Source organism: Geodermatophilus tzadiensis, from assembly GCF_003002915.1.
GTDB classification, from domain to species: Bacteria; Actinomycetota; Actinomycetes; order Mycobacteriales; family Geodermatophilaceae; genus Geodermatophilus; species Geodermatophilus tzadiensis.
In genome coordinates, this window is sequence record NZ_PVTG01000001.1 from 1 (window position 1) to 57,671 (window position 57,671).

46 protein-coding genes (1 of these 46 running past the window's edge) are annotated in these 57,671 nt (G+C 75.0%); 20 read left to right on the forward strand and 26 right to left on the reverse strand.

The window, feature by feature from the left end:
- Window positions 1-1,005 (forward strand): HNH endonuclease signature motif containing protein (locus LY71_RS23260; RefSeq protein ID WP_170121166.1); only part of this gene is annotated, 1,005 nt, incomplete at its 5' end.
- Between the two features lie 106 nt (window positions 1,006-1,111).
- A complete protein-coding gene (locus LY71_RS00010) occupies window positions 1,112-1,447 on the forward strand; it encodes a nuclear transport factor 2 family protein (RefSeq protein ID WP_106274958.1) in 336 nt (111 codons plus the stop codon).
- A gap of 43 nt (window positions 1,448-1,490) precedes the next feature.
- On the opposite strand, the gene ligA is transcribed toward LY71_RS00010, so the two are convergent.
- The 5 genes from ligA to LY71_RS00035 all read right to left on the reverse strand — a co-directional run bounded on the left by ligA (window position 1,491) and on the right by LY71_RS00035 (window position 9,124).
- Window positions 1,491-3,680, reverse strand: a complete 2,190-nt coding sequence (gene ligA, locus LY71_RS00015; RefSeq protein ID WP_106274959.1) for an NAD-dependent DNA ligase LigA — start codon at window positions 3,678-3,680, stop codon at window positions 1,491-1,493.
- A gap of 57 nt (window positions 3,681-3,737) precedes the next feature.
- Window positions 3,738-4,778: a methionine synthase gene (locus LY71_RS00020; RefSeq protein WP_106274960.1), complete on the reverse strand. Its 1,041-nt coding sequence runs from the start codon at window positions 4,776-4,778 to the stop codon at window positions 3,738-3,740.
- A gap of 42 nt (window positions 4,779-4,820) precedes the next feature.
- On the reverse strand, window positions 4,821-6,710 hold the full coding sequence (locus LY71_RS00025; protein WP_106274961.1) for a bifunctional metallophosphatase/5'-nucleotidase: 1,890 nt from the start codon (window positions 6,708-6,710) through the stop codon (window positions 4,821-4,823).
- Window positions 6,711-6,866: 156 nt separating this feature from the next.
- Entirely contained in the window at window positions 6,867-7,934 is a 1,068-nt protein-coding gene (gene mnmA / locus LY71_RS00030) for a tRNA 2-thiouridine(34) synthase MnmA (protein ID WP_106274962.1), read from the reverse strand.
- A complete protein-coding gene (locus LY71_RS00035) occupies window positions 7,934-9,124 on the reverse strand; it encodes a cysteine desulfurase family protein (RefSeq protein ID WP_106274963.1) in 1,191 nt (396 codons plus the stop codon). Before LY71_RS00035 ends, mnmA begins: the two co-directional genes overlap by 1 nt.
- Window positions 9,125-9,287: 163 nt before the next feature.
- Between LY71_RS00035 and LY71_RS00040 the strand changes: the two genes are divergently transcribed.
- On the forward strand, window positions 9,288-11,261 hold the full coding sequence (locus LY71_RS00040; RefSeq protein ID WP_106274964.1) for an FHA domain-containing protein: 1,974 nt from the start codon (window positions 9,288-9,290) through the stop codon (window positions 11,259-11,261).
- A 76-nt stretch (window positions 11,262-11,337) separates the two neighbouring features.
- Here LY71_RS00040 and LY71_RS00045 read toward each other — a convergent pair whose 3' ends face one another.
- From LY71_RS00045 to cds1, 3 genes are all read right to left on the reverse strand, one after another.
- Entirely contained in the window at window positions 11,338-12,303 is a 966-nt protein-coding gene (locus LY71_RS00045; protein ID WP_106274965.1) for an electron transfer flavoprotein subunit alpha/FixB family protein, read from the reverse strand.
- Between the two features lie 38 nt (window positions 12,304-12,341).
- Window positions 12,342-13,121 carry an electron transfer flavoprotein subunit beta/FixA family protein gene (locus LY71_RS00050; RefSeq protein ID WP_106274966.1) on the reverse strand — a complete coding sequence of 260 codons (780 nt, stop codon included), beginning with the start codon at window positions 13,119-13,121 and terminating at the stop codon, window positions 12,342-12,344.
- 117 nt (window positions 13,122-13,238) lie between these two features.
- On the reverse strand, window positions 13,239-14,354 hold the full coding sequence (gene cds1 / locus LY71_RS00055) for an L-cysteine desulfhydrase Cds1 (protein ID WP_106274967.1): 1,116 nt from the start codon (window positions 14,352-14,354) through the stop codon (window positions 13,239-13,241).
- 211 nt (window positions 14,355-14,565) lie between these two features.
- Here cds1 and LY71_RS00060 point away from each other — a divergent pair, with 211 nt between their 5' ends.
- On the forward strand, window positions 14,566-16,710 hold the full coding sequence (locus tag LY71_RS00060) for a serine/threonine-protein kinase (RefSeq protein WP_106274968.1): 2,145 nt from the start codon (window positions 14,566-14,568) through the stop codon (window positions 16,708-16,710).
- A gap of 3 nt (window positions 16,711-16,713) precedes the next feature.
- Here LY71_RS00060 and LY71_RS00065 read toward each other — a convergent pair whose 3' ends face one another.
- The 6 genes from LY71_RS00065 to LY71_RS00090 form a co-directional block, all read right to left on the reverse strand.
- Window positions 16,714-17,802: an ABC transporter ATP-binding protein gene (locus LY71_RS00065; RefSeq protein WP_106274969.1), complete on the reverse strand. Its 1,089-nt coding sequence runs from the start codon at window positions 17,800-17,802 to the stop codon at window positions 16,714-16,716.
- Window positions 17,799-18,713, reverse strand: a complete 915-nt coding sequence (locus tag LY71_RS00070) for an ABC transporter permease subunit (RefSeq protein ID WP_245887554.1) — start codon at window positions 18,711-18,713, stop codon at window positions 17,799-17,801. The genes LY71_RS00065 and LY71_RS00070 overlap by 4 nt, the downstream gene beginning before the upstream one ends.
- Window positions 18,710-19,483, reverse strand: coding sequence for an ABC transporter permease (locus LY71_RS00075; RefSeq protein WP_245887555.1), 774 nt, complete (start codon window positions 19,481-19,483; stop codon window positions 18,710-18,712). Before LY71_RS00075 ends, LY71_RS00070 begins: the two co-directional genes overlap by 4 nt.
- 137 nt (window positions 19,484-19,620) lie before the next feature.
- A complete protein-coding gene (locus LY71_RS00080; protein ID WP_106274970.1) occupies window positions 19,621-20,787 on the reverse strand; it encodes an ABC transporter substrate-binding protein in 1,167 nt (388 codons plus the stop codon).
- A 139-nt stretch (window positions 20,788-20,926) separates the two neighbouring features.
- On the reverse strand, window positions 20,927-21,712 hold the full coding sequence (locus LY71_RS00085; RefSeq protein ID WP_106274971.1) for an enoyl-CoA hydratase/isomerase family protein: 786 nt from the start codon (window positions 21,710-21,712) through the stop codon (window positions 20,927-20,929).
- Window positions 21,713-21,748: 36 nt separating this feature from the next.
- Window positions 21,749-22,588, reverse strand: a complete 840-nt coding sequence (locus LY71_RS00090; RefSeq protein ID WP_245887556.1) for an ABC transporter ATP-binding protein — start codon at window positions 22,586-22,588, stop codon at window positions 21,749-21,751.
- Between the two features lie 63 nt (window positions 22,589-22,651).
- On the opposite strand from LY71_RS00090, the gene glgX reads away from it, so the two are divergent.
- Window positions 22,652-24,799, forward strand: coding sequence for a glycogen debranching protein GlgX (gene glgX / locus LY71_RS00095; protein ID WP_211297072.1), 2,148 nt, complete (start codon window positions 22,652-22,654; stop codon window positions 24,797-24,799).
- Window positions 24,800-24,932: 133 nt separating this feature from the next.
- On the opposite strand, the gene LY71_RS00100 is transcribed toward glgX, so the two are convergent.
- Both LY71_RS00100 and glgP read right to left on the reverse strand, forming a co-directional pair.
- Window positions 24,933-25,940, reverse strand: coding sequence for an FHA domain-containing protein (locus LY71_RS00100; RefSeq protein WP_106274973.1), 1,008 nt, complete (start codon window positions 25,938-25,940; stop codon window positions 24,933-24,935).
- A 127-nt stretch (window positions 25,941-26,067) separates the two neighbouring features.
- A complete protein-coding gene (gene glgP, locus LY71_RS00105) occupies window positions 26,068-28,617 on the reverse strand; it encodes an alpha-glucan family phosphorylase (RefSeq protein ID WP_106274974.1) in 2,550 nt (849 codons plus the stop codon).
- 130 nt (window positions 28,618-28,747) lie between these two features.
- Here glgP and LY71_RS00110 point away from each other — a divergent pair, with 130 nt between their 5' ends.
- The 5 genes from LY71_RS00110 (at window position 28,748) to LY71_RS00130 (ending at window position 38,358) form a co-directional block, all read left to right on the forward strand.
- On the forward strand, window positions 28,748-30,775 hold the full coding sequence (locus tag LY71_RS00110; RefSeq protein WP_106275434.1) for an alpha-1,4-glucan--maltose-1-phosphate maltosyltransferase: 2,028 nt from the start codon (window positions 28,748-28,750) through the stop codon (window positions 30,773-30,775).
- Between the two features lie 55 nt (window positions 30,776-30,830).
- Window positions 30,831-32,669 carry a maltose alpha-D-glucosyltransferase gene (treS, locus tag LY71_RS00115; RefSeq protein ID WP_245887557.1) on the forward strand — a complete coding sequence of 613 codons (1,839 nt, stop codon included), beginning with the start codon at window positions 30,831-30,833 and terminating at the stop codon, window positions 32,667-32,669.
- Window positions 32,666-34,033 carry a maltokinase N-terminal cap-like domain-containing protein gene (locus LY71_RS00120; protein ID WP_106274976.1) on the forward strand — a complete coding sequence of 456 codons (1,368 nt, stop codon included), beginning with the start codon at window positions 32,666-32,668 and terminating at the stop codon, window positions 34,031-34,033. Before treS ends, LY71_RS00120 begins: the two co-directional genes overlap by 4 nt.
- Window positions 34,034-34,086: 53 nt before the next feature.
- Window positions 34,087-36,855: a 1,4-alpha-glucan branching protein GlgB gene (gene glgB, locus LY71_RS00125; RefSeq protein ID WP_106274977.1), complete on the forward strand. Its 2,769-nt coding sequence runs from the start codon at window positions 34,087-34,089 to the stop codon at window positions 36,853-36,855.
- Window positions 36,856-36,957: 102 nt separating this feature from the next.
- Window positions 36,958-38,358, forward strand: coding sequence for a neutral zinc metallopeptidase (locus LY71_RS00130; protein ID WP_106274978.1), 1,401 nt, complete (start codon window positions 36,958-36,960; stop codon window positions 38,356-38,358).
- Window positions 38,359-38,420: 62 nt separating this feature from the next.
- On the opposite strand, the gene LY71_RS00135 is transcribed toward LY71_RS00130, so the two are convergent.
- On the reverse strand, window positions 38,421-39,389 hold the full coding sequence (locus LY71_RS00135) for a tetratricopeptide repeat protein (RefSeq protein ID WP_106274979.1): 969 nt from the start codon (window positions 39,387-39,389) through the stop codon (window positions 38,421-38,423).
- A gap of 35 nt (window positions 39,390-39,424) precedes the next feature.
- Window positions 39,425-39,958, reverse strand: a complete 534-nt coding sequence (locus LY71_RS00140) for a MarR family winged helix-turn-helix transcriptional regulator (RefSeq protein WP_106274980.1) — start codon at window positions 39,956-39,958, stop codon at window positions 39,425-39,427.
- Window positions 39,959-40,132: 174 nt separating this feature from the next.
- On the opposite strand from LY71_RS00140, the gene LY71_RS00145 reads away from it, so the two are divergent.
- A complete protein-coding gene (locus tag LY71_RS00145) occupies window positions 40,133-41,053 on the forward strand; it encodes a DUF559 domain-containing protein (protein ID WP_106274981.1) in 921 nt (306 codons plus the stop codon).
- Window positions 41,054-41,096: 43 nt separating this feature from the next.
- On the opposite strand, the gene LY71_RS00150 is transcribed toward LY71_RS00145, so the two are convergent.
- The 3 genes from LY71_RS00150 to LY71_RS00160 are packed head-to-tail and all read right to left on the reverse strand — an operon-like array spanning window position 41,097 to window position 44,793.
- The gene (locus LY71_RS00150) at window positions 41,097-42,563 is read right to left on the reverse strand and encodes a phytoene desaturase family protein (protein WP_106274982.1); all 1,467 of its coding nucleotides are present in this window, start codon (window positions 42,561-42,563) and stop codon (window positions 41,097-41,099) included.
- A 23-nt stretch (window positions 42,564-42,586) separates the two neighbouring features.
- Window positions 42,587-43,606 carry a methylmalonyl Co-A mutase-associated GTPase MeaB gene (gene meaB, locus LY71_RS00155; RefSeq protein ID WP_106274983.1) on the reverse strand — a complete coding sequence of 340 codons (1,020 nt, stop codon included), beginning with the start codon at window positions 43,604-43,606 and terminating at the stop codon, window positions 42,587-42,589.
- Window positions 43,603-44,793: an acetyl-CoA C-acetyltransferase gene (locus LY71_RS00160; protein WP_106274984.1), complete on the reverse strand. Its 1,191-nt coding sequence runs from the start codon at window positions 44,791-44,793 to the stop codon at window positions 43,603-43,605. The genes meaB and LY71_RS00160 overlap by 4 nt, the downstream gene beginning before the upstream one ends.
- A 193-nt stretch (window positions 44,794-44,986) precedes the next feature.
- Between LY71_RS00160 and LY71_RS00165 the strand changes: the two genes are divergently transcribed.
- From LY71_RS00165 to LY71_RS00190, 6 genes are all read left to right on the forward strand, one after another.
- Window positions 44,987-45,835, forward strand: coding sequence for an alpha/beta fold hydrolase (locus LY71_RS00165; RefSeq protein WP_106274985.1), 849 nt, complete (start codon window positions 44,987-44,989; stop codon window positions 45,833-45,835).
- Window positions 45,836-45,946: 111 nt separating this feature from the next.
- The gene (gene mce / locus LY71_RS00170; RefSeq protein WP_106274986.1) at window positions 45,947-46,408 is read left to right on the forward strand and encodes a methylmalonyl-CoA epimerase; all 462 of its coding nucleotides are present in this window, start codon (window positions 45,947-45,949) and stop codon (window positions 46,406-46,408) included.
- A gap of 112 nt (window positions 46,409-46,520) precedes the next feature.
- A complete protein-coding gene (gene ccrA / locus LY71_RS00175) occupies window positions 46,521-47,852 on the forward strand; it encodes a crotonyl-CoA carboxylase/reductase (RefSeq protein ID WP_106274987.1) in 1,332 nt (443 codons plus the stop codon).
- A 145-nt stretch (window positions 47,853-47,997) separates the two neighbouring features.
- The gene (locus LY71_RS00180) at window positions 47,998-49,371 is read left to right on the forward strand and encodes a hypothetical protein (RefSeq protein WP_106274988.1); all 1,374 of its coding nucleotides are present in this window, start codon (window positions 47,998-48,000) and stop codon (window positions 49,369-49,371) included.
- A 100-nt stretch (window positions 49,372-49,471) separates the two neighbouring features.
- The gene (locus LY71_RS00185) at window positions 49,472-50,308 is read left to right on the forward strand and encodes a DUF4397 domain-containing protein (protein WP_106274989.1); all 837 of its coding nucleotides are present in this window, start codon (window positions 49,472-49,474) and stop codon (window positions 50,306-50,308) included.
- Window positions 50,305-50,922, forward strand: coding sequence for a class F sortase (locus LY71_RS00190; protein ID WP_245887558.1), 618 nt, complete (start codon window positions 50,305-50,307; stop codon window positions 50,920-50,922). Before LY71_RS00185 ends, LY71_RS00190 begins: the two co-directional genes overlap by 4 nt.
- On the opposite strand, the gene LY71_RS00195 is transcribed toward LY71_RS00190, so the two are convergent.
- The 3 genes from LY71_RS00195 to nucS form a co-directional block, all read right to left on the reverse strand.
- Complete coding sequence (locus tag LY71_RS00195) at window positions 50,919-51,155, reverse strand: hypothetical protein (RefSeq protein WP_245887559.1); 237 nt, start codon at window positions 51,153-51,155, stop codon at window positions 50,919-50,921. The genes LY71_RS00190 and LY71_RS00195 overlap by 4 nt on opposite strands.
- 76 nt (window positions 51,156-51,231) lie before the next feature.
- Complete coding sequence (locus LY71_RS00200) at window positions 51,232-53,013, reverse strand: 3-hydroxyacyl-CoA dehydrogenase family protein (RefSeq protein WP_106274991.1); 1,782 nt, start codon at window positions 53,011-53,013, stop codon at window positions 51,232-51,234.
- Between the two features lie 108 nt (window positions 53,014-53,121).
- Complete coding sequence (gene nucS, locus LY71_RS00205) at window positions 53,122-53,805, reverse strand: endonuclease NucS (RefSeq protein ID WP_106274992.1); 684 nt, start codon at window positions 53,803-53,805, stop codon at window positions 53,122-53,124.
- Window positions 53,806-53,870: 65 nt separating this feature from the next.
- On the opposite strand from nucS, the gene LY71_RS00210 reads away from it, so the two are divergent.
- Window positions 53,871-54,707 carry a hypothetical protein gene (locus LY71_RS00210; RefSeq protein WP_106274993.1) on the forward strand — a complete coding sequence of 279 codons (837 nt, stop codon included), beginning with the start codon at window positions 53,871-53,873 and terminating at the stop codon, window positions 54,705-54,707.
- Here LY71_RS00210 and LY71_RS00215 read toward each other — a convergent pair.
- Complete coding sequence (locus LY71_RS00215) at window positions 54,704-55,477, reverse strand: enoyl-CoA hydratase-related protein (protein WP_106274994.1); 774 nt, start codon at window positions 55,475-55,477, stop codon at window positions 54,704-54,706. The two genes, LY71_RS00210 and LY71_RS00215, sit on opposite strands and share 4 nt — an antisense overlap.
- A gap of 51 nt (window positions 55,478-55,528) precedes the next feature.
- Between LY71_RS00215 and LY71_RS00220 the strand changes: the two genes are divergently transcribed.
- Together LY71_RS00220 and LY71_RS00225 are read left to right on the forward strand one after the other, a co-directional pair.
- On the forward strand, window positions 55,529-56,251 hold the full coding sequence (locus tag LY71_RS00220) for a YqjF family protein (RefSeq protein ID WP_106274995.1): 723 nt from the start codon (window positions 55,529-55,531) through the stop codon (window positions 56,249-56,251).
- Window positions 56,252-56,310: 59 nt separating this feature from the next.
- Window positions 56,311-57,498, forward strand: a complete 1,188-nt coding sequence (locus LY71_RS00225; RefSeq protein WP_106274996.1) for a sensor domain-containing phosphodiesterase — start codon at window positions 56,311-56,313, stop codon at window positions 57,496-57,498.
- Between the two features lie 4 nt (window positions 57,499-57,502).
- Here LY71_RS00225 and LY71_RS00230 read toward each other — a convergent pair whose 3' ends face one another.
- Window positions 57,503-57,671 carry the end of a protein meaA gene (locus LY71_RS00230; RefSeq protein ID WP_106274997.1) on the reverse strand. Its footprint extends 1,850 nt past the window's final position, so 169 of the gene's 2,019 nt are visible here — the last part of the coding sequence; the start codon falls outside the window, past its right edge; the stop codon is at window positions 57,503-57,505.

Sequence of the window (57,671 nt, forward strand, 5' to 3'; positions counted from 1 at the left end):
CGCGCGCTGCTCGCTGCCCTCACCGGTGCCGCCGTTCCCGATCCGGAGCCGGGTGCTGCCGTCGACCCGGGCGCACCCGATCTCGGCTGGGAGGCTCGGGAGCAGCAGGAACTGGAGCGCTGGTGGACCGAGTGCGAACGCCGCCTGCTGGCCGGGGAGCACGAGCCCGATCCCGATCCGGTCCCCGACCTGGTGACCGACGAGGAACTCCTGCGGTGGTTCACCGTGGACGGTCCCCCGCCCGACGAGGGGTTTGACGACCCGCCGCCAATCCGCACCCCGGGCGTCGATGACAGCCCGCCGCCACGCGTCAACGGATCGGCTGGTGCCGACGAAGGCTGGTGGACGCGGGCCGATCGCGCCGTCGCCGACGCCGGGACCGCGCTGCTGGCCGCCCAGCAGGCGATCGGACACGCCGGCCGGCTGGTCGCCACCGCCGAGCGCGCCGACACCGCCGACGAGACCACCTGGCAGCACACCCCGGCCGGGCGGGCCACCGCCGCCGCCGACGCGCTCGGCGCACTGTCCGCCACCACCGGCGAGCACCGCGCGGCACTGGCCGCCCTGCTGGACCGCACCGGCGGCGGCGGACTGGCCGACCGGCCGCGCCTCGCCGTCACCGACGCGCTCACCGGCGCCCTGCTCGCCCTCACCGACCTGCCCGCGCTGCGCCGCACCGCCCGCACCGGCACCGGCCTGCAGACACCACCGACGACCGACGGCTACCGCCCGGCCGCCGCCCTCGATCGGCACGTGCGCGCCCGCGACCGCCGCTGCCGCTTCCCCGGCTGCCGCCGCCACGTCCCACACGGCGGCGAACTCGACCACGCCGTCCCCTGGCCCGATGGGCAGACGTCGGCCGCCAACCTCGCCGGCTTCTGCACCCGCCACCACCGCGGCAAACACCAGGCACCCGGCTGGACCCACCGGCTCAGCCCCGACGGCACCCTGACCGTCACCACCCCCACCGGCCTCACCGCCACGACCACCCCACCGCCCTACTGACCGAGGGCGGCCGGACGGAGGACGGTGCACGACGGCCTGGTCGGGCATCCCGCTGGGGCAGCGCCGGTCCTCCCGAAGGCGCGGGGAGCGGGCCAGCATCTCCGGGATGAGCAGGTTCGCGTCGATGGTGGATGCCTTCAACGACGGGCGGGTCGACGAGCTGGTGGCCGACACGACCGCCGACTACCGCTACTCGGACCCCTTCCTCGGTGCCGTCGACGGCGCGGCAGCTCACGAGGCGCTCATGCGGCAGGTGCTCGAGCGCTTCCCGGACCGGCGGATGGAGCTGCTCGAGTGCTGGGTCGCGGAGGGCGTCGAGGTCGCGCGCTACCGCTGGACGGGGACGCCGGCCGATGGCGGCGCTCCCGTGGAGGTCCTGTTCGTCGCCGTCCTCGAGTTCGAGGACGGCCACCTCCGGCGTTGGGCCAACCACCGGTCCTGACGGGCTCCCGCACGCGCACCGCACGCGATCAGGGCTCCGCGCGTCACTCGCCCGCCGGCTCCTGCGCGGCCGGCGCCGGCTCGCTGCCGTCGCCGATCGTCGCCACCGCGCGGGCCGCGTCGGGGCCCTCCTCGAGCAGCACGCGGAAGCCGTCGTCGTCGAGGATCGGCACCTTGGCCTGCACGGCCTTGTCGTACTTGCTGCCCGGGTCGGCACCGACAACCACGAAGCCGGTCTTCTTCGACACCGAGCCGGTGACCTTGCCGCCGCGCTCCTGGATCGCCGCGATGGCCTGGTCGCGGCTGAAGTCGCGCAGCGACCCGGTGACGACGACGGTGACCCCGGTCAGCGGCCCCGGCCCGGCGTCCTCGCCCTCGTCGGCCATCCGCACCCCGGCGGCCCGCCACTTCTCCACCACCCCGCGGTGCCAGTCGACGTCGAACCAGTCGAGCACCGACCGCGCGATCGTCGGACCGACCCCGTCGGCCGCGGCCAGCTCCTCCTCACCGGCACCGGCGATCCGGTCGAGCGAGCGGAAGTCGCGGGCCAGCGCCTGGGCCGCCGTCGGGCCGACGTGCCGGATGGAGAGGGCGACCAGCACCCGCCACAGCGGGACGTCCTTGCGGCGCTGCAGGTTGGCCAGCAGCTTGAGCGCGTTGGCGGTCAGCCCGGCGTCCTTCTTGCGCGTGAAGAACGGCGACCGCGCCAGCTTCTCCTCGTCCAGGGTGAACAGGTCGCCCTCGTCCTCGATGAGCTGCGCCTGCAGCAGCGCGATCGCCGTCTCGTAGCCGAGCGCCTCGACGTCGAAGGCACCGCGGCCGGCGACGTGGAACACCCGCTCCCGCAACTGGGCCGGGCAGGACCGGGCGTTGGGGCACCGGATGTCGGCGTCGCCCTCCTTCTCGTGCCGCAGCTCCGTGCCGCACTCCGGGCAGTGCGTGGGCATCTCGAACGGCCGCTCGTCGCCGGTGCGGGCGGCGACCACCGGGCCGAGCACCTCGGGGATCACGTCGCCGGCCTTGCGGATGACGACCGTGTCGCCGATGAGCACGCCCTTGCGCTGGACCTCGCTGGCGTTGTGCAGCGTGGCCAGCTGCACCGTCGAGCCGGCCACCTTGACCGGCTCCATGTAGGCGAACGGGGTCACCCGCCCGGTGCGCCCGACGTTGACCCGGATGTCGAGCAGCTTGGTGGTGGCCTCCTCCGGCGGGTACTTGAACGCGATCGCCCACCGCGGTGCGCGCGAGGTGGACCCGAGCCGGCGCTGCAGCGCCACCTGGTCGACCTTGACCACCACGCCGTCGATCTCGTGCTCCACCGAGTGCCGCTGCTCGCGGTAGCGCTCGATGTAGGCCCGCACGCCCTCGAGGTCCTCGACGACCTCGAAGCGGTCGCTGACCGGCAGGCCCAGCGCCCGCAGCCCGGCGTAGGCCGCCGACTGCCGCTCCGGCGTGAAGCCCTCCCGGGCGCCGAGGCCGTGCACGACCAACCGCAGCGGCCGCGAGGCGGTGACCCGCGGGTCCTTCTGCCGCAGCGAGCCCGCGGCGGCGTTGCGCGGGTTGGCGAACGGCGCCTTGCCCTGCTCGACCAGACCGGCGTTCACGTCGGCGAAGCCGGCGACCGGGAAGTAGATCTCGCCGCGCACCTCCAGCAGCGGCGGGACGGTGCCGTCGCCGGGTTCGCCGCTGAGCTGCTGCGGGACGTCGTCCATCGTGCGCACGTTGGCCGTGACGTCCTCCCCCGTGACGCCGTCCCCGCGGGTGGCGGCGCGGACCAGCCGGCCCTGCTCGTAGACCAGGTCGACGGCGACGCCGTCCACCTTCAGCTCGCACAGGTACACCGCCGCGGCACCGACCTCGCGCTCCACCCGGCCGGCCCAGGCGGACAGCTCGTCGCTGGTGAACGCGTTGTCCAGGCTCTGCATCCGCTCCAGGTGCCGCACCGGGGCGAAGGTGGCGGTGAACCCGCCGTTGACCTTCTGGCTCGGCGAGTCGGGCGTGACCAGCGCCGGGTGGGCGGCCTCGATCGCCTTGAGCTCGCCCATGAGCTCGTCGTACTGGCCGTCGCTGACCAGCGGCGCGTCCTGCACGTAGTAGGCGAACGCGTAGCGGTCGAGCTCCTCGGAGAGGTCGCGGTGCCGGGTCCGCGCGTCGTCGGGGACCTCGGTGACGTCGGCCCGGTCGACCACGGCGTCGACCTGCGGGACGTCGACCTCGGCTGCGTCGGTGCTCACGGCCCGACGGTATCCGGCGGGTCCGACGCGACACCCGGCGTGCTCACCCGATCGGGATCACTCCGGGACCAGGTACCTCGCGGCCTCGCGCACGTGGGTCATCGCCGCCCGGGCGTACGCGGGGCTCGCCCCGGCCAGCCCGCACGCGGGCGTCAGCGTGACCGCCTCGTGCAGCGCGTCGGCGGCGAACCCGAGCTCGCGCCACCAGCCCTGCAGCCGCGAGGCGGTCGCCTTCGGCGCCGGCAGCGGCGCATCGGTACCGGGGACGACGCCGGGCAGCAGGTGCGTGCCGGCCTCGACGGCGGCCCCGAGCGCGTCGAGGTCCTGCACCAGGCCCAGGTCGAACGACAGCGCGCCGGCACCGGCGGCCCGCAGCAGGTCCAGCGGCGCGCGGGAGGCGCAGCAGTGGACGACGACCGGCCCGGGCAGCGCCTCGACGACCGCGGCGAGCTCGGCCTGCACGACGGCCGCCTCGACGGCGGCCAGCCGGCCGAAGCCGCTCGCCGTCGGCAGCGACCCCTGCAGCACGGCGGGCAGCGACGGCTCGTCGAGCTGCACGACCACCCGTGCGCCGGGCACGCGGGCCGCGACGTCGGCGACGTGGGCGGCGATCCCCTCGGCCAGCGACTGCCCCAGGTCGCGGCGCGCGCCGGGGTCGACGACCGCCCGCTCGCCGCGCTCGCGCTCCAGCGCGGCGGCGAGCGTCCACGGCCCCGCGGCCTGCACCTTGAACGGGCCGTCGTGGGTGCCCGCGACCTCGTGCACGGCGTCGAGGTCGCGCAGCAGGAACTCCTGGGCCCGGCGCAGGTCGATCCCGCCGCGCGGCACCAGCCGCCAGCCGGCCGGCGTCAGGTCGACGGCGAGGTCGACCAGCAGCGCCGCGCTGCGGCCGACCAGGTCGGCGCCGGCGCCCCGCGCGGGCAGCTCGGGCAGGTGCGGCAGGCCGGGCAGCTCACCGAGGACGACGCGCAGGGCCTCGGCCGGGTCGGTGCCGGGCAGGGACCCGACGCCCGAGGCCGGCCCCCACGGTGCGGGAGCCGGCCTCGGGTCGGAGTTCTCGGTGCCGGGCTGGGTGCCGGGCTCGGTCGGGGAGGCCACGGCGGCGACGGTAGTCCGGCGCCGCCGTGGCACCTCCGGGGGTCAGACGGTGCAGGGCCCCCGACCGGACAGGTCGTCGTCGAACGGCTGTGCCGGGTCGAGCGACACGGCGCGGTCGAGCGCCGGCGGGAAGACCGCACCGGGCTGGGCGTCGAGGTGGGCGTTGAAGGCGTCGACGTCGTTGGGCCCGGGAACCGCGGTCGCGTTCGGCACCCGGCCGGTGCGGAAGGCGCCGAAGCTGTCCCCGCCCTCGATGAGGAAGGAGTTCGCCACCACCGTGTAGGAGGCGCCGAGGTCAAGCGGCTGACCACCGACGCGGATCGTGGCCGGGTCGATCCGGTCGCCCTCCGGCAGGCGGGGGTCGAAGGAGTAGGTCAGACCCGACACCGACAGCTGCAGGAAGCTCGGCGAGCCGCTCCGGGTGGCCCACTGCTGCTCGAGCACCTGCTCGATGCCCGCCCCGGTCAGCTGCACGCTGTTCACCGTGTTGCTGAACGGCTGGACGGCGAAGGTCTCGGCGTAGGTGATGGTCCCGGCCGGCGTGCCCGACGCACAGTCGATGTCGGCGCGCAGTCCACCGGGGTTCATGAACGCCACCTGGGCGCCGGGGACGGCGGCGAGCTGGGCGTCGGCGACCAGGTTGCCCAGCGACGACTCCGAGTCGCGGACCGGGGCGCCCGAGCGGTGGGCCCGGTCCAGGTCGGCGGTCTGCGTCCCGACCGGCACGTCGCCCGCCTCGGCGGCGCGGGCCTCCCAGTAGCCGACGATCGCCTGGACCGCCGGGTCGGCAGCGGTCCGGCGGACGGGCACGTTGGTGGCGGTGGCGGTCTCGCGGACGACGTCGCCGTCACTGCCGAGCCGGAAGCGGATGTCGGTGAGCGCCTTGCCGTAGAAGCCGGCCTGGGTGACCAGCCGCGGCTCGCCGGCCGGGTCGGGCAGCACGCAGTCGTAGGGCACGTGGGTGTGCGCGCTGACGATGACGTCGACCGACGCGTCGACGGCGGCGTTGATGTCCCCGATCGGCGTGCCCGCCATGTCGCCGACGCAGCGGTCGTAGCCGCCGCCGGCACCCTGGGTGCCCCCCTCGTGGACCACGACGACGATCGCCTCGACGCCCTCGCCCTGCAGCTCGGCGGCGTAGTGGTTGACCGCCTCGGCCTCGTCGCCGAACGCCAGGCCGGCGATGCCCGCGGCCGCGACGATGTTCTCGGTGTCCTCGGTGACCACGCCGATCAGCCCGAGCTCGCGGTTGCCGGTGGTCCGGACGATCTCGTACGGCGGGAGGACCGGCTCGCCGGTGGCCGTGTCGGTCACGTTGGCCGCCAGGTAGGGGAACTGCGCGCCCTCGAAGGCGTGCTCGCCCTCGCCGAAGCAGCCGTCGACGCCGGGGGTGATGCCCTCGCACGCCTCGACGTCGTCGGAGAACTGCCCGTCCGTGGCGCCGGAGATGCGGTACAGCTCGTCCTGGCCGCGGTCGAACTCGTGGTTGCCGACCGCGGAGAGGTCCAGGCCGAGGGCGTTGAGCACCTCGATGGTCGGCTCGTCCTCGAAGACGCTGGAGGTGAACGGCGAGGCGCTGACCAGGTCACCGGCGCCGACGAAGAGACTGTTCTCGGCCGGGCCACCCCAGTCCTCGCGGAGATCGGCGAGGGTGGTGGCCACGTTCGCCGCGCCACCGACCTCCTCCACGACGTTGTCGCCGGCGGTGGCGTAGTCGCCGTCGGGTCCGGGCGAGGTCACCAGTTCGCCGTCGCCGCCGGTCTGCGTGCTGATCCGGCCGTGGAAGTCGTTCATGGCGACGAGCTGGACCGGCAGGCCGCCGCTGCCGTCCCCCGGTGCGGCCTGGGCGGCCGGGGCGGCCGGGGCGGCCAGGATGCCGGCGGTGGTGGCCAGCGCAGCGGCGGTGGCCAGCGTGGAGCGCGTTCTGCGCACGGAGTCCTCCGAGGACGTGCGGACCCGACCACCGGGACCGGCGGTCGCGAGCCGAGCGACACAGCAAGTGCTCAGACAGTGGCTCGCCGCACACGCTAGGGAACGGACCCGTCCGGCACCAGGTCCGCCGGACGACGTCCCGGTGACCTCCGGGGGTCAGCGCGCGACCGGCGCCTGACCGAGCACCAGGTCGCCGTGCACCGGGTCCGGCGCGTAGAGCACGGCCGACTGCCCCGGGGCCACGCCGCGCTCCGTCCGCGCCAGCGTGAGCACCAGCCCGCCGTCGGGCGCGGCCTCCACCGTGCAGCCCACCGGGGTGCCGTGGGCGCGCAGCTGCACCTCCGCGCGCAGCGGCAGCGCCGGCGCGGGCCCGGTCCAGGTCGGCGGCCCGGTGCGGACGACGTCGACGCCGGTCAGCTCCGCCGTCCCGACGGTGACCGTGCGGGTGACCGGCTCGATGGACAGCACGTAGCGCGGCCGCTGGTCGCCCACCGCCAGGCCCAGCCCGCGCCGCTGGCCGACGGTGAACCCGTGGGTGCCCTCGTGGCTGCCCACGGTGGTGCCGGTGGCGGCGTCGACCACCGGCCCCGGCGCGGTGCCCAGCCGGCGGGTGAGGAAGCCGCGGGTGTCGCCGTCGGGGATGAAGCAGACGTCGTGCGAGTCGGGCTTGGTCGCCACGGCGAAGCCGCGCTCGGCGGCGATCGCGCGCACCCGCTCCTTGGTCATCGACCCCAGCGGGAACCGCGCCCCCGCCAGTTGCTCGGCGGTGAGCACGCCGAGCACGTAGGACTGGTCCTTGGCCGCGTCGACCGACCGGCGCAGCCGCCCGTCGGCCAGCCGGGCGTGGTGGCCGGTGACGACGGCGTCGAAGCCCAGTGCGCGGGCGCGGTCGAGCACCGCGGTGAACTTGATCCGCTCGTTGCAGCGCAGGCACGGGTTGGGGGTGCGCCCGGCCGCGTACTCGGCGACGAAGTCCTCGACGACGTCCTCGCGGAACCGGTCGGCGAGGTCCCAGACGTAGAACGGGATCCCCAGCTCGTCGGCCACCCGGCGGGCGTCGTGCGCGTCCTCCACGCTGCAGCAGCCGCGGGCGCCGCTGCGCAGGGTCTGCCGGTCCGGGGAGAGCGCCAGGTGCACGCCGGTGACGTCGTGCCCGGCGTCGACGGCCAGCGCGGCGGCCACCGCGGAGTCCACGCCCCCGCTCATCGCGGCGAGCACCCGCATCAGCGGCGCCCCATCCCGGCGGACCGGGCGCGCTCGACCACCGGCCCGATCACGGCCAGCAGGGCGTCGACGTCCGCGTCGGTGGAGGTGTGCCCCAGGCTGAAGCGCAGGGAGCTGCGGGCGCGGGCGGCGTCGGCGCCGACGGCGGTGAGCACGTGGCTGGGCCGCGCCACGCCGGCGCTGCAGGCCGAGCCGGTGGAGCACTCGATGCCGCGGGCGTCGAGCAGCATGAGCAGCGCGTCGCCCTCGGCGCCGGGGAAGGACAGGTGCGCGTTGCCGGGCAGCCGGCCCGGCCCGCCGGCTACGACGTCGTCCAGGGGCGCGCCGTTGAGCTGCGCGTCGGGCACCTGCTCGAGCACGCCGGCCACCAGCCGGTCGCGCAGCGCGGCCAGCCGGCCGGCCCGCTCCTCCCGGCCGGTGACGGCGGCGGTGGCGGCCACGGCCAGCCCGACGATGACGGGCACGTCGAGGGTGCCCGACCGGACGTCCCGCTCCTGGCCGCCGCCGTGCAGCAGCGGCGTGCACTCCGCGTCGCGCCGCAGCAGCAGTGCCCCGGCACCCATCGGGCCGCCGAGCTTGTGCCCGGTCAGGGTGAGCGCGTCGACGCCGCTGGCGGCGAAGTCGACCGGCACCTGGCCGACGGCCTGCACCGCGTCGGTGTGCAGCGGCACCCCGGCGGCGTGGGCGACCGCGGCGAGCGCGGCGACGTCGCTCACCGTGCCGATCTCGTTGTTGGCCCACATGACGCTGGCCACCGCGACGTCGGACCCGTCGCCGAGCGCCTCGGCGAGCGCCTCGGGCGTGACCCGGCCGCTGGGCTCCAGCCGCAGCCAGGTGACCTCGGCGCCCTCGTGCTTGGCCAGCCACTCGGCGCTGTCGAGGACGGCGTGGTGCTCGGCCGGGCTGACCACCAGCCGCCGGCGGCGCGAGTCGGCCTCCCGGCGGGCCCAGTACAGGCCCTTGAGCGCGAGGTTGTCGCTCTCCGTGCCGCCGCCGGTGAACAGCACCTCCGACGGGCGGGCGCCCAGCGCCTCGGCCAGCCGCTCGCGGGCCTGCTCGGCGGCGCGGCGGGCGGCGCGGCCGCCGGCGTGCAGCGACGAGGCGTTGCCCACGCGGCCCATCTGCTCGGTCACGGCAGCGAGGACCTCGGGCAGCACCGGGGTGGTCGCCGCGTGGTCGAGGTAGGTCACCGGTCAAGGTTAGACGCGCCTGACCGGACCGCCCGGCGCGCCGGCGGACGCCGGCGGCCGTTGACACCCCCCGGCGCACGCCCCACCGTGGACCGCGGCGCGGTCTGCGGTGAGGACCACCGGCCGCCGCGGCACGGGATCACTCGGGCGGGAGCCGGATGCCATGATCACCGCACTCGTCGCAGTCCAGGGCCAGCTGGAGGGCCAGCGGTTCCCGCTCGGCCGCAACCCGGTCACGCTGGGGCGCGGGGACACCAACGACATCGTCCTCACCAGCCGGTTCGCCTCGCGGGTGCACGCGGAGGTGCGCCGGGAGGGCGCCGGCTACGTCCTCGCCGACCAGGACAGCGACAACGGCACCTGGGTGAACGGCGTCCAGGTCGGCGTCCACACCCTCGAGCCCGGCGACGAGGTCCGGATCGGTGACGAGGTGTTCCGCTTCGAGACCTGGGAGTCGGCCACCCTGGTCGGCCCGGTCGGCGACCTCGCCGGCGGGTCCCCCGACGTCCTGCGGGTGACGATCACCGGCGGCGGCCCGGTCGGGCTCACCCTGGCCCTGCTGCTGGACCACCTCATGGGGCCGCGGGTGGCGGTCCGGCTCCACGACCGCCGCTGGACGCAGGTCGGCGACCGGGTCGAGTGGAGCGGCTACGAGAAGGGCAACGTGCGCCGCGAGCAGGTCGTCACCCTGCAGAGCCGCCAGTACCTGCGGCTGCCGCCGCACGTCCAGGACCGGCTGTTCGCCTCGCGGGAGAACTGGTCGGAGATGTGGCCGGTCGGCCCGGACTCCATCGAGGGCGCGGGGCCCCGCAACACCCCGGTCCGGTTCATCGAGGACACCCTGCTCGACCTCGCCGGTGAGCGGTCCGAGCGGATCACCCTGGTCCCGGAGCGGTTCGACGTCGACGCGGCCCGCGACGACCTGGCGCAGCAGCACGTGCTGGCGGTCTGCGAGGGCGGCCGCTCGCGCACCCGCGAGCACCTCGCCGACCGGTTCGGGGCGGCGGACACCTCGATGTACTCCGTCGACGGCGAGCACGTGTCGGACATGGTCCTGGGGCTGCGGGTGCGCTCCGGACTGCCCGACCCCACGGCCGTGCTGCTCACCGTGTCGCAGAACCGCTTCCTGCTCAACTCGCTGCGCGGTGAGGGGTTCCTCAACATGCGGCTGACCGACCAGGAGGCGCAGGAGGCGGTCGGGATCAACCCGGTCCGGCAGGTGTTCACCGCCTGCATCCAGTCCGCCCCCTGCGTGCTGGAGCGCCAGCCCGACGGCGAGTTCATGTGCGAGACCCACCACACGTTCTTCCTGCCCGCGCTGCTGCGGGGCTCGGCGCTGTGGACCCGGGTGCAGGAGGGACTGCGGCTCTTCGGCGTCCCCGAGGACGACCTGACCGCGGTGACCGGGTTCCGGCTGGACATGGTGCAGCGACCCCGGTTCACCGCCCAGCTCCTCCCGCCCACCCGCACCACGCCGGGGACCTTCGCCTGCCTGCTCGGCGACGCGGGCAACGCGATCCACTTCTGGCCCGGACGCGGGCTCAACAGCGGCCTGGCGTCGGCCATCTCGCTGGCCCGCACCCTGGCCACCGTGTGGCACGGCAGGCCGCTGCGCGACGCCGACTTCGTCCGGCACGAGGCGGTGATGGCGATGCTGCAGTACCGGCACAAGACGCGCGCGTGGCGGCAGATGGTGACCATCGACGCCACCGGGCGGGCGCGGACCATCAAGGGCCAGATCGCACAGGGCATCGCCGAGGGCGAGCAGGGCGCCCACGACCGGGCCACCGACACCGAGGCGCTGCTGCAGCGGCTCCGGCAGAACCGGGCCCGGCTGGAGTCCCGCCTGCCCGGGCTCCCCGACGACGCGGCGCTGCGCGCGCAGCTCGAGCCGCTGAGCGGCCCGACGCTGCACACGCTGGCGGTGAGCGGGTCCTGGGACACCGCGAACGTCGGCGGCGAGGAGGTCGACGTCGGCTGGCTGCTGCCCGAGCCCGAGCCGGCGGCGGTCCCGGCCCAGCCGGCGGATCGCGTCACCCGGCGCGTGAGCGGGGACCGGCCGGCCGCCGCGCCGCTGCCCGGGCCGCGACCCCGCGAGACGGCGCCGCGGGACCCGGCGCAGGGCCCCCGCGCCTGAGGACCGCCCGCACCGCGCGCAGGCGCCGGCCCCCGCGGACGGGGACCGGCGCCTGGAGGACCGTCGTGCGGGGCGCTCAGCCCCGGCGGGCGGCGATCTGCTCGGTGGCGGCGGGGACGACGGTGAACAGGTCGCCGACGACGCCGAAGTCGGCCAGCTCGAAGATCGGGGCCTCGGGGTCCTTGTTGACGGCCACGATGGTCTTGGACGTCTGCATGCCGGCGCGGTGCTGGATGGCACCGGAGATGCCGACGGCGATGTAGAGCTGCGGCGAGACGGTCTTGCCCGTCTGCCCGACCTGGAAGCTGTGCGGGTAGAAGCCGGAGTCGACCGCCGCCCGCGAGGCGCCGACGGCGGCACCGAGGGAGTCGGCCAGGCCCTCGATGATCGAGAAGTTCTCCGCGCTGGCCACGCCGCGGCCACCGGAGACCACGATCGCCGCCTCGGTGAGCTCCGGACGGTTGCTCTTCTGCTCGACGACCTTGTCGACCACGCGGGTCTGCTTGGCCTGCTCGGACAGGCTGACCTCGACCGGCACCTGCTCACCGGCGGCCGGCGCCGGCTCGGGGGTGACCGAGTTGCCGCGCAGCGTGTAGATCGGCGTGCCGGTCGTGACCCTCGAGTGGACGATCTGCGCGCCGGCGAAGACCACCTGGGTGGCGGTGCCGTCGGGCGCGATCTCGGTGACGTCGGTGAGGAAGCCGCTGCCGGTCTTGAGCGCCAGCCGGCCGGCGACCTCGCGGCCCTCCGGGGAGGAGGGGATGACGACGGCGACGGGCGACACCTGCGCCACGAGCTGCGCGAGCACCTCGGCCTTGGGGGCGACGAGGTACTCGTCGATCTCCGGGGACTCGGCGACGTAGACCTTGCTCGCGCCGTACTCGGCGAGCCGGTCGCGGGCGCCGGCGGCGACGCCGGGGCCGCCGGCGACGACCGCCGAGACCTCACCGAGCGCACGCGCGGCGGTCAGCGCCTCCAGGGTGCCCTTGCGGACGGTGCCGTCGGCCGGGTTCAGCTCGACGAGGACCAGGACCTCTGCCATGGGTGTTCAGTCTCCTCTTCGCTGCGTTCGCCGGCCGGTCAGACGAGCTTCTGCTCGACGAGGTAGCCCACGAGCTTCTGGGCGCCGTCGCCCTCGTCGGTGACCTTGACGCCCTCGCCCTTGGGCGGGCGGCCGGTGACGTCCACGACCGCGCTGGTGGCGGTGGCCAGGCCGACGGTGGCGGGGTCGATGCCGAGGTCGGCGAGGGTCAGGGTCGTGACCGGCTTCTTCTTGGCGGCCATGATCCCCTTGAAGGAGGGGTAGCGCGGCTCGTTGATGGTGTCCCAGGTGGACACGATCGCCGGCAGCGGCGCCTCCAGCGCCCAGAAGCCGCCGTCGGTCTGCCGCTCGACCTTCACCGTGGAGCCCTCGACGGTGAGCTTCTGCGCGCCCGACAGCTGCGGGATGCCCAGGCGCTCGGACAGCAGCGCCGGCATGACGGCGACCTGCCCGTCGGTGGACGTCGCGCCCATCAGCACCAGGTCGTACTCCAGCTGCTGCAGCGCCGCGGCCAGGATCGCCGAGGTCTGGATCGCGCACGAGCCGTGGATGGCGTCGTCGGTCACGTGCACGGCCTTGTCCGCACCCATCGACAGCGCCTTGCGGATGGCGTCGGTCGCCGAGGCGGGGCCGACGGTGAGGATGGTGACCTCGCCGCCCTGGGCCGCCTTGACCTGCAGCGCCTCCTCGATGGCGTACTCGTCGATCTCGTTGATGACGTTGTCCGCGGTGGCGCGGGCGACGGTGTTGTCCGACGGGTCCAGCGAGCGCTGGGTGCCGGAGTCGGGTACCTGCTTGACCAGAACGACGATGTTCATCGCCAGACCTACCTCCGCGATCGGTCATGGGGGACGCGGGCCGCGGCCCGCCTGGCTCCGATAGTGGAGGTTACTGCGGGGTAACGGACCCGCGTGCCCGGGTGCGCGTGACGGCGGTCACGCCGTCCAGCGGCCGGTGGCGGTGAACTCCTCCAGCACCGCCGTGGCGGGCGCCAGGTCCAGGCCGCGCGCGGCCACCCACTCGTCGGCGAAGTACGTGTCGGCGTACCGCTCGCCGCCGTCGCAGAGCAGGGTGACGACGCTGCCGGTGCGCCCCTCGGCGCGCATCTCGGCGACCAGCCGGAACGCGCCCCACAGGTTGGTGCCGGTCGAGCCGCCGGCCCGCCGCCCGGTCACCCGCTCCAGGTGGCGGGTGGCCGCCAGCGAGGCGGCGTCGGGCACGCGGAACATCCGGTCGACCACCGAGGGCAGGAACGACGGCTCCACCCGCGGCCGGCCGATGCCCTCGATCCGCGACGGCGTCCCCGTCGTCCACTCCGGGTCGCCGGCCGCCCAGCCGGGGAAGAACGCCGAGCCCTCCGGGTCGACCACGGCCAGCCGGGTCGGGTGCCGCCGGAAGCGCAGGTAGCGGCCGAAGGTGGCGCTGGTGCCGCCGGTGCCCGCGCCGACCACCACCCACTCGGGCACCGGGTGGCGCTCCAGGGCCAGCTGCTCGAACACCGACTCGGCGATGGTGTTGTTGCCGCGCCAGTCGGTGGCCCGCTCGGCGTGGGTGAACTGGTCGAGGTAGTGCCCCCCGGTCTCCGCGGCCAGCCGGCGGGCCTCGTCGTAGACGTCGGCGGCGCGCTCGACCAGGTGGCAGCGGCCGTCGTACCGCTCGATCAGCGCGATCTTCTGCCGGCTGGTCGAGGCGGGCATGACCGCGACGAAGGGCAGGCCGAGCATCCGCGCGAAGTAGGCCTCGCTGACCGCCGTCGACCCGCTCGAGGCCTCGACGACGGTGCTCCCCTCGGTGATCCAGCCCGAGCACAGCGCGTGCAGGAACAGCGAGCGCGCCAGCCGGTGCTTGAGGCTGCCCGTCGGGTGCGTCGACTCGTCCTTGAGGTAGAGGTCGACGCCCCACTCCGGGGGCAGCGGGTAGACCAGCAGGTGGGTGTCGGCGCTGCGCACCGAGTCGGCCTCGACGGCGGCCACCGCGCGGTCCAGCCAGGCCCGGCCGGCGGGGTCGGAGCGGTCGACGTCGGCGGCGGTGGTCGCGGCGGGCTGGCTCACCGGGCCAGTCTGGTGCACCGCCGCGCGGGCCCGGCACGCTGTGTCGCCACGGGACTGCGCTGCGGCGGGGCACGACGTGGAGCCTCCGCGCCGGGTCCGCGCGGGGACGCCGGCCGGGCCGTGCGGACACCGCCGCTGCCTACGCTCCCCGCCGCCACCCGCCCTGACCGTCCGGCCCGCGGCACCACGGCCGGCCCGCTGAGGAGCCGCCATGTGCCCCCGAGAGTTCGGCCCCTACGTCCTCGAGGAGCTGCTCGGCACCGGTGGCATGGGCGAGGTGTGGCGCGCCCGCGACACCCGCCGGGAGCGGCTGGTGGCCCTCAAGCTGCTGCCGGAGGCCCTCAACCGCGACGCCGAGTTCGCCGGCCGGTTCCGCCGCGAGTCGCACGTCGCCGCCCGGCTGCGCGAGCCGCACGTCGTCCCCATCCACGACTACGGGGAGATCGACGGCCGGCTGTTCATCGACATGCGGCTGGTCGACGGCCGCGACCTCGGCCGGCTGCTCGAGGAGGGGCCGCTGGCGCCGGAGCGGACCGTGGCGCTGCTCGCGCAGGTCGCCGACGCCCTGGAGGCCGCGCACGCCGACGGCCTCGTGCACCGCGACGTCAAGCCGAGCAACGTCCTGGTCACGCCGAGCGACTTCGTCTACGTCGTCGACTTCGGCATCGCCCGCTCCATCGGCAGCACGCGGACGTCGCTGACGATCACCGGCGCGACGGTCGGGACGCTGGACTACATGGCGCCCGAGCGCTTCACCGACCAGCCGATCGACGGCCGGGTCGACGTCTACTCGCTCGCCTGCGTCCTGGCCCAGTGCCTGACCGGGCGCCGTCCCTTCCGCGGCGAGGACCTGCCGGCGCTGCTCTACGCCCACCTCTACGTCGACCCGCCGCGGCCGAGCGAGCTGGTCGCCGGGGTCCCCGAGGCCATGGACGAGGTGATCAGCAAGGGCATGGCCAAGCGCCCCGAGGACCGCTACCCCACGCCGCACGCCCTCGTCGACGCCGCCCGCGCCGCCCTGCGGACGGTCCCGGCCGCGGCGACCGCCGCGGGAGCCGCCCCGCCGCCCGACACCGCCGTCCCGTCCCGGACCACCTCGCCGGTGCTGTCCGCCCCGCCCACGGTGCTGGGCGTGCACTCCGGGGACGGCGCGCACAGCTCCGTGCAGCAGCTGCCCGGGGGCCGGCCCCCGCTCCCGCCGCCCTGCGGTCCGGTGCCGTCCGCGCAGCCGCGTCGCCGGGGCCGGCGGGTCGCGCTGGTGACCGCGCTGGTGCTCGTCCTGGTCGCCGCGGGGGTCGGTGCCCTGCTGTGGCCCTGGGACGGCGGGGGTGGGGACACGGCCGGCCCGGCCGACGGCACGGCGGAGGGCACGCCGGAGAGCACCCTCGCGCCCGAGGGGACCGCGCCGCCGCCCACGTCGGCCGCTCCCCCGCCGGCCAGCCTCGCCGTCCCCACCCAGCTGGGCGACCCCATCGCGGTGCCGCCGACGCCGGGCTTCCTCGCCGTCGCCCCCGACGGGCGCTACGCCTACATCGCCCACCGGACGCAGGGCGTCATCAGCGTGCTCGACCTGACCTCGCGGACGGTCTCGTCGCAGATCCGCATCGACGCCGGCCCGCCGCAGTTCATCACCTTCTCGCCGGACGGCAGCCGCGCCTACGTCACGGTGTACGACGACCCGAACTCGGTGCACGCCGTCGTCTTCGTGGACACCACGACCAACGCGGTCCTGCAGACGGTCGAGGTGGGGCTGCGCCCGTACGCGCCGGCGACCTCGCCCGACGGGCGGCTGCTCTACGTCCCCCTGCACAACGAGGGCCGGGTGCAGGTGGTCGACACCACCACCGGCGAGGCGGTCGGCTCCTACGCCGTCGCGGAGAACCCGCACTGGATCGCCGTCTCCGCCGACGGCCGGCGCGCCTGGACCGCCAACCACGAGTCCGGCGTGCTCTCCGTGCTGGACCTGGCCGACGGCGGCCGGGTGGTGGCGGAGCTCCCCGCCGGGGTCGCGCCCCACAGCGTCGCCCTCTCGCCCGACGGCAGCCGGGTCGCGGTGGTGGCCTTCGACAGCAGCGAGGCGTTCCTCGTCGACACCGCCACCGACACGGTGCTCGACAGCGGCCCGGTCGGCACGCGCCCGCAGGACGTCTCGTGGGCGCCCGACGGCCGCCGGTTCTACACCGCCGACGTGGAGTCCGACACGATGTCGGTCGTCGACGCGCAGACCCTCGAGGTGACCGCCAACCCCGTCACCGGGGACGGGCCGACCAGCGTCGCGGTGTCCCCGGACGGCCGGCGGGCGTACGTCACCAACCTCAACGACGCCACCGTGGTCGTCTACCAGCTCACCGCGTGAGGCTCAGTCGGCGGCGGCCGGCTCGACCAGCGCGGGACGCTCGGCGGGGGTGACGCTGACCGCCGTCCCCGGGGTGAGGTCGAGGCTGTCGGCGCTGGGGACGTCGGCGGTCACCTCCAGCCCGTCGGGCAGCGCGACCGCCAGCCGGGTGGTGGCGCCGGAGAACGTGCGGGTGACCACCCGGCCGCCGCCCTCCGGGTCGGCCGCCACCACCAGCGCCTCCGGGCGCACCAGCGCGAACGCCGGCCCGGCCGGGAGCGCGCCGCCGAGCACCTCCCGGCGCACGCCGAGGAACTCGACGTCGCCGTCGCCGAGGACGGCGGGGATGCGGTTCATCGTGCCCACGAAGCCGGCCACGAACGCCGTCGCGGGGCGCTCGTAGAGCTCGTCGGGCGAGGCCACCTGCTCCAGCCGGCCGTCCCGCATGACGCCGACCCGGTCGGCCACCGACAGGGCCTCGGCCTGGTCGTGGGTGACGAAGACGGTGGTGGTGCCCAGCTCCAGCTGGATGCGGCGGATCTCCTCCCGCAGCTGCACCCGCACCTGGGCGTCGAGCGCCGACAGCGGCTCGTCGAGCAGCAGCACCTGCGGGGCGACGGCGAGCGCGCGGGCCAGGGCCACCCGCTGCTGCTGGCCGCCCGACAGCTGGTGGGGATAGCGGCTCCCGCGGTCGGCCAGCCCGACCAGCTCCAGCAGCTCGGCGGCCCGCCCGGCCCGCTCGGCCCGGTCCCGGCGGCGCACCCGCAGCCCGTAGGCGACGTTGTCGGCCACGGTCATGTTCGGGAAGAGGCTGTAGGCCTGGAACACCATGCCCACGTCACGCCGGGACGGCGGGAGCCCGGTGACGTCGCGGCGGTCGAACCACACCCGCCCGGAGTCGGGGACCTCGAAGCCGGCGATCGCCCGCAGCGCCGTCGTCTTGCCGCAGCCCGAGGGCCCGAGCAGCGCGAGGAACTCCCCGCCGGCGATCTCCAGGTCCAGCCCGTCGAGGGCGAGCACCGAGCCGTAGCGGCGGGTCAGCCCCTCCAGCCGGACGGCGACGCCGGGCGCCTCCCGCAGGTCGGCGGGGGCGGCCGGGCGGACGGCGGTCATGCGGGGTCCTCCTCGCGGCGCCGGCGGTCCAGCGCGGAGATGAGCAGCAACAGCGCCCAGGTGAGCAGCAGGGAGAGCACCGAGACGGCGACCGACAGCTGCGGCTGCGAGCCGGAGATCCGCACGATCCAGGTGGGGAAGGTCTCGAAGCCCAGGATGTTGGCGACGGTGAACTCGCCGAGCACCAGCGCCAGGGTGAGGAAGGAGGCGTTGAGCACCGACGTGCGCAGCACCGGCAGCACCACCGACGTCATCACCCGCGGCCACGAGGCACCCAGCACCCGAGCGGCCTCGGTCAGCGTGCGCAGCTGCGCGCCGCGGACGCCGGCGTCGAGGGCCCGGTAGACGAACGGCAGCGCGAGCACGACGTAGACCAGCACCAGGATCCACGGCAGCGTCGGCTCCTGGAGGGCGAAGAACGCCTCGGCCAGCGGGGTGCGGAAGAAGTACTCGGGCGCCCACGCGAGCACGCTGCGGACGCCGACCACCAGCGCGATCGGCGGCAGCAGCAGCGGCACGAGGGTCAGCAGCTCGACCAGCGGCCGCAGCCGCGGCAGCCGCAGCTCCACCACGACGACGGTGGGCACCACCAGCAACAGGGCGATGAGCACGGTGAGCACGCCGAGGGCGAGCGAGCGCCCGAAGTTCTCCGCGAAGCCCTCCGCCGTCGGGATGCCCGCGTAGACGTCGGCGCTGACCCCGCCCCGCGCCCGGTCGCGCACGGTGAACCACACCGAGGCGCCCAGCGGCACGAGGAAGTACACCCCGAGGACGGCGAACACGGCCCAGCGCCACCGGCCGCGGCCGCCGCGGGCCGGGGCGGCCGGTGTCTCCGGCTCGACCCCGCCGGCACCGGCGACCGCCGCGGTGGACAGGCCGGTCGACGTCGCCGGTCCGGTGGTGGCGCTCACGCCAGCCACCGCGAGGTCCGCCGCTGCACCCAGGTGTAGAAGGCCATCACCAGCCCGACGAGCACGACCATGCCCAGTGCGAGCGCCTTGCCGAGGTTCTCCGCGCCGACGACGACGTTGCTCGACAGTGAGTCGGCGATCTGCAGCGTCACCAGCGGCACGCTGCTGCCGACGAGCGCCCTCGCGGTGGCGTAGGCGGCGAACGCCGACGCGAACAGCAGCATCGTCGCGCCCAGCACCGGCGGGGCGAGGACGGGGCCGCCCACGTACCGCCAGTACTGCCAGCCACTGGCGCCGAGCACGTCGGAGGCCTCCCGCCACTGCGGGCGCAGCGCCTCCAGCGCCGGGACGATGGTCAGCACCATCAGCGGGATCAGGAAGTAGAGGTAGACCACCGCCAGGCCGGTCATCGAGTACAGCGAGAAGCCGTCGAGGCCGAGCGGGCCGGTGAGCACCGCGGTGACCACGCCGGCGTTGCCGATGGTGGCGAGGAAGGCGAAGGCCAGCGGCACGCCACCGAAGTTGGCCAGCACGCCGGAGGCGGTGAGCACCAGGCGGCGCAGCAGGGTGGCGCGGCGGCTGCGCACGATCGCGAGGGCCAGCGCCAGCCCGAGGACGGCGCCGAGGACCGCGGTGACCGCCGACAGCTGCAGGCTGCCGAGGTAGGCGCGGGCGTAGGCGCCGCCGGTGATCGTGCCGATGTTGCCCGCCGACCACGACTCCTCGAAGGTCACCGGGTCGACCGCGCGGAAGGCCTCCACGGTCAGCACGCCGACGGGCAGCAGCAGGAAGACCGCGACGTAGAGCAGGAACGGGACGATCCCCAGGACCGGGCCCAGCCCGGGCAGCGGACCGCCGCGCCGGCGCCCCCGGGGGGACGCCGGCGCGGGAGCCGGGACGACGGTGCTCAGCCGGAGATCTCCTGGTTCCAGCGGGTCGCGACCACCTGCTGGGCGGCGCTCTCCTGCTCCTGGGTCGGGAAGTCCGCGGTGCCCTCGACCGGCGGCAGGGCGGCCAGCGCCTCGGCGTCGACGGTGCCGGCCTCCTCCATCGCGGGCAGCCGCACCGGCCGGGCGCCGCCGGCGAGGTAGAGGTTCTGGCCCTGGTCGCTGTAGAGGAACTCCTGCCACAGCCGGGCCGCGGCCGGGTGCGGCGCGTAGGCGCTGATCGCCTGGCTGTAGTAGCCGCCGAACAGCCCGTCGGAGGGGACGGCGACCTGCCACTCGACGCCCTGCCCGGCGAGCGTGTCGGTCAGGGCGGCGTTGTTGTAGTCCCAGTCGATGGCCAGCGGCGTCTCGCCGCTCTGGATGGTGGCCGGCGTGATCTCCACCGGGTTGAAGTTGCCGACCTCCTTGACCTGGGCGAAGAAGTCGATGCCCGGGCCGATGTCGTCGAGGCTGCCGCCGTTGGCCAGCGACGCGGCCCAGACGCCGGCGAAGGCGGCGGCGGCCGCGGTCGGGTTGCCGTTGAGGGCGACCTGGCCGGCGTACTGCGGGTCGAGCAGGTCGGCGAAGCTGGCCGGGCACTCGGTGATGACCGTGGCGTTGCAGCCGATCGAGACGTAGCCGCCGTAGTCGTTGTACCAGTGGCCCTCCGGGTCCTTCTGGCCCTCGGGGATGTCGTCCCACGTCTCCACCTGGTAGGGGGCCAGCAGGTCCTGGGCCTGCGCCTGGCGGGCGAAGGCGGTGCCCAGGTCGAGGACGTCGGGCGCGCGGTCCTGGCCGCGCTGGCTCTCGACGGCGTTGAGCTCGTCCTGGCTGGAGCCGTCGGGCGAGGCGCTGTTGACGGTGATCCCGTACTCCTCCTCGAAGGTGGAGATGATCTCGCCGTAGTTCGCCCAGTCCGGCGGCAGCGCGATGACGTTGAGCTCGCCCTCGGCCTGCGCGGCCTCGACGAGGGCGTCCATGCCGCCGAGGTCCTCGGCGGAGGTGGCGCCCGCCGCGTCCGAGCCGCCGGACCCGCCGCCGGAGCCACCGCCGGAGCCGCCGTCACCGCCGCCGCAGGCCGACAGGACGAGGCCCGCGGCGGCCAGGGCGGCCGCGGTCCTCAGGGTGGGGGTGGCAGGGCGTCGCACGGGCGTCCTCCTCGACGAGCGGTCCGGGTCTCCCCCCGCCCGGCGGGGCCGGTGCGGGAGGGGTCCCGCGGATCGTGACAGAACGGGGTGGTCCGCGTCAGGCCGTGCGGGGACACCTTGGCGAACTCGTGATGACCGCTCAGCGGCCGCTGAACGTGGCCTTGCCCGGTCCCTGCTCGAGGAACGAGCGCATCCCGGTGTCCTGGTCCTGGGTGTCGAACAGCCCGGCGAACAGCCGGCTCTCCAGCTCCAAACCCCGGCCCAGCGGCAGGTCGAGCCCCTCGTCGATCGCCTGCTTGGCCGCGGCCAGCGCCAGCGGCGGGCCGGCGGCGAACTTGCGCGCCATGGCGACGGCGGTGTCGTAGACCTCGGCGTCGGGGACGACGGCGTCGGCCAGGCCGAGCTCCAGCGCCTCCTCCGCGCCCACGTGGCGGCCGGTGAACACCAGGTCCTTGGCCTTCGCCGGGCCGACCAGGCGGGCCAGCCGCTGCGTGCCCCCGGCGCCGGGGATGACGCCGAGCAGGATCTCGGGCTGGCCGACCTTGGCGCCGGCACCCATCACCCGGAAGTCCGCGCACAGGGCCAGCTCGTAGCCGCCGCCGAGCGCGTACCCGGTGATCGCGGCGATGACCGGCTTCGGGACGTGCGCGACCGCGGTGAAGCTGTTGGTCAGCTCCCGCCCCCAGGCGACCATCGAGCGGCCGTCGAGCTGGGACATCGCCTTGATGTCGGCGCCGGCGGCGAAGACCCGCTCCCCGCCGTAGAGGACGACGGCCCGCACGTCGGCGCGCTGGCCGGCCTCCAGTGCCGCCGCGCGCACCTCCCAGTACAGCTGCTCGTCGATCGCGTTCATCTTCGGCCGGTCGAGGCGGATGGTGCCCACCCCGTCCTCGACCGACAGGGTCACGTACTCCGGCGCTGCCATCTGCGGACCTCCTGGGGACGACGTCGTCGCCGCACCCTAACGAGGAGCCGGGGCCGGGCCCCCGCGTCGGGCGGTGAACCGGCCGTCGGAGCGGGACAGGTCCAGGGGCAGGCCGAAGGTCTCCGAGAGCCGCTCCGCGGTGAGCACCTCCTCCAGCGGCCCGGCGGCCACCACCCGCCCCTCGCGCAGCAGCAGCGCGTGCGTGTAGCCCGGCGGGATCTCCTCGACGTGGTGGGTGACCAGCACCTGCGCCGGCGCGGCCGGGGAGGCGGCGAGGTCGGACAGCCGGCCGACGAGGTCCTCCCGGCCGCCGAGGTCCAGCCCGGCGCCGGGCTCGTCGAGCAGCAGCAGCTCCGGGTCGGGCATCAGCGCGCGGGCGATCTGGGCCCGCTTGCGCTCGCCCTCCGACAGGGTGCCGAACGACCGGTGCGCGATGCCCGCGACGCCCCACTGCTGCATGAGCGCGGCGGCCCGGGACAGGTCGTGGATGTCGTAGCGCTCCCGCCACCGGCCGACGACGGCGTAGCCGGCAGAGACGACGACGTCGCCGGTGCGCTCCCCCGGCTCGATGCGCTGGGCCAGCGCGGCGCTGGTCAGCCCGATCCGCGGCCGCAGCTCGAAGACGTCGACCGCGCCCAGCGTCTCGCCGAGCAGCGTCACCTCCCCGCGCGTGGGGTGCAGGTGCGCGCCGGCCAGCTGCAGCAGCGTCGTCTTGCCCGCGCCGTTGGGGCCCAGCACGACCCAGCGCTGGTCGGGCAGGACGGTCCAGTCCACCCCCTGCAGCAGGTGCGCCTGGCCGCGGACGACGTCCACCCCGCGCATCTCGACGACGGTCTCGGGTCCGGCGGGCCGGGGGGACGCGGCGCTGCTCGACACGACCCCATCCAACCAACAGCCCGCGTCCCGCCGCCCGTCAGCCGGACTTGGCAGGATCGCCGGGTGAGGACTCCCGAGGACGGCGCCGACGACGCCGAGGTGTGGCCGGGCTCCCCCGCGCCGCTGGGGGCGCACTGGGACGGCACCGGCACGAACTTCGCGCTGTGGTCGGCCGGCGCCGCCGCCGTCGACCTGTGCCTGTTCGACCCCGACGGCACCGAGCACCGTCACCGGCTGCAGGAGACCACCCACCAGGTGTGGCACGGCCGGCTGCCCGGCGTCGGCCCCGGCCAGCGCTACGGCTACCGGGTGCACGGTCCCTACGACCCGGCCTCCGGGGCCCGCTGGAACCCGGCCAAGCTGCTGCTGGACCCCTACACCCGGGCCGTCGACGGCGACCTCGAGCTGCACCCGGCGCTGTTCGGCTTCCCGTTCGAGACCGGCGAGTCCGGCACGGCCGACCCGCGGGACTCCGCCCCGTACGTGCCGCGCGGCGTGGTCGTGCACGACTCCTTCCCCTGGGACGGCGACCGGCGGCCGGGGACCGCGTGGTCGGACACCGTCATCTACGAGGTGCACGTCAAGGGCGCCACCGAGCGCCACCCCGACGTCCCCCCGGCCCTGCGCGGCACCTACGCGGGCCTGGCGCACCCGTCCTTCGTCGAGCACCTGCGCTCGCTCGGGGTGACCGCCGTCGAGCTGCTGCCGGTGCACCACTTCGTCAGCGAGCCGCACCTGCTGCGCCGGGGGCTGACCAACTACTGGGGCTACAACACCCTCGGCTACTTCGCCCCGCACGCGGCCTACAGCTCCGCCGGGTCCGGTGGCGCGCAGGTGACCGAGTTCAAGGCGATGGTCAAGGCGCTGCACGCCGCGGGCATCGAGGTGATCCTCGACGTGGTCTACAACCACACCGCCGAGGGCGACCACACCGGACCGACGCTGTCGCTCAAGGGCATCGACAACGGCGGCTACTACCGGCTCGCCGGCGACAACCCGGCCCGCTACACCGACTACACCGGCTGCGGGAACACCCTCGACGTGCGGCGGCCGGCGGTGCTGGCGCTGCTCATGGACTCGCTGCGCTACTGGGTCACCGAGATGCACGTCGACGGGTTCCGCTTCGACCTGGCCAGCGCGCTGGCGCGGTCCTTCCACGACGTCGACCGGCTCTCGGCGTTCTTCGACGTCGTCCACCAGGACCCGGTGGTCAGCCGGGTCAAGCTCATCGCCGAGCCGTGGGACGTCGGCGAGGGCGGCTACCAGGTGGGCAACTTCCCGCCGCTGTGGACGGAGTGGAACGGCAAGTACCGCGACACCGTCCGCGACGTGTGGTCCGGCGCGCACGTCGGCGTCCGCGACCTGGCCTACCGCCTGACCGGCTCCTCGGACCTCTACCGCTCCGACGGCCGCCGCCCCTTCGCCAGCGTCAACTTCGTCACCGCCCACGACGGGTTCACCCTCGCCGACCTCGTCACCTACCAGCGCAAGCGCAACGAGGCCAACGGCGAGGACAACCGGGACGGCGAGAGCCACAACCGCAACTGGAACGGCGGCGTCGAGGGGCCCACCGACGACCCCGCGGTGCAGGCGCTGCGCGCCCGGCAGGTGCGCAACCACCTGACCACGCTGCTGCTGTCCACCGGCGTGCCGATGCTCACCGCCGGCGACGAGCTGGGCCGCACGCAGGGCGGCAACAACAACGCCTACTGCCAGGACAACGAGGTCTCCTGGCTGGACTGGGACGCCGTCGACGCCGACCTGCTGGCCTTCGTCGGCCGCCTGGTGCGGCTGCGCCGCAGCTCCCCGGTGCTGCGGCAGGAGGCGTTCTTCGAGGGCCACGAGATCCCGGGCACCGGCGGCACCCGCGACCTGGCCTGGTTCGCCCCGGACGGCGGGCAGCTGACCACCGCCGACTGGTTCGACACCCGGCTGCAGACGATCGGCATGTACCTCGACGGGCGCGGTATCCGGCACCGCGACGAGCGCGGCCGGCGGGTGGTCGACGACTCCTACCTGGTGCAGCTGCACGCGGGCCCCGAGCCGGTCACCGTCGAGCTGCCCGGGCCGCCGTGGGCCGACGGCTACGAGTTCGCCGTCAGCACCGAGTACCCGACCGGGGTGCCGCCGCGGCCGGCCGTCGTCGCGCCCGGCCCGATCGAGGTGCCGGCGCGCACCGTGTGGCTGCTCCGCGTCCTGCGCCGCCCGTGACGTCGGGGCGCGCGACGATCAGGTCACCTGATCACCGCGCGTCCCACCGCACCGCCCACGGTCAGGGAGGACGCGCTGTGGTGAGGGAGGACGGCTCCTGGCCGCGGTGTCGGCCGGTAGGCCGACGACGTGCTCAGTCCTGCGGCAGCTCGTAGGTGATGACGGTCCAGCCGAGCAGCAGGCGGTCGCCGTCGGAGAGCGGGTGCGCGACGCCGGGCTCGAGCTGGGTCCACTCCGTGGCCTCGGGGCCGGCGACGTGGGTGCCGTTGAGCGAGCCGAGGTCGGTGAGGGTGACCTCGTTGCCGCTGCGCTGGATCGCGGCGTGCGCCGAGGACAGCACGTTCTGCGTGTCGGCGATGGGCACCGGGCGGGCCGTGCCGCTGGTGACCAGCTCGTGGCTGTCGGGACGGCGGCCGAGCACGAGGTCCTCGTCGACGGTCACCACCAGCCCGTCGTCGAAGCGCAGCACCGGCGCGACGACGTCGGGCTTCCAGAACGCGGTCTCCTCGCCGCTCTCGTCGGTGCGCGCCGACGAGCCGACCACCGAGGAGCCGCTCCCGCCGAAGGGCGAGCCGCCCCCGAAGCCGGCCGGCGCACCGGCGAACCCGGCGTCGGAACCGGCGGTGTAGGACGACGGCTGCGCGGTCGCCGGCGGCGCGGCGGCCGAGACGTGCGCGGCGGCGGCCAGCTGCAGGATCGCGCCCGAGCCGGGGACGGTGCCCTCGGTCAGGTCGTAGGCGACCCCCGGCGGCATCGACGGCGCGGCCTGTCCGGGACCGACGTAGAGCGACGACCCCAGCGGGAAGCCGGCGGCGACGCTGCAGCCCTCGACCGGCGAGCCCGACACCGGGACGCCGTCGACGGCGGGCTGGCCCTTGCCCGACCACAGCGCGACGCCGGTACCCGACCCCTGGGCCGCGTCGACGAGCACCAGGGCGAAGGACGCCGCGCCGCCGCCGAGCGGGGCGACCTGGGCGGCGACGGCGGCGAGCACGCGGTCGGCACCGGGGCCGGTGACGCCGAGGCAGGCGTGCAGCGCGGCGACCAGGGCGGGCGAACCGGGAGCGTCCACCCAGAGCAGCCCACCGCCGCGTCGGGCGACGACGGCGTCTCCGGGCAGGACTTCACAGCGGTCGGGCATGCGCGCCAGCCTAGTGACCGGTGGGGCGAGTGGGCGTCCCGGCGGCACCGCCACGCCGGTTCGCGCGCCCGCTGGGGACGCTGCGACCGGCGTGACGGCTGGGGTGCCCGCGCGGGGTCCGCGCCGGTCAGGCCGAGCGGACGAGCCCCAGCTCGGCGGGGTCGGCCAGGTGCTCGGAGTGCGGCAGCACGCGCACGGTGTACCCGAACGCGCCGGTGCGCTCCAGCGGCAGCGTGGCGGTGAACCAGTGCCGGGAGCCCTCGGTGTGCTCGTGGACCATGGGCACCGTCGTCACCTCGTGCAGGCCGTCGGCGTCGTCGACCCGCCCGTAGGCCGCCTGCACCTCGACGTCGCCCGGGGTCAGCTGCGGCAGCTCCACCTCGGCGCGCAGGGCCAGCGTGGAGCCGATCTCCGGGGTGTCGCCGGCGCCGGTGGCCTCCACGTGGGCCACCCGCACGCCGGTCCAGCTCTCCTGCAGCCGCGCCCGCCACTGCGCCTCGGTGCGGGCGGGGCCGTAGCCGCCGTCGGCCATGGTGCGCGAGGAGCCCGCCGCCGGGACGTAGAGCCCCTCGACGTAGTCGCGCACCATCCGGGTGGCGAGCACCTTGGGGCCGGTCTCGCGCAGCGTGTGCCGCACCATCTCCACCCAGCGGGTCGGCACGCCGTCGCGGTCGGTCTCGTAGAACCGCGGCAGCACCTGCGTCGAGAGCAGGTCGTAGATGGCCCGCGCCTCCACGTCGTCGCGGCGCTCGGGGTCGGTCACGCCGTCGGCGGTCGGGATGGCCCAGCCGTTCTGGCCGTCGAACCACTCGTCCCACCACCCGTCGCGGATGGAGAGGTTGAGGCCGCCGTTGAGCGCCGCCTTCATGCCCGAGGTGCCGCAGGCCTCCAGCGGCCGCAGCGGGTTGTTCAGCCAGACGTCGCAGCCCCAGTACAGGTAGCGGGCCATGCCGATGTCGTAGCCGGGCAGGAACGCGATGCGGTGCCGGATCTCGGGGTCGTCGGCGAACTTGACCATCTGCTGGATCAGCTGCTTGCCGCCGTCGTCGGCCGGGTGGCTCTTGCCGGCGATGACCAGCTGCACCGGCCGGTCCGGGTCGAGCAGCAGCGCCTTGAGCCGCTGCGGGTCGCGCAGCATGAGGGTGAGCCGCTTGTAGGACGGCACCCGGCGGGCGAAGCCGATGGTGAGGACGTCGGGGTCGAAGGCGCTGTCGGTCCAGCCGACCTCGGTCTCGGCCGCGCCCCGCGACAGCGCCGTCTCCCGCAGCCGCCGGCGCACCTCCTCGACCAGCCGGCCGCGCAGCATCCGGCGGGTGGCCCACAGCTCGCCGGCGGGGATGCGGTCGACGCCGTCGAACACCGCCGCGCCGGAGCCCTCGGCGGGGTCGCCCGAGCGGGAGCTCTGGGTGCCCAGCTCGACCAGCTCGCGGGCGGTCCAGGTGGGCGCGTGCACGCCGTTGGTGATGGAGGAGATCGGGACGTCGCCCTGGTCGAAGCCCGGCCACAGGTCGCTGAACATCGAGCGGCTGACGTGCCCGTGCAGCTGGCTGACGCCGTTGGCCCGCTGCCCCAGCCGCAGGCCCATGTGCGCCATGTTGAACTTCGACGGGTCGTCCTCGGCGCCGAGCGGGATCAGGTGCTCCAGCGGGACGCCGAAGCCGGCGAAGTACCGCTCGATCAGTGCCCGCGGGAACCGGTCGATGCCGGCCGGCACCGGGGTGTGCGTGGTGAACACGGTGCCGGCGCGGACGGCCTGCAGCGCCTCGGGGAAGGACAGCCCGTGGGACTCGGTGAGCTCGCGGATGCGCTCGACGCCCTGGAAGCCGGCGTGGCCCTCGTTGGCGTGGAACACCTCCGGCTGCGGCGTGCCGGTGAGCTGGCAGTAGGCGCGCAGCGCCCGGACCCCGCCGATGCCCAGCAGCATCTCCTGGCGCAGGCGGTGGTCCTCGTCGCCGCCGTAGAGGCGGTCGGTGACGCCGCGCTCGGCGGGGCTGTTCTCCTCGATGTCGCTGTCGAGCAGCAGCAGCGAGACCCGGCCCACCTGCGCCCGCCACACGTGGGCGTGCAGCGTGCGGCCCTCGGGCAGCGGCACGCTGACGACGACGGCCGACCCGTCGGGCTGGCGCAGCAGCTTGACCGGGAGCCCGTGCGGGTCCAGCGAGGGGTAGCGCTCCAGCTGCCAGCCGTCGGCCGACAGGCCCTGCTCGAAGTAACCGGCCCGGTAGAGCAGGCCCACGCCGATCAGCGGGACGCCGAGGTCGGAGGCGGCCTTGAGGTGGTCGCCGGCGAGGATGCCCAGGCCGCCGGAGTACTGCGGCAGCACCTCGGTGATGCCGAACTCGGCGGAGAAGTAGGCGATGCTCCGCGGGGCGTCGGGCCCCAGCGACTGGTACCAGTGCGGTGAGGAGAGGTAGTCCTCCAGGTCGTCGACGGCGTCCTGCAGGTGGCGCAGGAACCGGCGGTCGCGCGACAGGGTGGCCAGCCGCTCGGCCGACACCTCGCCGAGGACCTTGACCGGGTCGTTGCCGCAGGTCTGCCAGAGCTCGGGGTCGAGCGCCTCGAACAGGTCGCGGGTCTCGGCGTGCCACGACCAGCGCAGGTTCATGACCAGCTGGGACAGGGGTGTCAGGGCCTCCGGGAGGGCCGCGCGGACGGTGAACCGACGCAGTGCTCGCACGCCGAGAGCCTAGTCAGCGATCCGCGCCGGGACAGGCCCGGACCGGCGCACCACCCCCGGGTTGGGGAACCGCCCGGTCCCCTCGGCGGCCGATGTGTGCCCGGTCCCCGGGGTGGATAGCGTGGCCCGGATGACTCGCCGCGCTGACCTCCGCCTCGGCATCACCGATGTCGCCCCCGTCGTGTCCTGCGGGTCCTTCTCGGCCCGCGCCGTGGTCGGTGAGCACCTGCCGGTCACCGCCACCGTCTTCCGCGAGGGCCACGACGCCGTCGCCGCCGACGTCGTCTGGACCGGTCCCGACGGCACCCGCGGGCCGTTCACCCGCATGCGCCGCTACGGCGACCAGCCCGACCGCTGGCTCACCACGGTGGTGCCCGACCGGGAGGGCCGCTGGACCTTCCGCGTCGAGGCGTGGAGCGACCCGCTGGCCACCTGGCACCACGCCGTCGAGGTCAAGATCGAGGCCGGCCAGGGCGCGGACGAGCTGGCCAACGACCTCGAGGAGGGCGCCCGGCTGCTCGAGCGGGTGGCCGCGGACGTCGAGGACGACTGGCGCGGCCGGCTCCGCGAGGCCGTGACCGCGCTGCGCGACGGGGTGCGCAGCCTGCACGACCGGGTCGCCCCCGCCCTGTCCGCGGCCGTGCAGCAGTACCTCGACGCGCACCCGGTGCGGGAGCTGGTCACCCCCTCCCCCGAGTACGAGGTGTGGGTCGACCGACCGCGCGCGCTGTTCGGCTCCTGGTACGAGTTCTTCCCCCGCTCGGAGGGCCCCGTCGTCGGCGGCACCCCGACCCACGGCACCTTCGCCACCGCCGCCGACCGGCTGCCGGCCGTCGCCGAGATGGGCTTCGACGTCGTCTACCTGCCGCCGATCCACCCGATCGGCACGGTCAACCGCAAGGGCCCGAACACCCCGCAGTACCCCGGGGGCAACCCGCACGAGATCGGCCCCGACGACGTCGGCTCGCCCTGGGCCATCGGCAGCGCCGAGGGCGGCCACGACGCCGTCCACCCGCAGCTGGGGACGATGGACGACTTCCGCGCCTTCGTCGCGCGCACCCGCGAGCTCGGCATGGAGGTGGCGCTGGACTTCGCGCTGCAGGCCGCCCCGGACCACCCGTGGGTGGAGGCCCACCCGGAGTGGTTCACCACCAAGCCCGACGGGACGATCGCCTACGCGGAGAACCCGCCGAAGAAGTACCAGGACATCTACCCGGTCAACTTCGACAACGACCCCGAGGGCATCTACGCCGAGTGCCTCCGGGTGATCCGGGTCTGGATCGAGGCCGGGGTGCGGGTGTTCCGGGTCGACAACCCGCACACCAAGCCGCTGGACTTCTGGCACTGGCTCATCTGGCAGGTCAAGGAGACCGACCCGGACGTGCTGTTCCTCGCCGAGGCCTTCACCCGGCCGGCGATGATGCACCAGCTCGCCCGGATCGGGTTCACCCAGTCCTACACGTACTTCACCTGGCGGACCGGGCGCGACGAGCTCGAGGAGTACGGCCGCGAGCTGGCCGCGAACGCGCACTACATGCGGCCGAACTTCTTCGTCAACACCCCGGACATCCTGCACGCGAGCCTGCAGTACGGCGGCCCGTCGATGTTCAAGATCCGGGCGGTGCTCGCCTCGATGATGAGCCCGACGTGGGGCGTCTACTCCGGCTACGAGCTCTACGAGCACGTGGCGGTGCGGCCGGGCAGCGAGGAGTACCTCGACAGCGAGAAGTACCGGCTGCGGCCGCGCGACTGGGCCGGCGCCGAGGCCGCCGGGCGCAGCCTCGCGCCCTACCTGCGGCGGCTCAACGAGATCCGGCGGCAGCACCCGGCGCTGCAGCAGCTGCGCACGCTGCGCTTCCACGCCGTCGACAACGGCAACCTGATCTGCTTCTCCAAGACCGACCCGGGCTCGCAGGACGCCGTCCTCGTCGTCTGCTCGCTGGACAGCCACAACCGGCAGATCGGGACGACGTCGCTGGACCTGCCGGCCCTGGGCCTGGACTGGCACGAGCGCTTCGCGGTGACCGACGAGCTGACCGGCGCCCGCTACGACTGGGGGCAGTTCAACTACGTCGAGCTCGACCCGTACTGGGAGCCGGCGCACGTCTTCTCGGTCCACCTCCCCCGGCCGGTGACCTGGCCGCCCGCGGTCCCCTGACCCCTCCTCCCCACCACCGACACACTCGAGGGCCCCCGCACCGATGACGCTCCCCGTGCCCGACTCCGACGACCCGGCCTCCGGCCTGCCCCCACGCGGCACCGACCCGCTCTGGTACAAGCGCGCGGTCTTCTACGAGGTCCTCGTCCGCGGCTTCGCGGACAGCAACGCCGACGGCGTCGGTGACCTCCGCGGCATGCTCGACAAGCTCGACTACCTGCAGTGGCTCGGCGTCGACTGCCTGTGGCTGCCGCCGTTCTTCGCCTCCCCGCTGCGCGACGGCGGCTACGACGTCAGCGACTACACCGCCGTGCTGCCCGAGTTCGGCGACATCGACGACTTCCGCGACCTGCTGCAGGCGGCCCACAGCCGCGGCATCCGCGTGATCATCGACTTCGTCATGAACCACACCTCGGACCAGCACCCCTGGTTCCAGGCCAGCCGCAGCGACCCCGAGGGCCCCTACGGCGACTTCTACGTGTGGGCCGACGACGACACCGGCTACGCCGACGCGCGGATCATCTTCGTCGACACCGAGAGCTCGAACTGGACGTTCGACCCGGTGCGCAAGCAGTACTTCTGGCACCGCTTCTTCTCCCACCAGCCCGACCTCAACTTCGAGAACCCGCGGGTGCAGGAGGCGATCATCGACGCCCTCCGGTTCTGGCTGGACCTGGGCATCGACGGCTTCCGGCTCGACGCCGTCCCCTACCTGTTCGAGGAGGAGGGGACGAACGGGGAGAACCTGCCCCGGACGCACGAGTTCCTCAAGCACGTCCGCAAGGTGGTCGACGCCGACTACCCCGACCGGGTGTTGCTGTGCGAGGCCAACCAGTGGCCGGCCGACGTCGTCGAGTACTTCGGCGAGGACGGCGACGAGTGCCAGATGGCCTTCCACTTCCCGGTGATGCCGCGCCTGTTCATGGCCGCCCGCCGGGAGCAGCGGTTCCCGATCTCGGAGATCATGGCGCAGACGCCGCCGATCCCCGACAACTGCCAGTGGGGCATCTTCCTGCGCAACCACGACGAGCTGACCCTGGAGATGGTCACCGACGAGGAGCGCGACTACATGTGGGCGGAGTACGCCAAGGACCCCCGCATGAAGGCCAACATCGGCATCCGCCGCCGGCTGGCCCCGCTGCTGGACAACGACCTCAACACCCTCGAGCTGTTCAACGCCCTGCTGCTCTCGCTGCCCGGCTCGCCGGTCCTCTACTACGGCGACGAGATCGGCATGGGCGACAACATCTGGCTCGGCGACCGCGACGGCGTCCGGACCCCGATGCAGTGGACGCCCGACCGCAACGGCGGCTTCTCCACCGCCGACCCGCAGCGGATGTACCTGCCGCTCAACCAGGACCCGGTCTACGGCTACCAGACCACCAACGTCGAGGCGCAGCTGCGCAACACCAACTCGATGCTGCAGTGGGTCCGCCGGATGATCCAGGTCCGCAAGGAGCACCCGACGTTCGGCCGCGGGACCTACGAGGAGATCGGCTCGCGCAACCCGACCGTGCTCTCCTTCGTCCGCGAGTTCGGCGACGACGTGGTGCTGTGCGTGAACAACCTCTCCCGGTTCCCGCAGCCGGTGGAGCTCGACCTGCGCCGCTTCGAGGGCTGGACGCCCGTCGAGCTCACCGGCCGGGTGGAGTTCCCGCAGATCGGCGTCCTGCCCTACATGCTCACCCTCGCCGGTCACGGCTTCTACTGGTTCGAGCTGGCCAAGCCGCAGGAGGAGCCGGAGCCGGTGGTGGAGGAGGCCGGGGAGACCTCGAGCCCCGTCGCCGACTCGCTGCTGGCCGCCGGCGTGGTGTCCGACGCCGAGCAGATCCCCGGCGGCAGCGACACGCGCACCGGCGACGACGTCCCGTCCAGCACCGGAGGAACCCGATGAGCACCGCCCTGACCGACCTGCTGCGCGACTGGATGCCGCACCAGCGGTGGTTCGGCGGCAAGGGCCGCGAGTGGGCCGAGGTCAGCGAGGAGGGGTTCTTCCTCTCGCGCACCGAGCCGGTGCTCTCGGTGCACCGGGTCCGGGTCGGCTACACCGACGGCGCCACCGAGACCTACCTGGTGCCGCTGTCGTGGCGGGCCCACCCGGAGGAGGAGCTGAGCTCGGCGTTCATCGGCGCCGTCCCCGGGGCCGACCGGGAGAACTACGCCTACGACGCGATGCGCGACCGCGACGCGACGGTGCCGTGGCTGACCCACCTGGTGGCCGCCTCGACCGTCGGGCCGATGCACTTCCACCCGGCCGGGGTCGCGCCGATCCCCGACGGCGTGCCCGGCGACATCGTGTCCACCGAGCAGAGCAACACCTCGCTGGTCTACGGCCAGGACGCGATCTTCAAGCTGTTCCGCCGGCTGGAGCCCGGGCTCAACCCCGACGTGGAGATCCACGACGCGCTGCGCCGCACCGAGAACAAGCACATCGCGCCGCTGCTCGGCCACATCGAGATCGACGAACCGGGCGCCGAGCCCGCGACCGCGGCGATGCTGCAGACGTTCGTGCCCAACGCCAGCGACGGGTGGCGGCTGGCCACCGCCAGCGTCCGCGACCTCTACGCCGAGGGTGACCTGCACGCCGACGAGGTGGGTGGCGACTTCGCCGCCGACAGCGAGCGGCTGGGCGCGGCCACCGCGTCGGTGCACGCCGACCTCGCGCAGGTGCTGCCCAGCGAGCCGGCCGACCGGGAGTGGTTCGGCGCCACCGCCGAGGCGATGACCGCCCGGCTGGAGCAGGCGCTGGCCGTCGTCCCCCAGCTCGAGGAGCACCTCGCCGGCCTGCGCGCGGTCTACGCGCGGGTGGCCGACAGCCCCGAGACCGTGCTGCGCCAGCGGGTGCACGGCGACCTGCACCTGGGCCAGGTGCTGCGCACGGCGACCGGCTGGGTGGTCCTGGACTTCGAGGGCGAGCCGGCCCGGCCGCTGGCCGAGCGGCGCCACCTCGACAGCCCGCTGCGCGACGTCGCGGGCATGCTGCGCAGCTTCGACTACGCGGCACGCCACATGCTCGTCGAGCAGCCCGGCGACCCGCAGCGTGCGTACCGGGCGCAGGAGTGGGCAGTGCGCAACCGCGGGGCCTTCTGCACCGGCTACTCCGCGGCCAGCGAGATGGACCCGTGCGGGGACTCCCCGCTGCTGCGGGCCTTCGAGGCGGACAAGGCCGTCTACGAGTGCGTCTACGAGGCGCGCAACCGGCCCAACTGGCTGATGATCCCGCTGCAGTCGCTGTCCCGGCTCACGGCCGAGGCATGACCGGCCCCCGCAGCACAGCCCCCCACGACGAGGCAGAGGACGGCACCGCGACGATGACGACGAACGAATCGACGAACGCGCCGGCCACCAAGGAGGAGCTCCAGCGGGTGGTCGAGGAGAAGACGGCGCAGGCCGAGGCGGCCGAGAGCGAGCCCGTCGTCAACCCCTCCCCCGCGAAGAAGCGCGCCCCGGCCAAGAAGGCCGCGGCGAAGAAGGCCCCCGCGAAGAAGGCCCCCGCGAAGAAGGCGGCTGCCGCCGCGCTCGCGGACGGCGGCGACGCGGAGCCCGCCGCGCCGCGGACGGCCAAGCGGACGACGAAGAAGGCCACGGCCGCGGGTGAGCGCACCCCGGCGGGGCGGACCGCCGCCGACACCGCGGCGGTGCCCACCGAGGAGGTCGTGGCCGAGCAGGGGGGCACCGCGGCGCCGGTGGTGGCCCCCGCGCCGATCGCGGAGCCCGGGTCGCCGGCGGGCGCGCCCGCCGGGCAGCCCGAGGCGCCCGAGCCGGACCCGGCCGCGCCGTCGACCCCGCAGGCCCCGGAGGAGGCCGCCCCCGAGCCGGCACCGCAGCCGGCACCGCAGCCGGCGTCCGAGGAGCAGGCCGGCGGCCCGGTCACCGGCGAGGCGGTGCCCGACGACGTCAGCGCCGACGACCTGCGCGCCGTCGTCGAGGGCTGGTCGCGCGACCCGCACCGCGTGCTGGGCGCCCACCCGGCGGCGGGCGGCTGGGTGGTGCGCACGCTGCGCCCCGACGCGGTCTCGGTCGCCGTCGTCGACCAGGACGACACCCGCTACGAGGCCCGGCAGATCCACGGCAGCGGCGTCTTCGAGGCCGCCCTGCCCCAGGAGCCCGGCGACTACCGGGTCGAGGTCGGCTACCTCGACGGCCAGGGCGGTCGCGACACCTACGTCGTCGACGACCCCTACCGCTGGCTGCCCACGCTCGGCGAGGTCGACCAGTACCTCATCGGCGAGGGCCGCCACGAGAAGCTGTGGCAGGTGCTCGGCGCCCACGTGCGGCGCTACGACACCCCGCGCGGCCCCGTCGAGGGCGTCTCCTTCGCCGTCTGGGCGCCGAACGCCCAGGGCGTGAAGGTCACCGGCGACTTCGACTACTGGGAGGCCCGCGCCTACCCGATGCGCCAGCTCGGCTCCATCGGCGTCTGGGAGCTCTACGTCCCGGGCGTGCAGGTCGGCACCAGGTACCGCTTCCACGTGCTCGGCGCCGACGGCGTGTGGCGGGAGAAGGCCGACCCCATGGCCTTCGCCACCGAGGTGCCGCCGGCCAACGCGTCGGTCGTCGTGGAGTCCACCCACGAGTGGAACGACGACGCGTGGCTGGCCGATCGCGCCCGCGGGAACTGGCACGAGCGGCCGATGAGCGTCTACGAGGTCCACCTCGGCTCGTGGCGGCAGGGCCTGTCCTACCGGGAGCTGGCCGAGCAGCTGGTCGACTACGCCGTCGGGGCCGGCTTCACCCACCTGGAGTTCCTGCCGGTCGCCGAGCACCCCTTCGGCGGGTCGTGGGGCTACCAGGTCACCAGCTACTACGCGCCGACGTCGCGGTTCGGCAGCCCGGACGACTTCCGCTACCTGGTGGACCGGGCGCACCAGGCCGGCCTCGGCATCATCGTCGACTGGGTGCCCGCGCACTTCCCCAAGGACGCCTGGGCGCTGGGCCGCTTCGACGGCACCGCGCTCTACGAGCACGCCGACCCCCGCCGCGGCGAGCAGCCGGACTGGGGCACGTTCGTCTTCAACTTCGGCCGCACCGAGGTGCGCAACTTCCTGGTCGCCAACGCCCTGTTCTGGTGCCAGGAGTTCCACGTCGACGGCCTGCGGGTCGACGCCGTCGCCTCGATGCTCTACCTGGACTACTCGCGCGAGGAGGGCGAGTGGATCCCGAACGTGCACGGCGGGCGGGAGAACCTCGAGGCGGTGTCGTTCCTCCAGGAGGTCAACGCCACCGTCTACCGGGAGGTCCCGGGCGTGGTGACCATCGCCGAGGAGTCCACCGCCTGGCCCGGCGTCACCCGGCCCACCCACCTCGGCGGCCTGGGCTTCGGGTTCAAGTGGAACATGGGCTGGATGCACGACTCGCTGTCCTACGTCCAGCGCCAGCCGGTGTACCGCAGCTACCACCACAACCAGCTGACGTTCTCGATGATGTACGCCTACTCCGAGAACTACGTGCTGCCGATCAGCCACGACGAGGTCGTCTACGGCAAGGGCTCGCTGCTGCGGAAGATGCCCGGCGACCGGTGGCAGCAGCTGGCCAACGTGCGCAGCTACCTGGCCTACATGTGGGCCCACCCCGGCAAGCAGCTGCTGTTCATGGGCTCGGAGTTCGCACAGGACGCCGAGTGGGCCGAGAGCCGCTCGCTGGACTGGTGGCACCTCGACGACCCGGCGCACCGCGGCGTGCTGCAGCTGGTCACCGACCTCAACGCCCGCTACCGCGAGTCCCCCGCGCTGTGGTCGCTCGACGTCGACCCGTCCGGGTTCCGGTGGATCGACGCCAACGACGCCTCGGGCAACGTGCTCAGCTTCCTGCGCCACGGCCGCGACGGCGGGTCGCAGGAGCAGACGCTGGCCGTCGTCTGCAACTTCTCCGGGCAGCCGCACCACGGCTACCGGATCGGCCTGCCGCACGGCGGCCGGTGGCGCGAGGTGCTCAACACCGACGCCGAGGGCTACGGCGGCTCGGGGGTCGGCAACTACGGCGGGGTGGACGCCGTCGAGGAGTCCTGGCACGGCCAGCCGTACTCGGCCACGCTGTCGGCGCCGCCGCTGGGCACCGTCTGGCTGCTGCACGAGGGCTGAGTCCCGCCGGCCGGCGTCCGGGTCCCGGACGCCGGCCGCGGGTGTCCGCGATGCGGGCTCCTCGGGCGTTCACGCAGGCCCGCGCCGGGTAGGGGGCCTGCGATGGACCTCCGCTCGCGCTCCCGGGGCGCACTCGTCGTGCTGTCGGCACTCGGCGTCCTGGTGACGTCGGGCTGCTCCTACGTGGTGATCGGCCAGCCGAGCTCGCAGCTCGCGCCGCAGCAGTCGGTGGGCGACGGCGCCGTGCCGATCGTCGGCTCGACCGACGGGCCGATCGACACGCTGGCCCGCAACGCGCTGGCCGACCTGGAGACCTACTGGACGGCGACGTTCCCCGACGTCTACGGCGAGGCGTTCCCGCCGCTGACCGGCGGCTACTTCAGCGTCGACCCCGACGACGTCGACCCCGGCGCCTACCCCGAGGGCATCGGCTGCGGCACCGACCCGCGCGACCTGGAGAACAACGCCTTCTACTGCTCCGCGCAGGGCGTGCCCAACTCCGACTCGATCAGCTACGACCGGGCCTTCCTCGGCCAGCTCGCCGCCGAGTACGGCGAGGTGCTGCCGCAGCTGGTCATGGCGCACGAGTTCGGCCACGCGGTGCAGGCCCGGGTCGGGTACCCGGAGGCCTCGATCGCCACCGAGACCCAGGCCGACTGCCTGGCCGGCGCCTGGACGGCGTGGGTCGCCGACGGCAGCGCCGAGTACGCGCAGCTCGACACCGACGACCTCGACCAGCTGCTGCGCGGCTACTTCCTGCTGCGCGACCCGGTGGGCACCGGCAGCGGCGAGCAGCAGGCCCACGGCTCCTACTTCGACCGGGTCTCGGCGTTCCAGGAGGGCTTCGACGACGGCCCGACCGCCTGCCGCGACAACTTCGGCCCTCAGCGCATCTTCACCCAGGGCGAGTTCACCAGCGACGTGGACTTCGCCAACCGGGGCAACGCGCCCTTCCCCCAGACCCAGGACATCATCGCCCGGTCGCTGCCGGAGTTCTGGACGCGCGCCTTCCAGGAGGTGCTCGACGGCACGTTCGCCGAGCCGACGCTCGACACGTTCTCCGGCACCCCGCCCGGGTGCGCCGAGGCCGACGTCGCGCTCGTCTTCTGCGCCGACGGCGGGGACGGCGACGCCGGTCTGGTCGCCTACGACACCCGCTTCGCGCAGGAGTCCTACGAACTCGGCGACTTCGCCGTGGTGACCGGGGTGGCGATCCCCTACGCGCTGGCCGCCCGCGAGCAGCTGGGCCTGGCCACCGACGGCACCGACGCGCTGCAGTCGGCCGTGTGCCTGACCGGCTGGTACTCCGCGCAGGTCTACAACCGGCAGTTGACGAACGTGACGATCTCGCCCGGTGACCTCGACGAGAGCGTGCAGTTCCTGCTCACCTACGGCAACGACCCCGACGTGCTCGCCGACGTCGAGCTGACCGGGTTCCAGCTGGTCGACGTCTTCCGCGCCGGCTTCCTGCAGGGCGCCGGCCCCTGCGACGTGGGCGCCTGACGAAGGACCCCCTCGCCCCCCACCGCTCGCGAGCTCGCGGCGGGCCCCTGCGAGGGGGCCGCTCAGTACAGGGCGGCCATGAGCTGGCGGCGGGCGGCGACCACCCGCGGGTCCTCGGGGCCGACGACGTCGAACAGCCCCACCAGGTGCTGCCGGGCCCGGTCGCGGTCCTCCCCCGCGGTGCGGCGGACGACGTCGACCAGGCGGGTGAAGGCCCCCTCGACGTCGCCGGTGCCGAGCAGGAAGTCGGCGGCGCGGGTCTGCGCCTCGACGTCGTCGGGCGCGGCGTCGGCCCGGGCCAGCGCGTCGGGGCCGGCGGCGTCGGCACGGCGGAACAGCTGCACCTGGCGCAGTGCCAGGCCGGCGACCGGGTGGTCGGGCTCGGTCTCGAGGATCGCGGCGTAGGCGGCCTCGGCGGCCTCCAGGTCACCGCTCTCGAGCGCGGCCTCGGCAGCGTCGAGGCGGGGGTCGTCCAGGCCGTCGTCGGCACCCTCGTCGCCGCCGGGCACCGCGCCGCCGGTGGTGGCGCGCACCAGCTCGGTGACGAACTGGCGGGCCTGCTCCTCGGGGATGGCGCCGGTGAACTCCGCGACCAGCTGGCCCTGCCAGACCGCCTTGACCGCCGGGATGCCCTGCACGCGCAGGCCCTGGGCGAGCGCCGGGTTGGCGTCCACGTCGACCTTGGCCAGCACCCACGAGCCGCCGCCCTCCACGGCCAGCCGCTCGAGGACCGGGGACAGCTGCTTGCACGGGCCGCACCACTCGGCCCACAGGTCGAGCACGACCGGCACCTGGAAGGACCGGTCGAGGACCTCGGTCTGGAAGGTGGCCTCGGTGACGTCCACCACCGCCGCACCGGGCGCGCCCGTGGGGGCGGCGGCGCTCGGCGGCGGGGCGGCCTGGGCCCGCGCGGCGGCCTCGGAGCGCGCCTTGACGGCGGCGAGGTCGACCGCGCCGGCCAGGGAGGCGGCCAGCTGGGCCTGCTGGGCCTGCGCGCGCGGGTCGGGGCGTCCGGGACGGGTGGGCTGCATGCTCCCCATGATCCCACCGGCCGGCGGGCGCGGTGTCAGCCCTCGGCGGACGGGGCCGGCTCCACGCCCGCGACGTCACCGGCGCCCAGGCGGACCCGGCGCAGCACCTGGAAGAGGGTGTCCAACTCGGCCTCGGGCAGGTCACCGAGGCCGAAGCCGAGAGCGGTGAGGTCGCCGGTGGCCGCCTCCACGACCTCGCGCCCGCGCTCGGTGATGCCGGCCAGCACGCCGCGGCCGTCGGCGGGGTTGGGCCGGCGGTCGACGAACCCGGCCGCGACCAGCCGGTCGATGGCGTTGGTGACGCTGGTCGGGTGCACCATCAGCCGACTGCCGATGACCTTCAGCGGCAGCTGCCCAGTGCGGCTGAAGGTGAGCAGCACCAGCACCTCGTAGCGGGCGAAGGTCAGCCCGTGCGGGCGCAGGACCTCGTCGAAGCGGGCGAGCAGGATCTGCTGCACCCGGAACACCGACGTCGCCGCGCGCATCGCCGCCGCCGGCCCGAAGCGCTGCTCCCAGCTCTCCCCCGCGCGCTCGATCGGGTCGAACGGCAGCCCCAGCGCCCGAGCCATGCGCGGAACGCTACCTGCCCCCGCCCCGCCCCCCTGTGTGCCGATCCACCCACCCGGACGCGCGGTGTCGACCTGGTGTGGTCTCAGCGCCCGTGAGACCGCCCCAGGTCGACAGGGCGCGGCGCCTGTGGACGGCGCCGACCCGCCCGGGGCCATCCACGCCATCCTCCGGCGGTGCCCGTGACACCCCTCCGGCCGACCGCGCTGCGCGGCCGCGTCTTCCGCGGATCGGCCCAGGTCGCAGCTGGGCGCCTGACCAAGGCACAGTTGCGCAGCAGCGCGTGGCAGCGCGTCTTCCGCGACGTCTACGCCTGCTCGACGGTGACGGTGACGCACCGGCTGCGCGCCGTCGCCGCCGCCCGTCTGCTGGTGCCCGGCGCCGTCGTCTCCGGGCGCAGCGCCGCGGTCCTCTGGGGCGTGGACGTCGCGGGACCGGCCGACGACGTCGAGCTGACCGTCCCGCCGGGCTCCTCGGCGTGCACCGTGCCCGGGGTCCGCGTCCGTCGCTGGCCCCTGGCCGGCGATCAGGTCACCGCACGCTCGGGCACGCGGGTGACCACCGCGCCGGTCACGGCCGTCGACCTCGGGCGCAGCGTCCACCCGCTGGTGGAGGCGGTGGCGCTGGTCGACGCCCTCGTGGTCGCCCGGGTCACCGACCTCGACGCCGTCCGGGCCGCCGCCGACGCCGCGACCGGGCCCCGCTGCCGGCGTGCACGGCAGGTGGCCGGCCTCGCCGACGGCCTCGCGGGGTCGCCGCAGGAGACCCGGCTGCGGCTGCTCCTGCACGCCTCCCGGCTCCCGCGCCCCGTCGCCCAGTTCCGCGTCCGGGACGACGCCGGCCGCGAGATCGCCCGGGTGGACTTCGCTTGGCCGGACCACCACCTGGCCGTCGAGTACGAGGGGCGGTGGCACGGCCGGCCGCAGCAGGTGGCGCCGGACCGTGCGCGGCTCAACCGGCTGACCGCGGCGGGGTGGCGGGTGGTCTTCGTGACCGCCGAGGACCTCCGCGAGCCCGACCAGGTCATCGCCCGCGTCGCCGCGGCCCTCGCCCAGTCAGCGCCCGGTGTCGACCTGGTGCGGTCTCAGCGCCCGTGAGACCGCACCAGGTCGACACCGCGCGGGACGGCGCGACGGGAGCTCAGACGGCCGGGCGGAGGGGCGGGGCCTGGCGGACGCCGAACACCTCCCGCAGCGCGACCCTGGCCGCGTTGTCCCCGCAGGCGCCGTGCACCGCGGGCCCGGGCGGGGTGGCCGCCGACGCCAGGTAGACGCCCGGCACCGGCGTCTTGTGCGTGTTCCACCGCGGCACCGGGCGGAAGAGCATCTGCCGCAGCGACGCCTCGCCGTTGGAGATGTCGCCCCCGACGTGGTTGGGGTTCCACGCCTGCATCGCCGGGGCGTTCTTCACCGCCCGCTCGAGGATCGTGTCGCGGAAGCCGGGCGCGAACCGCTCGACCTGCGCCTCGATCGCGGCGGTCATGTCGACGTCGGACCCGTGGGGCACGTGCACGTACGCCCAGAAGACGTGCCCGCCCTCGGGCGCCCGGGTCGGGTCGACGACGGTCGGCTGGACGGCGAGGACGTAGGGCCTGTCGGTGATCCGCCCCGCCGCCGGCGCCGCCTCCCCCTCCATCGTCTCGGCCAGCGTCCCGGCCACGTGGATGGTGCCCGCCCGGCGCACCTCCGGGTTGGCCCACGGCACCGGCTCGGACAGCACCCAGTCGATCTTGAAGACGCCGGGCCCGTGCCCGTACCGCGACACCCACCGCCGGTAGCCCGGGTGGACGCGGTCGCCGGCCATCTGCACCAGCGCGCGGGGCGTGGTGTCGAGCAGCACGGCCGGGACGCCGTCGAACTCGCGCAGGTCGGTGACCAGGTGCCCGGTGACGACCTCGCCGCCCTGCTGCTCCAGCGCGGTGACCATCGCGTCGGCCAGCCGCTGCGAGCCGCCCTCGACCAGCGGCCACCCGCGGTGGTGCGCCAGCATCCCGAGCACCAGGCCCAGGCCCGCGGTGAGCGGCCGGGCCAGGTCGAGCATGCCGTGCGCGGCGGCGCCGGCGATCAGCGCCTGGGCGCCGTCGGTCTCGAAGTAGCGGCGGGCCAGCCAGCGGACGTTGGGCAGCGCGTTGAGCGCGAAGTGGGTGATCGCCGCGACGCTGCGCGTGGGCGGCCGGCGCAGCTCGCTGGTGAGGAAGAAGTCGACGACGTCCTGGCCGTGCTCGACCAGCGGCTCGAACAGGCGGCGGTAGGCCGGGCCGTCGACCCCCAGCCCCTCGACCGTCTCGTCGAGCGAGTACCGGGACACCGCGGCCCGCCCGCCGTCGAGCGGGTGGGCGTAGGCGACCTCCGGGTGCAGCAGCCGCACGCCCCGGCTGGGCAGGTCGAACTCGCGGAAGAACGGGGCCGCGGCGGCCATGGGGTGCACGATCGAGCAGGTGTCGTGCCGGTAGCCCGGCCGGGTCAGCTCCTCGGTGCGCATCCCGCCACCGGGCTTGTCCGCCTGCTCGACCACCTGCACGCGCAGGCCGGCGGCGGCCAGCCGGAGGGCGGCGGCCAGGCCGTTCGGCCCGGCTCCCACGACGACGGCGTCCGGCTTCCCGTTCACCGGCCCAGTCTGCCCGCGGGGCCTCAGAGCTGCGCGAGGAGCCGGTCGGCGGCGCGGTAGGGGTCGGTCTCCCCCGCCACCACCTCGGCGGCCAGCGCCGCCAGCGCCGCCGAGCCGCGCACCTCCCCGATCCGCTCGCGGAGCCCGGCCAGCGCGAGGGCCTCGATCTCGCGGGCGGCCCGCTCGGTCCGCCGGCGCGCGCCCTCGCCCGACGCCGCCAGCCAGCGACGGTGCGCCTCGACCTCGGTGAGGACCCGGTCCACGCCCTCGCCCCGGGCGGCCACCGTGCGCAGGACCGGCGGCCGCCAGGCGTCCGGCCCGGGGTGCCGCCCGCCGAGCGACTGGGCGTAGCGCAGGTCGCGCACCGTCTGGTCGGCGCCGTCGCGGTCGGCCTTGTTGACGACGAGCACGTCGGCGACCTCGAGGATCCCGGCCTTGGCCGCCTGGATGCCGTCGCCCATCCCCGGGGCCACGAGCACCAGCGTGGTGTCGGCCAGCGCGGCGATCTCCAGCTCCGACTGACCGACGCCGACCGTCTCGACCAGCACGACGTCGCACCCGGCCGCGTCGAGCACCCGCAGCGCCTGCGGGGTGGCCCAGGCCAGCCCGCCGAGGTGCCCGCGGGAGGCCATCGAGCGGATGTAGACGCCGGGGTCGCCGGCGTGGTCCTGCATGCGCACGCGGTCGCCGAGCAGCGCGCCGCCGGAGAAGGGCGAGGACGGGTCGACGGCGAGCACGCCCACCCGCCGGCCGGCGGCCCGCAGCGCGCGCACCAGCGCGGTCGTCGTCGTCGACTTGCCCACGCCGGGCGCCCCGGTCAGGCCCAGCACCTGCGCCCGGCCGGTGTGCGGGGCCAGCGCCGCGGCGACCTCGCGCAGCACCGGGCTCGCGTCCTCGACCAGCGAGATCAGCCGGGCCACCGCGCGCGCCTCGCCGTCGCGGGCCCGGTCGACCAGGTCGGGGACGTCGACAGCGCGCCGGCCCCGCCTCCCTCGGGGGGTGGCGGGGCCGGGCGTGGCGACGGCGAGGCCGTCGGAGGTCACGCGCGGGCGGGCACGTGCAGGATCAGCGCGTCGCCCTGCCCGCCACCGCCGCACAGCGCGGCGGCACCCACGCCGCCGCCGCGCCGGCGCAGCTCCAGCGCCACGTCGAGGACGATCCGGGCACCGCTCATGCCGATCGGGTGGCCCAGGGCGATGGCGCCGCCGTTGGGGTTGACCTTCTCGGGGTCGATGCCGAGCTCCCGGGTGGAGACCAGCGCGACGGCGGCGAACGCCTCGTTGAACTCGACCAGGTCGAGCTCCTTCGGGTCGATGCCCTCCCGCTCGCAGGCCCGCTGGACGGCGCGCGAGGGCTGGCTCTGCAGCGTGGCGTCGGGCCCGGCGACGACACCGTGCGCGCCGATCTCCGCGATCGGGGTGATGCCCAGCTCGGCGGCCTTCTCGGCGCTCATCACGACGACCGCGCAGGCGCCGTCGGAGATCTGCGAGGAGGTGCCGGCGGTGATGGTGCCGTCCTTCGCGAAGGCCGGCGTGAGCCGCGACAGGGTCTCGACCGTGGTGTCGGCGCGGACGCCCTCGTCGTCGCGGAACTCGATCGGGTCGCCCTTGCGCTGCGGGATGAGGACCGGGGCGATGGCCTCCTCGAAGACCCCGTTCTTCCCGGCGCGGGCGGCCTTCTGGTGGCTCTCGGCGGCGAAGGCGTCCTGCTCCTCGCGGGTCAGGTCGTAGCGGCCGTTGGCCTGCTCGGTCAGCGCGCCCATGGCGACCTGGTCGAAGGTGTCCGACAGCCCGTCGTGGGCCATGGCGTCGACCAGCGTGGTGTTGCCGTACTTGGTGCCGGTGCGGGAGCCGGGCAGCAGGTGCGGCGCCTGGGTCATCGACTCCTGGCCGCCGGCCACGACGACGTCGAACTCACCGGCGCGGATGAGCTGGTCGGCCATCGCGATGGCGCTCAGGCCCGACAGGCACACCTTGTTCACGGTGATGGCCGGCACCGTCATCGGGATGCCGGCGGCGACGGCCGCCGGGCGGGCCGGGTTCTGGCCGGCGCCGGCCTGCAGCACCTGGCCCATGATCACGTACTCGACCTGGTCGCCGGAGATGCCGGCGCGCTCGAGCGCGGCCCGGATGGCGACCGCGCCGAGGTCGGCCGCGGAGAAGTCCTTGAGCGAGCCGAGCAGGCGGCCCATCGGCGTGCGGGCGCCGCTGACGATGACCGAGCGGGACATGGTGCCTCCAGTGCCGGTCGCCGCCGCTGGCGACCGCGGGTCGGGCCGCACCGGCTCGGGACGGCAGGTGGCGGCGGAAGGGCTGCCGGTCAGGATAGATCGGTTCTCCAACCGGGTCGACGACCCCGGAGGTTCGATGGCGCGCGACCGGGTAGGCCGCGAGAGGTCCCCGACCCCGAGCAGAGGAGGCACCGTGCCCCGCCTGACCGTCGGCACCGAGAACGGCCAGCCCGTCGAGCTGCACTTCGAGGACCACGGCTCCGGCCGTCCCGTCGTGCTCATCCACGGGTGGCCGCTGTCCGGCCGCTCCTGGGAGGCCCAGGTCGGCCCCCTGGTGGAGGCCGGCCACCGCGTCGTCACCTACGACCGGAGGGGCTTCGGCGACTCCTCCCAGCCCTGGAGCGGCTACGACTACGACACCTTCGCCGCGGACCTCGACGCGCTGCTCACGCACCTGGACCTGACCGACGTCACCCTCGTCGGCTTCTCCATGGGCGGCGGCGAGGTCGTGCGCCACCTGTCCCGCTACGGCACCGCGCGGGTGCGGAGCGCCGTCCTCGCCGCGGCCGTGCCGCCCTACCTCCACAAGAGCGCCGACAACCCCGACGGCGGCCTCGACGACGCCACCATCGAGCAGTTCCAGCAGGGCGTGCGCGGCGACCGGCTGGCCTTCCTCGACGGCTTCACCAAGGACTTCTTCACCCCCGGCGGGTCCGGCCTGCTCAAGGGCACCGCGGTGAGCGAGGAGCAGCGCCGCTACGCCCTGCAGATCGCCGCGTTCGCCTCGCCCAAGGGGACGCTGGACTGCATCACCGCCTTCGGCCGCACCGACTTCCGGGGCGACGTCGCGGCGGTCACCGTGCCGACGCTGGTGATCCACGGCGACAGCGACGCGATCGTCCCGTTCGAGGTCAGCGGGAAGCGGGCACACGAGGCCATCGCCGGCAGCGAGCTGGTCGTCATCGAGGGCGGCCCGCACGGCGTCAACGCCTCGCACGCCGAGCAGTTCAACCGGGCGCTGCTGGACTTCCTCGCCCGCTAGGGCGGACTGCCCGCCCGGGGCCCGTCGCACTCCCGCGTACGGCGGACCCCGGTACGTGATGCGCACCACACTCTGTAGGTCGTCTCAGACGTCTTGCGCCACCATGGCGCGGTGACCGACAACGACGCGACGCCCCCGGGCCTGCCCGCCGAGCTGTTCACCACGATCGACCACGTCGGCATCGCCGTCCCGGACCTGGACGAGGCGATCGCCTTCTACGCGCGGGCCTTCGGCGTGCGGTCGGTGCACGAGGAGACCAACGAGGAGCAGGGCGTCCGCGAGGCCATGCTCGCCGTCGGCACCGGCGACACCCGCATCCAGCTGCTCGCCCCGCTGACCCCCGAGTCGACGATCGCGAAGTTCATCGGCCGGTCCGGCCCCGGCCTGCAGCAGCTGGCCTTCCGGGTCGACGACGTCGAGGCGGTCAGCGCCACCCTGCGCGAGCGCGGCCTGCGGCTGCTCTACGACACCCCGAAGCGCGGGACGTCGGACAGCCGGGTCAACTTCGTCCACCCCAAGGACGCCGGCGGCGTCCTCGTCGAGCTCGTCGAGCCCGCCCGCACCGCCCACTGAGACCCCGGCGCCGAGGTCTCGTCCCCGGCGCGGGAGCGACGGTTACCAGTCGGTAACCTGCCGCCGCACGGCCCTCTGCCCTCCGAGTGCGACGAAGACCCGGGAGTGACACGTGGACGCCATCAGGGACGCCATCCTCGCCGACCAGCTCACCGACATCGCCGGCCTGCCGGTGCCGGAGTCCTACCGGGCGGTGCTGGTGCGCAAGGACGAGCAGGACATGTTCGCCGGCCTGACCGCCAAGGAGAAGGACCCGCGCAAGTCCCTGCACGTGGAGGAGGTGCCCACCCCCGAGCTCGGCCCCGGTGAGGCGATCGTCGCGGTGATGGCCTCGAGCGTGAACTACAACACCGTGTGGACGTCGATCTTCGAGCCGGTCTCCACCTTCGGGTTCCTCGAGCGCTACGGCCGCCAGAACGACCTCACCCGCCGCCACGACCTCCCGTACCACGTGGTGGGCTCCGACCTCGCCGGCGTCGTGCTGCGCGTCGGGCCCGGCGTCAACAAGTGGCGGCCCGGCGACGAGGTCGTGGCGCACTGCCTGTCGGTGGAGCTGGAGGACCCGGCCGGCCACGACGACACGATGATGGACCCGCAGCAGCGCATCTGGGGCTTCGAGACCAACTTCGGCGGCCTGGCCGAGCTCGCCCTGGTCAAGAGCAACCAGCTGATGCCCAAGCCCGCGCACCTGTCGTGGGAGGAGGCCGCCGCACCGGGCCTGGTCAACTCCACCGCCTACCGGCAGCTGGTCTCCCGCAACGGCGCCGGCATGAAGCAGGGCGACGTCGTGCTCATCTGGGGCGCCTCGGGCGGCCTCGGCTCCTACGCCACCCAGATGGCGCTCAACGGCGGCGCGATCCCCGTCTGCGTCGTCTCCAGCCCGGAGAAGGCCGACATCGTGCGCACGATGGGCGCCGAGCTGGTCATCGACCGCTCCGCCGAGGGCTACCGGTTCTGGAAGGACGAGGACACCCAGGACCCGAAGGAGTGGCAGCGCTTCGGCAAGCGCATCCGGGAGCTGACCGGCGGCGACGACGTCGACATCGTCTTCGAGCACCCCGGCCGGGAGACCTTCGGCGCATCCGTCTACGTGGCCAAGAAGGGCGGCACGATCGTCACCTGTGCCTCCACCAGCGGCTACATGCACTCCTACGACAACCGCTACCTGTGGATGAACCTCAAGCGGATCGTCGGGTCCCACTTCGCCAACTACAAGGAGGCGTGGGAGGCCAACCGGCTCATCGACCGCGGCCTGATCCACCCCACGCTGTCGAGGACCTACACCATGGACGACGTCGGCCAGGCCGCCTACGACGTCCACCACAACCTGCACCAGGGCAAGGTCGGCGTGCTCACCCTCGCGCCCGAGGAGGGCCTGGGCGTCAAGGACGGCGAGAAGCGCGCGCGGCACCTCTCCGCGATCAACCGCTTCCGCGGCGTCTGAGCCGTGCCGGTCCCGGACCCGCCCGCGGGTCCGGGACCGCGTTGCGTCCGGTGCCGTGCCGCGGCGTCCGGGCACCCTGGGGGAGACACCGGGCCGCCACCCGGACACGCTGACGCCCCTCCCCCGACTCTGCGAGGATGACCGCATGACCGACCCCCGCCGCGACCTGCTGCCGATGCGCGAGGCCCAGCACTCGTTCGACGTGGTGCTGCGGGGCTACGACCGCCACCAGGTGGCCGAGACCATCGAGCGCCTCGAGGCCGACATCCGCGTCGCGCTGGCCGACCGGGACGCCGCCGCGAGCCGCTCGACCGACCTCGCCGGCCAGCTCTCGGCGATGCACGCGGAGATCGAGCAGCTGCGCCGCAAGGCCGCCAACGCCGGCCCGGCCACCTTCGAGAACATGAGCGAGCGCATCTCGCACATGCTGCGGCTGGCCGAGGAGGAGGCCGCCGACATCCGCGGCCGGGCCGAGCAGGACGCCCGCGCGCTGCGCGAGCACACCGCCGCCGAGGAGCGGGCGATGCTCGAGCGCCAGGCGGCCAGCCGCGCCGAGGTCGAGCACGTGCTCGCCGAGGCCCGGCAGAACGCCGAGCAGATCGCCAGCAAGGCGCAGATCCGGGCCGACGAGCTGGTGGCCAAGGCCCAGGAGAAGGTCGCCCGGCTCGACGCCGAGTCGCAGGCCCGCCGCGCCAAGGTCGAGGAGGACTTCGAGATCGCCCAGCGCGCCCGCCGCGCCGACGCCGCCCGGGCCGAGGAGGAGCGCGAGCGCGCCTCCGTCCAGGCCGCCAGGGAGCGGGTCGCCGCGGCCGAGGCGCACGCGGCGCGCGTCGTCGGGGAGGCCGAGGCCTCCGCCGCCGCCATCCGGCGGGTGCGCGACGAGCTCACCGCGCGCCTCACCGAGGCCCGCCGGGTGCTCTCCGCGCTGCCCGACCTCGCCGACCGGCAGCAGCCGGCCGGCCGGCCCGCCGCGCCTCCGCAGGGCGCCCCGCAGGAGCCGCCCGCGGCGCGCCGGGACGCCGAGGGCCCGCGCCCCGGCGACACCCGGACCGCGCCCACCGGCCCCCAGACGGCGATCCAGCCCGTGGCCGGACCGCCGACCGGAATGCAGCGGGTCGTCGGCCCGCAGACCGGCGGCCAGCCGGTGCCGCCGCGCCCAGCGCCGCAGGCGCGGCCGGCCGAGGGCCCGTCGGGGGGCGGGGAGGCCGCGGCCGCCCGCCAGCCCACCCGGTCGCCGGCGCCGCCCACCCAGCCGGCCGTGCAGCCCCCGGCCCCGCAAGAGCCCGCGTCCGCGCAGACCCAGCAGATCCGGCCGGTGTCGCCGGAGCGCGACGGCGGGACGCCCGGCGGGCAGGGCCGGCACGCCGGTCCCCCGACGGGGTCCCTGCGCACGGTGACCGCCGAGCAGGAGGCCGTGACCCCCGAGGGGAACGGCGCGGCGACCAAGGAGCAGCCCGCCGCCGGCCCGGGTTCCTCCTCGGACACCGGCGGCCAGCCGGCCGTCCCCGGGCAGCGCTGACCGCCTCCCGGCCCCTCACGCCGGCCGCGTCCAGCGTCCTCCCGGTGGCCGGGGACGACGCACGGTGGACGGCTGCCGCTCCCCCAGCAGCGGAGGACCAGTGACGGCGACACGGGGTGCGGGAGCCGCCCGGCTCCTGGCGGTGACGGCGCTGACGGCGGCCGTCGTGGGCTTCCCCGCGCCGGCGGCGCACGCCGCCGAGGGCGGCCTGCTGCGGCTGGCCCACCTCTCCCCCGACACCCCGGCCGTCGACGTCTACGTCGACCCGGTCGCCGACCCCGCCGCCGGCCGGATCGTCCCCGGCGTCGGCTACGGCACGGTGTCGGACTACCAGGACGTCCCGCCCGGCGAGTACGCGGTCAGCGTGCGGGCGGCCGGCGCCGACCCCGCGACCCCGCCGGTGCTGTCCACGACCGTGCAGGTCGAGGCCGACAGCGCGCGCACCGTGGCCGGCGTCGGCTCGTTCGCCGACCTCGGCCTCGAGGTGCTCGAGGACGACCGCACGCCCCCGGCCGACGGCAGCGCCCGGCTGCGGGTCGTCGCCGCGGCCGCCGGCGCGCCGACCCTCGACGTCGACGTCCCGGGCGGGCCGGCGCTGGCCGACGGCCTGGCGTTCCCCGACACCACCGGCTACGTCGACGTCCCGGCCGGCGCCACGGCCCTCACGGTGACGCCGGCCGGCGGCCAGGCCACCGAGCTGCCGGTGCAGGTGGCCGCGGGCTTGGTCCACAGCGTGCTGGTGCTCGACCGCCCCGGCGGCGGGCTGGCCGTGCGGACCGTCCTGGACGCCGCCGGCCCGGGCGTCGTCCCGTCCGGTGGCGTGGAGGCGGGCGCGGGCGGCACCGCCGACGACAGCGCGCCGCTGCCCGTGGTGGGCGCCGCGGTGGCCGCCGGCGCCGGCCTGGTCCTGCTGGCCGCCCGGTCCCGGGCGCGGTGACCGCACCCCCGCACGGGCACGGGCCGGCCGTCCTCCGGGTGCTCCTGGCCCTCCTCGCCGCCGGTGCCGGCGTGGTCGTCCTGCTCGCGCCGGTCGGGCCCGCCCCGGCCGCCGCGCCGGCCCGCGGGACACCGGCGCCCGTGGTCCTGGCCTCGCGGGCGCCCGCGTCCCCGGCGGCGCCCGCACGCGTCCGCGTGCCGCCCATCGGCGTGGACACCCCGCTGGTCGGCCTCGGCCTGGACGCCGCCGGCGCCCTGGAGGCACCCGCCGCCTACGACCGGGCCGGGTGGTTCGCCGGCGGCACGGTGCCCGGCGAGGTCGGCCCCGCCGTGGTGGCCGGGCACGTGGACTCCGTCGACGGCCCCGCGGTCTTCGCCCGGCTGCGCGAGCTCGTCCCCGGCGACGAGGTGCTCGTCGACCGCACCGACGGGACGACGGCCCGCTTCCGGGTGACCGACGTCGAGCGCCACCCCAAGGACGCCTTCCCGACCGAGGCGGTCTACGGCCCCACGGCCGACCCGCAGCTGCGACTGGTCACCTGTGGCGGCGACTTCGACCGCGCGGCGCGCAGCTACGAGGACAACGTGGTGGTCTTCGCGACGCTGGTCCGCTAACGCCGGTGGCCCCGGGCCCGCCAGCAGGCGCTGTGCCAGTGCCGGCGCAGGTCGGCGGCCGAGCCGGTGTCCCACGGGTCGAGGTCGGAGTCGCGCGGGTAGGCCGGCCAGGTGACCAGGTGCGGTGTCCCCGGCCGGATCTCCTGGTCGCAGCCCGGGCACCGGTAGCCCTTGGTGCTGGCCGCACCGGTCAGCGACCGGACCACCCAGTCGCCGTCGCCGGCCTCCTCCACGTCCTCGGGGCGACGGAACAGCGGCGGGCGGCCGGTCGGCCGTCCCCCGCTGCCGCGTCGTCCCCGGCGGGGCACCTCAGCGGCCGGAGTGGTCCCGGAACCCGCGGCCGGCCTTGCGCCCGAGGTACCCGGCGGTCACCAGGTGCTCGAGCAGCGGCGCGGGCGCGAAGCCGGGCTCGCGGAACTCGGTGTAGAGCTCGCGCTCGATCGCCAGCGCCACGTCCAGGCCGACGACGTCGAGCAGCTCGAAGGGGCCCATCGGGTAGCCGCAGCCGACCTTCATCGCCGCGTCGATGTCGTCGGCGGTCGCGTAGTGCGCCTCGAGCATCTTCACCGCGTCGTTGAGGTAGGGGAACAGCAGCGCGTTGACGATGAACCCGGCCCGGTCCGAGCAGGACACCGCGTGCTTGCCCAGCTGGGCGCAGACCGCGTGGGCGGTGGCCGCGACGTCGGGCGCGGTGGCGATGGTGCTGACCACCTCGACGAGCTTCATCACCGGCGCCGGGTTGAAGAAGTGCATCCCGACGACGTCGCCGGGGCGCTCGCTGGCCTTGGCGCACTCGATGACCGGCAGGCTCGACGTCGTCGTGGCGAGCACGGCGCCGGGCTTGGCGATCTCGCCGAGGGCCGCGAACAGCGCCTGCTTGACCGGCAGCGACTCGACGACGGCCTCGACGACGAGGTCGCGGTCGGCGAACTCGTCGAGCGACGTCGTCCCGCGGACCCGGCCCAGCACCTCGTCGCGGCCGGCCTCGTCGAGGCGGCCGCGGGCGACCTGCTTGTCCAGCGAGCGGCGCAGCGCGGTGAGCACCGCCTCGACCTTCTCCGGGGAGCGGGCCTGGACCAGGGTGTCGTAGCCGCCCTTGGCGACGACCTCGACGATGCCGGTGGCCATGGTCCCCGAGCCGACGACGCCCACGGTGGCGACCGGGCGGGCGCCCTGGGTGGCCCCGCCGGGGACGGGGGTGTGCTCGTCGGGGACGACCTCGGCCGAGCCGGGGGCCGCGTAGGTGTAGAAGCCGCGGCCGGACTTCCGGCCCAGCAGGCCCGCGGTCACCATCTGCTTGATGACCGGGGTCGGGGCGTGCAGCCGGTCGCGCGACTGCTTGTACATCGTGTCGAGGATCTCGTAGGCGGTGTCGATGCCGATGAGGTCCATGAGCGCCAGCGGGCCCATCGGCAGGCCGCAGCCCAGCCGCATGGCCGCGTCGAGGTCCTCGCGGCTGGCGTAGCGGTTCTCGTACATGGCCACCGCGTGGTTGAGGTAGCCGAAGAGCAGCGCGTTGGCGATGAAGCCGGCCTTGTCGCCGATCGTGACGTCGACCTTGCCCAGCCGGGTGGCCAGCGCCTCGACGTCCTCGATGACCGACGGCTCGGTGACGACGGTCCGCACCACCTCGACCAGCTTCATGACCGGCGCCGGGTTGAAGAAGTGCATCCCGATGACCTTGCTCGGCCGGCCGGTGGCCACCGACAGCTCGGTCACCGACAGGCTGGAGGTGTTGGTCGCGAGGATGGTGTCCGGCGGGCAGATCTTGTCCAGCTGCGCGAACAGCTCGGTCTTGAGCTCCATCCGCTCGGGCACGGCCTCGACGACCAGCTCGGCCTGGGCGAGGTCCTCCAGGGCCGTGCTGAACCGGATCCGACCGAGGATGGCGTCCCGCTCGGCCGGCTCCAGCTTGCCGCGGGCCACCGCGCGCCCGGTGGAGTGCTCGACGTGCGCCCGGCCTCGGGCCAGCGCGTCCTCGCCGACCTCGACGGCGGTCACCGACAGGCCCGCGCGGGCCAGCACCTCGGCGATGCCGGCACCCATGGTGCCCAGCCCCACCACGCCGACCTCGGTCAGTTCTCTGGCCACGCTGCCATCCCTCCACAACGGATCGTCGGCGACGAGTCTCTCACCACGCCGGCCCCGTCCAGAGGCTCGCCCCGAGCCGGCGAGGGGTGAGGAGGACGGGGTCCTTCCTCAGAAGAGGCGCTGGGTGGGGTCGTCGGTGCCCTTGAGGACGGCGTAGTCGACGGTCACGCAGTCGATGCCGCGGTCGTGCGCCAGCACCCGCGCCTGCGGCTTGATCTCCTGGGCGGCGAACACGCCCTTGACCGGCGCCAGCAGCGGGTCGCGGTTGAGCAGCTCGAGGTAGCGGGTCAGCTGCTCGACGCCGTCGATCTCGCCGCGCCGCTTGACCTCCACGGCCACGGTGGTGCCGTCGGCGTCGCGGCAGAGCAGGTCCACCGGGCCGATCGCGGTGGGGTACTCGCGGCGCACCAGCGACCACCCCGCGCCGAAGGTCTCCACGTGCAGCGCCAGCAGCCGCTGCAGCTCGGCCTCGACGCCGTCCTTCTGCAGGCCGGGGTCGACGCCGAGCTCGTGGCTGGAGTCGTGCTCGACCGACTCGATGGTGATGACCAGCTGCTCACCGGCCTTGTTGGTGACCGTCCAGGTACCCGCCCTGCCGTGCGGGGTGTCGACCAGCTCGTCCTTGAGCGTGCAGGGCGGGGTCATCCAGTTCAGCGGCTTGTAGGCCCGGTCGTCGGCGTGCACCGACACCGAGCCGTCGGCCTTGACCAGCAGCAGCCGGTTGGCCATGGGCAGGTGGGCGGTCAGCCGCCCGATGTAGTCGACCGAGCAGCGGGCGATGACCAGACGCACGGGCGCCGACGGTACCGGTCGGGTCACGACGGGAACCGCCGAGCCGGGCCGGGCGTCGCACGACCGTGAGGAGCACGCGTCCCGGTCCGGTCGTCGCCGGCGTCCTGCTGGTGGCGCTCACCGCGGCCTGCGCCACGGGCTCCGGCAGCGGCGGGGCGGCGCCGTCCCCGGAACCCGCGCCGCTGCCCGCGGGGCTGGTGCTGCAGGTGGCACGGACCGGCGGGTTCACCACCCCGGAGGAACTGGCCACCCGGCTGCCGGTGGTCACCGTCTACGGCGACGGGCGGGTGCTCACCCAGGGCCCGCAGATCGCGATCTGGCCGGCGCCGGCGCTGCCGAACGTGCAGGTGCAGCAGGTCGGCACCGACACGGTCCGCGACCTGGTCGAGCAGGCGGTGGCCGCGGGCGTGACCGACAGCGGCGACCTCGGCGAGCCGCCGCTGGCCGACGCGACGACGACCCGCTTCACCCTGGTCACCGACGAGGGCACCGCCGTCCGGGAGGTCTACGCCCTCGCCGAGACGCCCGACGACACGGTTCTCCCCGAGCAGGCCGACGCGCGGGGCCGGCTGCGGGACCTGCTCGACGCACTCACCGGCCTGCCCGGCACCGCGGAGCCCTACGTGCCGCAGACCGTGGCCGCCGTCGTCGGGCCGCACACCGGCGGCGACCCCGAGCTGCCGCAGCCCGACGTCGCGTGGCCCGGCCCGGACCTGCCCGGCGTCCCGCTCGGCGCCGGGCTGACCTGCGTGAGCGCGACCGGGCAGCAGGCCGCCGACGTGCTCGCCGCCGCCGGGACGGCGAACGTGCTCACCCCGTGGGTGACGCCCGACGGCAGTCGCTGGTCGATCGCCTTCCGGCCCGTGCTGCCGCACGAGTCGGGCTGCGCCGACCTCGCCTAGTCGGTCCAGACGGGCGCGCGCTTCTCCAGGAACGAGCGCATGCCCTCGCGGGCGCCGTCGAGCTGGCTGGTCGCGGCCATGACCTCGACGGCGGTGGTGTAGGCGTCGCGCTCGGGCCGGTCGAGCTGGGCGTACATCGTCTGCTTGCCGATCGCCTTGCTCGCCCGCGAGCCGCGGATCGCCCGGCCCAGGAGGTCGTCGACGGCGGCGTCGAGCTCGTCGTCGGGGACCACCCGGTTGACCAGGCCCCAGTCCAGCGCGGTGCGCGCGTCGATCACGTCACCGGTCAGCGCCATCTCCATGGCGCGCTTGCGGCCGACGTTGCGCGCGATGGCGACCATCGGCGTGTGGCAGAACCAGCCGCCCTTGCCGCCGGGTGCGGCGAACCCGGCCGACTCGGCGGCGACGGCGAGGTCGCAGGAGGCGACGAGCTGGCACCCCGCGGCGGTGGCCAGCGCGTGCACCCGGGCGACGACCACCTGCGGCACCGACTGGATCGTCCCCACCAGCTCGGTGCACAGCGCCAGCAGGCTGCGCACCTCGGGCAGCGGCCGGTCGACGACGTCGGTGAAGTCGTGGCCGGCGCTGAACACCGGCCCCTCGGCGGCCAGCACGATGCCGGCCGCGTCCGAGCGCCCGACGTCGGTGACGGCCTCCAGCAGCTGGCCCAGGTGCTCACGGGACAGCGCGTTGCGCCGGGCGGGCCGGCACAGGGTGATGCGGACGACGTCGCCGTCGCGCTCGACGCGGGGCGCTCCCTCGGCACTCATGTGAGCGACCTCACCACGCCCGCCGCCCGTCCGGCAACGCAGGCTGGAGGCGTGCAGCCCGAGGACGTCACCGACACCGCACCCCGCGCCGCCGGCCGGACGCTGTTCAGCCAGGGCTGGCGCGACGTCGCCTTCCTGCACTGGGCGGTCGACCCCGCGCTGGTCGCGCCGCTGCTGCCGCCGGGGACCGGACCCGACGTGCACGAGGGCCGCAGCTGGGTGGGGCTGGTGCCCTTCCGCATGCGCCGCATCGGGGTGCTCGGCTCCCCCGGCCTGCCCTGGGTCGGGTCGTTCCTGGAGACCAACGTGCGGCTGTACTCGGTGGACGCCCGCGGCCGCCGCGGCGTCGTCTTCCGGTCCCTGGACGCCGACCGGCTGCTGCCCGTCCTCGTCGCCCGCGCGGCCGGCCTGCCCTACCTGTGGTCGCGGATGCGGTTCGCCCGCGACGGCGACCGGCTGACCTACACCTCCCGGCGGCGCTGGCCCGGCCCCCGGGGCGCCGGCGGCCGGATCGAGGTGCGGGTGGGTCCGCGGCTGGCCGATCCCGGCCCGCTGGAGCGGTTCCTCACCGGCCGCTGGGGCCTGCACGAGACCGTGCTCGGCCGGACCTACTACTGGCCCAACGAGCACCCGGCGTGGCCGCTGCACCGCGCCGAGCTCCTGACCTGGGACGGAGACCTGCTCGCCGCGGCCGGGCTGCCCGGGATCGCCGGCCCGCCCGACAGCGTGCTGTTCTCCCCGGGCGTCGACGTCCGCTTCGGCCCGCCGACCTGACGCACGGGGTCGTTCCGCAACCCCTTGGGCGGGGCCGCCGCAGCCGGGAGGATGCCCGGGTGACAGCAGCCCCGGCGGCCCGGCCCACCCCGACCGAGGACGGCGACTGGGTGCACCGGCTGCTCGACCTGGCCCGCGACCGGCTCGGGATGGACATCGCCTGGCTGTCGGTCTTCACCGAGGACCGCCAGGAGCTCACCCGGGCGACCGGCGACCTGGCCTCGATGCACGTCGCGGAGGGCATGTCGCTGCCGCTGGAGGAGTCCTTCTGCGTGCGGGTGCTGTCCGGCCAGCTGCCGCCGGTGGTCACCGCGGCCGACCGCAACCCGGTCACCCGCGACCTGCCGGTCACCCGCCGGCTGGGCATCGGCTCCTACGTCGGCGCCCCGGTGCGCGCTCCCGACCGCCGTCCGGTCGGGATGCTGTGCTGCCTGAGCCGCGACCCCGGCGAGCAGCTCGACGGGTCGTCGGTGCGCACGGTGGAGCTGCTCGCCGAGCTGCTCGGCGACCACCTCGCCGCCGAGCAGCTGGCCGAGCGCGAGCTCGCCGCCCGCCGCGCCCGCGTCCTCGACGTGCTGCACCGGCGCACGGTGACCACCGCCGTCCAGCCGGTGGTGGACATGCGCACCGGCGAAGTGGTGGCGCACGAGGCGCTGTCCCGCTTCCCCGGCCGCGAGCAGGGGCCCGCGACCCTGTTCTCCGACGCGGCGGCCGTCGGTCTCGGCGTGGAGCTCGAGATCCTGGCCGTGCGCACGGCGCTCGAGACGGCGGTCCGACTGCCCCGCGGCCTGCCCCTGGCGGTCAACCTCTCCCCGCAGGCGCTGCTGGCCCCCGAGGTCGGCGAGCTGCTGGTGCTGGGGGCCGCCGGCACGGCGCTGACCGTCGAGGTCACCGAGCACAGCCCGATCGAGGACTACCCGGCCGTGCTCGCCGCCCTCGAGCCGCTGCGCCGGGCCGGCATCCGGCTCGGCGTCGACGACGCGGGCGCCGGCTACGCCAGCCTGCGGCACATCCTGCGGCTGCGCCCGGACACCATCAAGCTCGACATCGCGCTGGTCAGCGGGGTCGACACCGACCCCGCGCGGCAGGCGATGACCGCGGCCCTGGTCGCCTTCGCCGGCGAGACCGGTGCCGCGCTGGTCGCCGAGGGCGTGGAGACCCCCGGCGAGCGCGACGCGCTGCTCGCCCGCGGCGTCCGGCTGGGCCAGGGGCACCTCTTCGGCCGGCCGGCGGTGCCCCCGGCCTGAGGGGTCAGGCCGGAGCCGGCACCCGCTCGTCGAGACCGTGGGCACTGCGGACCACGTCGACGACCTGGCCCATGATGTCGGTGAGCCCGAAGTCCTTCGGTGTGAAGACGCGGGCGACGCCCTGCTCGCGCAGCCGCCGGGCGTCGCCGTCGGGGATGATCCCGCCGACGACC

Bases quoted from the DNA above. Each gene is read 5' to 3' on its own strand.
- LY71_RS00065 (WP_106274969.1), bottom strand. From the start codon at position 17,802: ATGACCGCCGTCCGCCCGGCCGCCCCCGCCGACCTGCGGGAGGCGCCC.
- glgB (WP_106274977.1), top strand. From the start codon at position 34,087: ATGACGACGAACGAATCGACGAACGCGCCGGCCACCAAGGAGGAGCTC.
- LY71_RS00140 (WP_106274980.1), bottom strand. From the start codon at position 39,958: ATGGCTCGGGCGCTGGGGCTGCCGTTCGACCCGATCGAGCGCGCGGGG.
- LY71_RS00110 (WP_106275434.1), top strand. From the start codon at position 28,748: ATGACTCGCCGCGCTGACCTCCGCCTCGGCATCACCGATGTCGCCCCC.
- LY71_RS00120 (WP_106274976.1), top strand. From the start codon at position 32,666: ATGAGCACCGCCCTGACCGACCTGCTGCGCGACTGGATGCCGCACCAG.
- LY71_RS00045 (WP_106274965.1), bottom strand. From the start codon at position 12,303: ATGGCAGAGGTCCTGGTCCTCGTCGAGCTGAACCCGGCCGACGGCACC.
- LY71_RS00010 (WP_106274958.1), top strand. From the start codon at position 1,112: ATGAGCAGGTTCGCGTCGATGGTGGATGCCTTCAACGACGGGCGGGTC.
- mnmA (WP_106274962.1), bottom strand. From the start codon at position 7,934: ATGCGGGTGCTCGCCGCGATGAGCGGGGGCGTGGACTCCGCGGTGGCC.
- LY71_RS00135 (WP_106274979.1), bottom strand. From the start codon at position 39,389: ATGCAGCCCACCCGTCCCGGACGCCCCGACCCGCGCGCGCAGGCCCAG.
- LY71_RS00180 (WP_106274988.1), top strand. From the start codon at position 47,998: ATGACCGACCCCCGCCGCGACCTGCTGCCGATGCGCGAGGCCCAGCAC.
- LY71_RS00160 (WP_106274984.1), bottom strand. From the start codon at position 44,793: ATGTCCCGCTCGGTCATCGTCAGCGGCGCCCGCACGCCGATGGGCCGC.
- LY71_RS00130 (WP_106274978.1), top strand. From the start codon at position 36,958: ATGGACCTCCGCTCGCGCTCCCGGGGCGCACTCGTCGTGCTGTCGGCA.
- LY71_RS00085 (WP_106274971.1), bottom strand. From the start codon at position 21,712: ATGGCAGCGCCGGAGTACGTGACCCTGTCGGTCGAGGACGGGGTGGGC.
- LY71_RS00100 (WP_106274973.1), bottom strand. From the start codon at position 25,940: ATGCCCGACCGCTGTGAAGTCCTGCCCGGAGACGCCGTCGTCGCCCGA.
- LY71_RS00215 (WP_106274994.1), bottom strand. From the start codon at position 55,477: ATGAGTGCCGAGGGAGCGCCCCGCGTCGAGCGCGACGGCGACGTCGTC.
- LY71_RS00040 (WP_106274964.1), top strand. From the start codon at position 9,288: ATGATCACCGCACTCGTCGCAGTCCAGGGCCAGCTGGAGGGCCAGCGG.
- LY71_RS00060 (WP_106274968.1), top strand. From the start codon at position 14,566: ATGTGCCCCCGAGAGTTCGGCCCCTACGTCCTCGAGGAGCTGCTCGGC.
- LY71_RS00050 (WP_106274966.1), bottom strand. From the start codon at position 13,121: ATGAACATCGTCGTTCTGGTCAAGCAGGTACCCGACTCCGGCACCCAG.